Raw genomic sequence first — 42,048 nt, 5'->3', positions numbered from 1 at the left:
TCTGCCAATGCGACGGTGACGACGGCGCATTCGAAGACGAAGGACTTGGCCGCCGTTGCCCGGGGTGCCGATATTCTGGTGGCGGCCGTCGGCCGGCCGGAAATGGTGAAAGCCGATTGGGTCAAGCCAGGCGCAACGGTGATCGATGTCGGCATCAACCGCATCGCAGCACCGGAAAGAGGCGAGGGCAAAAGCCGCCTAGTCGGCGATGTCGCCTTTGCCGAGGCGGCGGAAGTTGCCGCAGCCATCACCCCGGTTCCGGGCGGCGTCGGACCAATGACGATTGCCATGCTGATGGCCAATACTGTCATCGCCGCCTACCGCGCCGCAGGGAAACAACCGCCGAAATTCTAAAAACCGTTGCCGCATGATGCCGAACCGAAGGACCGCGAACCTTGAAGCGGTTTTCGGACAGATCGAGCCAATTACACCATCTTAATCGGCCGGCGCCACGCCGGTCGAGGCGCGCACGATCAACTCGGTTTTCCAAAGCTCCTGCTCGGGAAAGATGGCGACGAGCCAGCCGCCGTGCGCATCCGAAGTCGCTAAAGGGGCCAGTCAGGCTCCCAAATTCCTCTCTCGAAAATAGCAATTTCTACAGCGCTCCGCGGTACAAATAGGCCCTGAAGCTGATCGTTGCATATTGGCCACAGCAAGCGGAGCTTGTGATAAGGGCGCCTTCATATAATTGACAAACATACCGTTCGTTTGTAAACAAAACTCGGACATGAATATGTCTGGCGGTCGAACTATCGGCCGCATCGGTAGGGGCATTTCAGGGCCGCGTCGTGGGGCTGATTGGGCGGAACAAGAGGGACTTAAGCCAGAATCAAGCAGGGCAATCGCAGATCCGTTCGATCGCGTTGATGCGAGGTCAATTCTGCATGGGGTTGGTGGATGAACCTCCATGCGTGCGGAATCATTGAAATGCATATTGCAACCAGGAGTTTAAGATGAATTTGAAAAGCCTTCTGATCAGTTCTGCGGCCTCGCTTGCTGCAGTTTCCGGCGCACACGCCGCGGACGCTATCGTCGCTGCCGAACCGGAGCCTCTTCAGTATGTTCGCATTTGCGACGCCTATGGCGCGGGATATTTCTTTATTCCGGGTACCGAAACCTGCTTGAAGATCGGCGGCCAAGTTCGTACCGAAGGCGAGTGGTATGATGCCTACAGCCCGACGAACAAGACCGGCACCTTATGGCACACTCGCGCTGAGCTCAATGTCGATACCGCAACGGATACCGAATACGGTCCGCTGAAGACCAACATGGTCCTGCGTTGGGACTGGCAGGAAGGCAATGCGACGAGCACCAAGCTGCTGTTCGCCAATATCAGCCTCGGTGGCTTCACGGTCGGCAAGCTCGATTCGCAGTATAACCTCTATGCTGGTTATGCCGGCGACGTCATCAACGACGACGTGATCTATGACGGCCCGTACGAACTGAACCAGATCACTTACAACTACGACGCCGGCAACGGCTTCACGGCTGTGATCTCGCTCGAAGATTCCAACTCCAGCGGCTCCGGCGCATCCTACGGTTCGAGCTGGTGGGGCGATGACAAGGCCGATCACTACGCTCCCGACGTCGTCGCTGGTGCTGGCTTCAAGTCCGGTATCTGGGGCGTCAAGGTCATCGGCGGTTACGACTCGATCGTTGAAGAAGGCGCCGTCAAGGCCCGCGTCGACGCCGACTTCGGCGCCTTCTCTGCCTTCTTGATGGGTGGCTGGAACACCGACGGCGACAAGCTGAACAAGTATGCGGGCACGAACCTGGACCGTTCTGCTTGCCCGGCAGGCCGTCCTGATCTTTGCGGCTGGGGCGATTGGGCAGTTTGGGGCGGCGTTGGCGTTCCGATCAACGACAAGCTGAAGTGGAACCTGCAGCTCGCCTACACCGACTCCAAGATCTTCGCCGCGACGACGAACGTCAAGTGGAACCCGGTCAAGAACCTGCTGATCGAACCCGAAATCTCCTACACCGATTGGGATTCGGTCGATCAGGACCAGTGGGCCGGTATCCTGCGCTTCCAGCGTAGTTTCTAATCTAAGTTATCCGGCCCTGTGCCGGGTAGGAGAAGCCTGCGGTTTCCAATCCTGCAGGCTTCTTACACTGATCGGTTGACCTCCGATCAAATACGGAAAGGGTTCGGTTTTCCCTACCGAACCCTTTCTCATTAAGCATTCTTGCTGTCGCGACTGAGCCCATCTTGTCCTTGATGCGTCGGAAACCAAGTGGTCAGGATCATTTTGATGAGAGCTTGGCCGCAGGGAACCAATTGAAAGTCGCCTCTATCGAGCGCCCATTCTCCGACTAACCCTCCAATGATCGCGGTCAAAGCGGAAGCGGCGGTATCTGCTGTCCAAGGGGGAGGCAACGGTTTGATGGCATCGATGGAGTGAAAAATTCGTGCAAAGTGCTTCCGCATATCATGTCGGAAAGAATCCGCATTGTCTGCGGCGTCCTCACAAAACGCCATGTCGAGATACATGATGACTTTCAGCATCCCGCGTTTACGCGGCTCCTGCTGAAGATCTGCAAATGTCCCGGAAATCGTGTCTATCAGCAGCTCAAGCGGATTGGGTGGGTGTCTTTCCGCAATTCGCTCCGCAAGTTCCTGGAACGGCTGCTGCGCCTTGTCGCGGATCGCAAACAAGAGACCTTGCTTGTTCTTGAAGTGCCAGTGGACTGCTCCGCGCGTAACACCGGCGGCCGCGGCTATTTCGTCCAGCGTGACATTTTCATAGCCGTTATCGAGAAACAACACCTCCGCGGCGCCCAGTATCTCGCGTCTGGTTTCAGCCGCTTCCTCCTTTGTGCGTCTCATTTATTCCCCTCCGATTCCGAGCCGCGCCCCTTCAGCCCTCCCACATAGTCATACCGTCGAATATTCTGCTTACAACACCCTTACCTGCATGAAATTTTTCCACGTTATTCTACGGCTGTTATTGCCTGCGGTCACTGACGAGCGCCAGGACGGCCCTTTTCCGACCAAAAACTGCCTGCTTGTCGGGAGCAGCAGCCCGCAACCGGCACACCGCGAGCCTTTATACGACAGGCGACTACCCGGCGGATTTCTGCGTGGCGCCGGTGTATGTCCGGCCAATGTCAGTAAAACCGCTCGACGATTCGAAATCGAACATTTTTTGGGTGACCAGCGCAGCGGCGCCGCGGGCCCAGGAGTTATCTTCCCAGTCCGGAAGCAGGGGAGGGGCTGTTCTGAAGGTCCTAGCTGCCAGGGCGTCGCGAAGTGGGCCGAGAAAATGTTCGCCAAGCGAGACGGCTTCGCCGCCGGCGACGATGACTTCCGGATCCGTGATGTTGACGAGATTGGCGAGCGCCGTTCCTATGCTTTTGCCGGAATGTTCGACAAGCGCGACCGCCGCCGGATCGCCGGCGGCCAATGCACTGCGGAGTTCGGGAAGGTCTTTGTGGTCGCCATGTCCGGTTTCCTCGCGCCAGCGTCTCAAGATCGACGCTTCGGAATGATAGGCCATGAGGCAGCCGCGCTTGCCGCATTCGCACAGCCGCCCATTTTCTTCATAAAGCGTATGGCCGAACTTGCCGGCCGCACCATTTGCGCCGCGATAGAGCTTTCCCTCGATGACGAGCGCGCAGCTTATGCCGATGCCCACCGCAAGGACGGCCATGTTGCGATGCTGTCTCCCCAACCCGAAAAGCTGCTGAGCAATGGCATAGGCGTTGGTGTCGTCTTCCAGCCAGGCCGGAACGTTTGCGCGCGTTGCCACTAGCGAGGCGAGGGGAACATTGTCCCACTTGAAGCGATGACTGCGCACACACGCGGTCTGCTCATCATTGATAACGCCGGGCATGGAGATGCCGATACCCGCAAGCTTGGCATGCGGGCGCCCGGCGAGCTTGACCATTTCGGGAACGGTGTTGGCCAAGAGGTCGGCGACATAGTCGGGCTCGTGACCGGCAAGGGGTATCCGCATGGCCGCCACGGGATTTGTCGCAAGGTCCGTTGCAACGCATTCGACCGAATCCGTCATCAGCTTGAACCCGACCGCGAGCCCATGCTCATAGTTGATCTGCACCGGGATCGGACGCCTGCCCGTTAGGCCGGTCACGGCCTGGCCTTCCACAACGATGCCTTCCTCACAGAGGTCGCTGATAACGAAGGTCACGGCTGCGGGGCTTAGCCCTGTAATTGTTGCAATATCGGCGCGACTTCTCGGCCCCTCTCTGCGCAAAAGATTGAGGATCAGGCGTCGATTTAGCGCCCTTGCCGTGCTCTGGTCGCCCTTCAGCTTCACTTTGAGTTCCTTAATTTTGTAAATTAATTATTGCAGGCTCTATCGATCTATGCATAACTCCACCCGCCGATCAACTCCGGATGCGGTTTCCGTCCTGAGAATAAGCGACAAATCGGCGCGTTGAATGCCTGACATGCATCTCGAGGGGAGGGCTTGCCGGGCCGTGTTGATCGATCAACTGGGAGGAGGAACTCCATGGTGCATTTTAAGCAAATCTTTCCGTCCACTCGCCGCAATTTCCTGAAAGGCGCAGGTGCCGTATCGGCAGCAGCTTTGGCAGGCGGACTATCCGCGCCCGCAATTGCTCAGGCACAAAAAGTCACCGTGATCTCGGCGGAAAACAATGCCGAGGCGCTTGCGGCGCTGAAGACGATCGCCGAGAACTTCGGGAAGGAAGCCGGGGTCAGCGTCGTCATCAACAACATGGATCACGAGGCCCACAAGACGGCCATTCGCAACTACCTTGTCGCCGGCGCGCCCGACATTTGCACGTGGTTTTCGGGCAATCGCATGCGTGCTTTCGTAAAGCGCGGCCTCTTCGACGATATTTCCGATCTGTTCGAAAAGGAAAAATACAAGGATGTGCTCGGTGCGACGGCGGGAACGGTCACTGTCGACGGCAAGCAATATGGCCTGCCGACAGGCGGCACCCTTTGGGGGATGTTCTACCGTAAGGATGTCTTCGATCAGCATGGCCTGACTGTGCCGACGACCGCTGAGGAATTTGCGGCTTATGGCGACAAGTGCAAGGCCGCCGGTCTCACTCCGATCGCCATGGGAACCAAGGAGCTTTGGCCGGCTGCCGGTTGGTTCGATCAGATGAACCTGCGTATCAATGGACTCGACAAACACATGGCGCTGATGAACGGCGAGATGAGCTATCTTGATCCATCCCTGAAGCCGGTTTTCGATCAATGGGAAGGGATGATCAATAAGCAGTTCTTCACCGCCAACCATACGTCGTTCGGCTGGCAGGAGGCCGCAGCACTGCTTGCCCAGAAAAAGGCCGGCATGATGAATCTGGGCGCCTTCCTGAAGTCCGCTTTCACCGCCGAGGACCTGCCGCAACTGTCTTATGCCACCTTCCCGGTTCTGGACCCAAAGGTCGGTCACTTCGAAGAGTTCTCGGTCAATTCGATCCACATTCCTGCCAACGCGAAGAACAAGCAGGGCGCTCGCGAATTCCTCGCCTACTTCTACAAGCCGGAAAATCTCGCGTCCTATTTGGAGCCAGGCGGAAACGTGCCGCCGCGCAACGATCTTCCGCCGAGCAAGGATCCGCTCGTCAACGTGGCGGTCGAGACGTTGAAGAAGCTGCAGGGAGCTTCACAATATTACGATCGCGACAGCGACCCCGATATGGCCCAGGCCGGTCTCGTCGGCTTCCAGGAATTCATGGCGAAGCCAGATCGGCGCGACGCCATTCTTCAGCGCCTTGAGGGCACCCGCAAGCGCATCTACAAACTCTAGTTCTCCTCCCGGTGGCTAGGGAGCGGAAGCGCGCTTCCGCTCCCTCATAACTCCAATGAGGCTCTGGATATGTTGATGATTTGGCGCCGCCAACGTTGGTGGCTCACCCCTACTTTGCTTATTGCACCGGCGATCACACTCTTTTTCACGGTCATCCTGCTGTCAGCCGTGCGGAGCGTCTGGATCAGTTTTCACGAGTGGGACGGCTTCGGACCGATGAACTGGATCGGTTTTGGAAATTACATCGAGCTTTTCAACGACCCGCAATTTTACATTTCGCTGAAGAACAATCTGATCTGGCTGATCATGTTCATGGCCGCGCCGCCGCTCGGGTTAGCCATAGCATTGCTGGTCAATCAGAAGATAAGGGGCATGCGCTTCCTGAAGTCCCTGTTCTTCATCCCGCTGGTCCTGGCTTCGGTCACGGTGGGGGTCGTGTTCACATGGGTCTACACGCCGGAGTTCGGACTGCTCGCCCTGATCTTCAAGGCATTCGGCGCAACCGCACCGGCCGTTCTTTCTGACGAGCATTTCGTGACATTTGCGATCGTCATCGCAGCGCTTTGGCCGCAGGTCACTTTCTGCATGGTTCTCTATCTCGCCGGGCTGAACAATCTGAGCGAGGAACTTATAGGTGCCGGCCGCGTGGACGGGGCGAGGGGATGGAACATGTTGTGGCACATCGTCCTGCCGCAACTGACGCAAGTAACCTTCATCGCCATAGCGGTGACGGTCGTCGGTGCGCTTCGATCCTTTGACATGATCTCGGTCATGACGGCCGGCGGCCCGTTCGGCTCGTCTTCGGTGCTTGCCTATCAGATGTACGAGCAGTCGATCTTCTCTTACCGCTTCGGCTACGGAGCGGCGATCGCATCCGTTCTTTTCGTGATCATGGCCGTCTTCATCACCTGGTACCTGTCACGCATCATTCGCACAGAAGAGAGAGGTGGCTGATGTATCCTCGTCCTATTCCGGAAACGGCCATCTGGCAGCGACGGTTTTATGTCCTGGCGGTGCTACTTGTTCTCCTGCTCTGGCTCTGCCCTCTGTTTGCGATCATCCTGACGTCGTTCCGTTCAACGACCGATGTCATGAGCGGCAATCTATGGGGTTGGCCAACCGAACTCGGCGTGGTCGACAACTACACGGCGGTCTTCACCCAGACCCCGATGGCCCAGTATTTCCTGAACAGCCTGACGATCACTATTCCCTCGGTAATCGGCGTCCTTGTCCTGAGCACGCTCGCGGGCTTCGTTCTCTCCCGCTACCGTTTTCCGGGCAATATGTTGATATTTGCGCTCTTCGTTGGCGGCAATTTCCTGCCGCACCAGATCATGATGATCCCTGTGCGCGATCTTATGGTGCGGCTGAATCTGATCGATACGACGACGGCGCTGATCATCTTCCACGTTGCCTTCCAAACAGGATTTGCAACGCTCTTCATGCGGAACTTTATCGCCGCATTGCCCGACGAACTCTTTCAGGCGGCCCGCGCGGAAGGGGCAACCCCTTTCCAGACGCTCATCCATGTTGCCGTGCCACTGGTCCGGCCAGCCCTCGCCGCGTTGGCCATTCTGATCTTCACCTTCATCTGGAACGATTATTTCTGGGCGGTGGTGCTGACGGTCAGCGACTCGGTGAAGCCGGTGACTGCCGGTCTTGCCAATCTGCGCGGAGAATGGGTTTCGGCATGGAACCTCATCTCGGCAGGCACCATCGTTGTCGCCGTGCCGCCCGTCATCATGTTCTTCCTCATGCAGCGGCATTTCATCGCCGGTCTCACCATGGGGGCCGTCAAAGGATGAGCAAGGCGGCATTTCCTTTCCCAAAACTCAACAGTCCAACAGCAGAGAGCCAGGAAGCATGACTAGCCTCGAACTGCGACAGATCAACAAGAATTACGGCGGATACCATGCTTTGCGGGGGATCGACCTTACCGTCGAGCAGGGTGAGTTCATCGTAATGGTCGGGCCTTCCGGCTGCGGCAAGTCGACCTTGCTCAAGACGATCGCCGGCCTGGAAAGGATTTCGTCCGGCCAGATCCTGATCAATGGCCGCGACGTCAGCAAGGAAGAGCCGGGGGATCGCGGCATCGCCATGGTCTTCCAGTCCTATGCGCTTTACCCGCATATGACGGTGGCGGAGAACATGGGGTTTGGCCTGCGTATGGCCAAACGACCAAAGGCCGAAATCGATGCAGCCGTTGCGCGCGCCGCCAAGATCCTGCGCATCACCGATCAGCTTGAAAAGCGGCCGAAGCAACTCTCCGGCGGTCAACGGCAGCGCGTTGCCATCGGCCGTGCCATTACCCGCTCTCCGGATGTGTTCCTCTTCGATGAACCGCTTTCGAATCTCGATGCGGCGCTCCGAACGCAGATGCGCGTCGAGCTCAGCAGCCTGCACGCGGAACTCGGTGCAACCATGGTCTACGTGACCCACGATCAGGTGGAAGCCATGACCATGGCGAGCCGCATCGTGGTGTTGAACCAAGGCGTGATCGAACAGGTGGGCTCGCCCCTGGAGCTCTATAGAAATCCCGAAAATCTCTTCGTTGCGGGCTTCCTTGGAGCCCCGAGAATGAACTTCCTTGCCGTAACCGTGGACGAGGTCTCGGGCCGGGACGTTCGGGTCTCCGCTCCCGGCATTATCCCATTGACGGTCGAATTGTCCGATGGAGCGGCCCTGCAAAAGGGCGCCGACCTGACGCTGGGCGTCCGCCCGGAAAATATATCGATCGTCACCGATGTAGCCCATGGCGGTGCGATCGAGGGGCAGGTGCAACTGGTTGAGCACCTCGGTCGCGAGACCATCCTCTATGTCGACGCGGGCAGTCTGCGCACCATCGCCTCGGAAAGCGGCACCGGGAATATCACGGTGCAGCTCAGCTATGTCGCTCCGTTCACATCGGGCCAAGCCGTGGCTCTGAAGGTCGACGCCAAGGAGCTCTACCTCTTCTCACCCAATGGCGGACGCACGATCAGCGCACGCAAAACGATCATCGACAAATGAATTCGGGAAATAAGACCGTGTCTGACAAGAACATTGCTGCAAGCCCATCCGTTTGGAATACCGTCAAAACCGACCGCTTTATCGTCGGCGCCCCTCATTATCCCGAGCATGTCGACCAGAGCTACTGGGAGCGCGATGCCGAACGCATGGCGAAGGCAGGCTTCAATGTCGTGAGAATGGCGGAGTTCGCCTGGCATATTATCGAGCCCAGGTTTGGCACCTTCGATTTTGATCTGTTCGACCGCGCCATTGCCATGCTCGGGCGCTATGGCATCGACACGATCATGTGCACGCCGACGGCCACTCCACCGCGCTGGCTGACAGTCGCTCATCCCGAAATCCTGCGCGTTGACGGCAAAGGCCGTCCGATGAGCCATGGATCGCGCCAACACTGCGATACGGCAAGTTCCGTGTTCCGCGAACACAGCCGCCGCATCACCAAGGCGATGGCCGAACATTATCGGGACAACCCGCATGTCGTCGGCTGGCAGACCGACAATGAGCTGAACACAAGCATGCCGGAGAGCTATTCGAAGGCGACATTGAGCGAATTTCAAATGTTTCTGGCCGAGAAATACGGCGATGTCGGCAAGCTGAATGCTGCATGGGGCGGTGACTTCTGGGCAACTGCCTATGACAGTTTCGACCAGGTCGTGCTTCCGATCGAATTCGGCCCGACCTTCCCCAGTCCCGGCCATGTACAGGACTACCACCGCTTCCTTGCATTTGCGACAGCGCGGTTTCAGCACGATCAAGTGGAGATCCTGAGGGCCGCGAACCCGTCATGGTTCGTCTTCCACAATCTCGGCGGCCTGCGGGACATCGACTTCCGCGGTCAGTTCACCACCGATCTCGATTTCGTCGGCTACGATATCTATCCGATGCTCTACGACGAATTTCAGCGCATCGGGAATCATGCAAAGGTTCAGGCGCTGCATCTCGATATATGCCGCGGCTTTTCGGGCAATTACATCGTGCCGGAGCAGCAGTCCGGCTTCGGCAGCCAGCCGGGTTTCTGCACGCTGACGCCGGAGCCTGGCGAACTTCGGCGCATGGCCATGTCCTCGGTCGCGCACGGCGCCGACGGACTGATGTTCTTCCGCTGGCGCCCGGCCCATTTCGGCGCCGAGATCTACTGGATGGGCATCATCGATCACGATGACATCGGCCGTCATCGCTATGACGAAGCCAAGCAGTTCGCGACCGAAATGACATCGCTGAAGGACAAGATCCTCGGCACCTATGTGCGCATGGATGTGGGCATTGCCGGTTCGGATTTCGACAACCAGGAAGCCCACAAGACCTATGCGATCGGACTGCCAAGCCCTCAGGACGACGCGGTTCTCCTGCACCAGTATTGTTACGATCGCGGGATCGCCTGCGGCTTCATCCATCCCGAGGATGATCTTTCCAAGCTGAAGCTTTTCTACGTTCCGCATTGGGTGATGTGGAAGGATGAATGGACTGAAAAACTGCAAGCCTTCGCGGAGCGGGGCGGCACGGTCGTTATCGGCGCGAGAACCGGGACGCGGGATGAGAACAACCACGTCATCAGACAGACGGCTCCCGGTACATCCCTTTCCAAGCTCGCGGGCGTTCGTGTCGAGGACTTCGGTCGTCTCGCCGCACCCGGGGCAAGCGGATTATTCGAAGTGATGGAGCGTTCGGGAGGTCTGGTGGTGCCGCCAAACCGGCCCGCCGAATCTCATCGCAGGACGCGCAGTTTCAAGATCGGCAACCAGGAACTGTCTGCCGGGTATTTCTACGAAAATCTCTCCGTCGATGCGGATGTCGAGATCATCTCCGCCTGGTCCAACCGCTATGCGGACGGTCTGCCCATGGCGACGTCGCGCAAGGTCGGCAAGGGTCGGGTCGTCTATCTCGGCACCTATCTCACGCCCGAACTGACGGCTGCGTTGGCCGAACGGCTGTTTCCAGCGGCAGATGTGCAGCCGCTTATCGATGAGCTTCCGGCTGGCGTCGAGGTCACCATGCGCATGAATGACGAACGCAGGCTGCTGTTCATCCAGAACTACACCGATCAGCCCGCAAGTCTCGCCGCCGTGCGGCCCGGCAAGAACCTTCTCGACGATGGAAAGGCCGTTGCCGGCAGGCTCGATCTTAATGGCTATGGCTGTGCCATCATCGAGTTGGAGGGCTGAGCCGCCTCGCGCAATTTAATGTGATCGCGATAGGCGGGAACGGGATAGCGCAAACGACATTAGGGACATGACGATCGGCTGCTACCCGATCGCCGCTGCTGAATCTATGAAAGGATGGATTTATGAAGTGGCATGCTCCGAAATTCGTTGAGGTAAGCTGCGGTATGGAAATCAACCGGTATGCGCCGGCCGATGGTTCCGAGCCGATCCTGTTCTGATCCCTGATCATCTGAAAGCAACAGATTGACAGTCCGATTTCTTGTCCTGGGCGCTGCCGCAGGGGGAGGTTTGCCGCAGTGGAACTGCGGTTGCCCGAACTGTGCGGCTGCGCGCCAGGGCATTTTTGCTTCTCAGACGCAGTCGTCCTTGGCCGTCAGCGTCGATGGCCGCGCTTGGCTGGTCGTGGATGCGTCGCCGGATATTCGGCAGCAATTGCGCGATCAGGTCGTTCTGTGGCCTTCGAATTTACGGGAAAGTCCCGTTAAAAGTGTCATGCTGACGAGTGGCGACGTCGATCACGTCGCCGGTCTTCTGACCTTGAGGGAAAAGCAGCCTTTTCAGCTCCTCGCAACACGCGCTTTGCTGGAAACATTGGGGCAAAATCCGATTTTCCAGGTTCTCGATCCTCTTCATGTGCAGCAAAATCCGGTCGAGCTTGAGACACCGTTCTTTCCACTGGAAGGCCTAGAGGCAAGGCTCTTTGCCGTCCCCGGCAAGGTTCCCCTCTATCTCGAACAGGGCGAACCTGAACTCGGAGCCGAAACCGAGCAGACCGTGGGCGTCGAATTCCGCATCGGCCGACAGCGTGTGTATTATATTCCTGGTTGCGGGGCCGTAAGTGCGGCTCTTGCCGACCGGATTGCCGGCGCCGATCTGCTGTTCTTCGACGGCACGGTCTTTACCGACGACGAAATGATCCGCATGGGCACCGGGCAGAAGACTGGAAGGCGCATGGGACATGTCCCGATCAGCGGTCCCGGCGGCAGCCTTGAAGCGTTCTCGCGCCTGCCGATCGGGCGGTGCATCTATATTCACATCAACAACACCAACCCGGTTTGGCGGGCCGGAGCGGAACGGGCGCAGCTAGAGCGGCACGGCTTTGTCGTGGGCCATGACGGCATGGAGGTCACGCTTGCAACAGGCAGCCGATAGGAAAACGTTCGAGGAGCGTTTGCGCGCAGTCGGCGCGGAGCGCTATCACGACAAGCACCCGTTTCACCAGCAGTTGCATGCCGGCCGGTGCGACATGACCCAGGTGCGAGCCTGGGTCATCAACCGATATTATTATCAAAGCCGTATTCCGATGAAGGATGCCGCCTTCCTGTCGCGTTGCGAGGATCCCCAGTTGCGGCGGGCGTGGCGCAATCGCATCGAGGATCACGACGGCGGCCTCAAAGAGGGCGGCGGGATTCGCCGCTGGTTGAAGCTCGCCGACGCGGTGGGCCTCGATCCGGATTATGTAGCCTCGACACGCGGCGTGCTAGCCGGCACGCGATTTGCGGTGGATGCCTATATTCATTTCGTTCGCGAGAAGCCGATGCTGGAAGCGGTCGCATCCTCGCTGACGGAGATGTTTGCCCCGGCGATCCACGCTAACCGCATCGCCCGTCTGATCGAGCACTATGCCTTTGCTAACGACATTGCGCTCGCCTACTTTCGGCAGCGCCTCAACGAAGCGCCGAAAGAGGTCGCATTCGGTCTCAATTATGTTCTCGATCACGCCGACACGCTGGAAAAGCAGGATGCGGCAGTCGCGGCGCTGACGTTCAAGACCGATGTTCTCTGGTCGCAACTTGATGCGCTTTCCCATGCCTATGTCAGTCCCGGGCACATCCCGCCCGGCGGCTGGGATGGCCGCGAAGGTGTGATCGCCACGCGGGAACGAGAAAACGAGGGGAGTTCATCATGAGCGAGGAAGGCGCCCTCAAGATCGATGGACTGACGGTCGCCAAACTCGCGCGCGGCGTTAGGCTGCGCGAGGATACTGCTCGCGGGCAGACGGTCCTGCTTGCTCCCGAACGCGCGCTTGCGCTCGATGAAATTGCTGTCGCGATCGTCAAGGCACTCGACGGCGTGAGAACGCTGGACGAAATCGCCACCGTATTTGCGCAGCAGTTCGGTGCCCCGAAAGAGGAAATCCTCGCCGACATGATCGTCTTCATCCGCGATTTCGCAAGTCGGCGAATACTGGAGCTCAGCCGATGAGCGCCTATCTTTCCGGAAGCGCCAAGGAGCGCATCATCGCTGCGCCGCCGCCGATCGCTATGCTCGCGGAACTGACGCATCGCTGTCCGCTTGCCTGCCCCTATTGCTCCAATCCGCTCGAATTGACGCAGAGCCGCGACGAACTGACAACCGAAGAATGGATCGCTGCCTTCAGGCAGGCTGCCGAACTCGGTGTCCTGCATCTGCATCTGTCCGGCGGCGAACCCGCCGTCCGCCGCGATCTTGTCGCCCTGACGGCGGGAGCTGCTTCCTGCGGTCTCTATACAAATCTCATTACTTCCGGCATCGGGTTGACTGAGCACCGCCTTTCTGAGCTGGCCGATGCCGGATTGGATCACGTCCAGCTTTCGATCCAGGGAGCGACCGCGGAAGTGGCCGACCATGTCGGCAACTATGCAGGCGGCTATGCTCGCAAGCTGGCGGTCGCCGGCTGGATACGCGAGACCGGCATTCCTCTGACCGTCAACGCGGTCTGCCACAAACAGAACATGCATGAGGTCGGCGAGATGATTTCAATGGCGGTAGAGCTCGGAGCACGCCGGATAGAAGTCGCGACGGTGCAATTTCACGGATGGGCCGACAAAAACCGCGCTGCTTTGATGCCGACGCGCGCGCAGGTCGAACAGGCCATGGCTCTGGTCGAAGAAGCGCGCAGACGGCTAGAGGGCATTCTCGTCATCGATTACGTCCCCGCCGATCATCATTCGCGCTATCCAAAGGACTGCATGGGAGGCTGGGGCCGCACCGGGCTCAATATTACCCCATCAGGACGGGTGCTGCCGTGCCATGCCGCCGAGACCATTCCGTCCCTTGCATTCGATAACGTGCGCGACAAGCCGCTCGCCGAAATCTGGTATCGCGGGAGCGCCTTCAATGCATACCGCGGCGAGGATTGGATGCAGGAGCCATGTCGCAGTTGTGCCCGGAAACACATCGATCATGGCGGCTGTCGCTGCCAGGCTATGGCACTTGCGGGTCATGCGGAGGCAACCGATCCCGTCTGCATCTATTCGTTGCTTCACAAACATATCGCGGACCAGGCCGAGGAGGATGGCCTGCGCGAACCGCCGCCCTTCATCTATCGAGCGCGCGCCTGAGATCGCGGCATCGGTCGGCGCGCCGGTGTTCGCAGTCGAATGCGCGCCGCCTTATCGGCGGCGGTGTCAGCGGGTCAGGTTCTCAAGCGGAACCCGCAAATGAATTCGAAGCCCTTCCGGTCTCCATTCCCGTGTAATCGATCCACTGAGCGAACCTTCCACCGTAACCCGCTCCAGCAGAGATCCGAAGCCGGCGCTTTCTCGGGGCGTCGTAACGGCTGGCCCGCCCGTTTCCGTCCAGATCAGACTGAGCTCGTCGTCGGTCGCCAAGTCGATCCTGATTTGTCCCTCTGGAAGGGAGAGCGCGCCGTATTTGATCGCGTTGGTGGCGAATTCATGCAGCAGCAATGCCAAGGATGTCAGTGCGGAGCCTCCAACGGGGGAATCCGAGCCGTGAATCTCTATCCGCTGGTGGCCGTCCTCCCGATGAACGGCGAGAATCGCGTCGAAGAGGGAAAGGAGCGTCGTCGATGATCGATCGGTTACATCTCCCGAAAGATCCGGCAATGTCAGATCATGAGCGCGAGCCAGGGAAACGATCCTTTTGCGCAAATTGTCGGCAAGATCCTGCACACTCGTCGCGGATCGCTGACTCATCGTGATCAATGCGTTGGTGATCGCGAACAGGTTCTTGATGCGGTGGTTCATCTCCCGCAGGAGCAGCGTCTGACGTTCGCGCTCACGTTTGCGCTCGGAAATGTCCCGCGCAATTTTCGACGCTCCGATGATCATCCCGTCCGCGTCGCGGATCGGCGACACGGTGAGAGAGACGTCGACGAGGCGGCCATCCTTGCGCCGGCGCACCGTCTCATAGTGATCGACCCGTTCACCAGCGCGGATTCGTCCTATGATCGTTGTTTCCTCATGAAGCCGATCATCGGGGATCAAAATGGTAATCGGCAGGCCAATCGCTTCTTTCGCCTCGAATCCGAACAGGCGTTCGGCACCCCGGTTCCAGCTCGTGATGATGCCGCCGAGGGTCTTGCTGATGATCGCGTCATCGGAATTTTCGACAATCGCCGCCAGCCAGGCGTCTGCCGAAGGTGCATGCGGTCCAAATTGCCGGGTGAGATTATCGCTCAAGTTTCTACTCGGAGTGGGTTCTTCTTCATTTGCTTCCCCCTCAGAATCTGATGCTGACGCGGAGACTAAAAATTCCGTTTCGCCAGCGGCCATTGCCTTCCCTTTCCCCATCGACATCTCCCGGAAGGTGCAGGTCGCAACGGACCTTCCTACCACCTGCTAAGCTAGCCATAGCAAATATCAGTTCTGCCCGGTAGTCCAACGCGACCACCGTCCGGCGTCGGACACAAGGCCGCGTGTCTTCGATGCATCCTGCAATCGGCTGCTGATCCCCGCCCTTCGGCAATCGCAATCGCGTGATTTGCAGATCGACGAGACAAGCGCAGGGAACAACGGGTTTTCGCGGATGTTCGATACACGTTCCAATTAGCATTATGGCAAAACGACATGACCAATCAAGTCCTTCGCCCGACCGCGCGGATCGCCACGCACCCAATTCATCCCATGCTGGTGCCTTTTCCGATCGCATGCTTTGTCGGCACGCTCATAACGGACCTGGCCTATTGGCAAACGGCTGAGATGATGTGGGCGAATTTCTCCGCTTGGTTGTTGACCGCAGGCTTGTTGATGGGCCTGCTCGCAGCCATTGCCGGGCTGATCGATTTTCTTGGCAACCGGCTCATCCGGGATTTGTGGCCTGCGTGGGCGCACCTGCTGGGTAACGCCCTCGTTCTGATCCTGTCCTTCTTCAACGCCCTGGTACACAGCCGCGACGCCTGGACCTCCGTCATTCCTACCGGTCTCATCCTCTCCGCCGTGGTCGTGGTGATCGTCCTGTTCACCGGCTGGATGGGATGGTCGATGGTCTATCGTCATCGTGTGGGAGTCAACTGATGTTCAACAATCCGACGAATGCGACGCCATGCTTCAAGGGGACAGCCGTCGTATGTGGCACGATATTGCTCCTTTCCGGCTGCAGCCGCGACGAGCCCGATTCCAGCGGTCAGATCGGGCCAAATCCAAAGCTGCCCGCGCAGACGCAATATCTGATCCCTCCCATGCATGTCGCCTCCGTGGTCGGCTGGAAGAACGGCGAGAAGCCGACGGTCGCGCAAGGCCTGCAAATCCGGGCTTTCGCAGCGGATCTGAAGCATCCGCGTTCGGTTTATCTGCTGCCGAACGGCGATGTACTTGCGGTCGAGTCGATCGCCCCTCCCGAAGCATCCGCAAAGCGTCCGAAGGACCTTATCATGGGATGGATCGAATCGCTGGCGACCTCCGGAGGCGGCGGTAATGAAGAAAGCAACCGCATCACCCTGCTGCGCGATGCTGACGGCGATGGTGTCGCCGAGGTGAAGAGTGTCTTCCTCGACCATCTCAATTCGCCGTTCGGCGTCGCACTCGTCGGCAATGATCTCTACGTCGCCGACACGGACGCCATCATGCGTTATTCCTATAAGCTGGGAGAGACGAGCATCACCGAACCCGGCACGAAACTCACCGATCTGCCCGGCGGTCCTATTGACCATCACTGGACCAAGAGCCTTCTTGCCAGCCCGGATGGATCGCTGCTTTTCGTCGGGGTCGGATCCAACAGCAACATTACGGAAAACGGCATCCAGGCGGAAAAGGACCGCGCGGCCATCTGGGAAGTTGATCGGGCGACGGGGCATTCGCGTATTTTTGCGGACGGCCTCAGGAACCCGAACGGCCTGAGCTGGGAGCCGCAGACGCATGCACTTTGGACGGTGGTCAACGAACGCGATGAATTGGGGCCCAATCTGGTGCCGGATTATATGACCTCCGTGAAGGAGGGTGGATTTTATGGTTGGCCCTACAGCTACTATGGTCAGAACGTCGATCCGCGCGTCATGCCGCAGCGACCTGATCTGGTTGCCAAGGCGATCGTGCCCGACTATGCACTGAGCTCGCATGTGGCGCCCCTCGGCATGGCATTCTATACCGGCACCAATCTGCCGGAGACCTATCGCGGCGGTGCATTCGTCGGAGAGCACGGGAGCTGGAACCGCTATAATTTCAACGGATACAAGGTGATCTTCGTGCCGTTTCGCGACGGTCATCCGAACGGCATGCCACAGGACATCGTCACCGGCTTTTTAAACGCCGATAACGAAGCACGTGGCCGGCCGGTGGGGCTCGCGGTCGACAAAGCCGGCGCGCTGCTGGTCGCCGACGATGTGGGCAATACGGTTTGGCGCGTTACCGCCGCGGCTCAGTGAGCCATTCTTTTTTGATCATGGGACCGGGCGCAAGTCGCTGAAATCGACGATCACGCGAACGGGGGCACGTTCCTGCGAATTCGCGCCTCGGGCCAGCATAGACCGCTCGATTTTCTCCTTCTGTTCGGGAACCTTCAGGGCTGCCGTCGGTTCGAAAGCTGGATCGCGTGGAACTTGTCCCTTCTGCTAATGCCCATCGCCATCTGCGCGGTCCGCCTCTCCCTTCAGCACTCGCCGACAACAGGCGGCGCTACGCAGATCGGAAGCGTTGCCGCCCGATGCTGCCGCTTGCCGTTTCGAACTATGACATTGACCGAGGGACCTTATCGAGGACGTCCAGAATGACGCTTGTCGGCAGGGGAGCATAGGATCGGAGTTTGGTCGAGCCATCCAGTCCAACCAATACCATTTCGAATTCGTCGTCCGAAGGACCTTGCAGATCACGGCGGATATCGTCGGCATCGAGCTCGTATGGCTCTTCGAAGAGCTGAAAGACTCCGCCGCCGGCGACCCTCAGCACGGTCACGTCCCGATCGCTCAGCTTCTTTTCATGATGTAGAAGCTCCTCCTCCTGCCTGATAGGGCGGTCGTCATTGGAGCCTTCGAAAATCACGAGGACGTTGCACCTGTTTCGAAACGATGCAAGGCTGGGACACGGATCATTCAATTTGCCGTTGACGCCACTGAATTCTCTAAACAGGGACCTGAGCATCGAAATTCTCCTTGTGGAAGTGCAACGCAGCATTGCTGAGTGAAAAATCAAGCCGTTCGGCGCCAGAAATATAAATCCACCAGCAGATCGTCTTGTTCCCGCTGGCTCACGCTTCGCAGAAAATCTGTCCCTGAAGAGTGAGGCTGCCTCGCATGCGCGCAACGCGCCGCTCAGCATCGGCTATGTCATAAGCCCAAAAGCTGATGCTGAAGATCCGGCCGTCGAACTCGTACTCGGCGAGAAAGCGAAACATGTACCGGCCGAAATCATCGACGGTGCGAAACTCGGCCTCCGGATTGCTCTCATCCCGCCAAGCTTTCGAAAACTTGATAACGGTCATTTACCGAACTCCTGTTCTATCCAGCTTATTCGACCAAACCCACCAGGGCGCCGTTTGTTGCCTGTCGAAGCAACGCAGCGCATGACGCAGCAACTTTGGCCGCATGAATCGCAATCACAATGCTGAAGCTTCGGGAACAATAGCGAGCCTGTCGGCTTAGGCGGAAGTCACGACAAAGAGGAGGCGGAGATGAGCGCATCTCAAACGACAACGGATCACGACAAAATCCGCGATTGGGTCAAGGCCAGGAATGGTCGCCCGGCCCGGGTCAAGGGTGCGAAGAAGGGCGGCATTTTGCGGATCGATTTTGGCAAGCCCGAAGAAACGCTCGAAGAAATTAGCTGGGAAGAGTTTTTCCGGATATTCGACGAGAACGATCTTGCCTTTCTCTATCAGGAGAAGACGGAAAGCGGCGACACCAGCCGGTTTACAAAATTCGTCAATCGCCAATGACATGCGAGGCATGGAAGGAAATCGCCCATGGCATCGACAAAGCACGGAAAGAGATCCAAGCCAGCCGATGTGGATTTGGTTGATGATCCCGGCATTGGCAGATCGCCCGGGATCGTAAACCCGCCAGATGACGAGGAATTGCAGGGCGAAAATACCGTCGAAGGCGACGTCACAAACGACACGACGCCGCAAGGCGGTGTCGATCCCCATCGGCGCGGTCGTACGAATAAATGAAGCGTGCCCTTACCCGCCGCGGCCTCAGCCGCGGCGGGTAATATTTGAGGGTTGGGAGGATTTGTTCGTCTATTGGGTTTTGGACAGCAGAATTGCGCCGTTCAATAGCCATTCAGCAAGAACAAGCAGCGCAACGATAACTATTCCAAACACGATGAGTGTCCTGCGCGGCGCTTCTTACTTCTTTCGGCCGGACTAAGGGACTGAGATACTATCGGATCTCTCCTGTCGTTTTTGTCATCATCGTCAAATTTCTGCATGTTGCTCTATCTCACTGATGCAAACGCAACTCAGGCCAAAGCGGAATGTTCCGCGGCATGACGGAAATATCTCTTTCATGCCGCAGAAATTGGCCGAGGCTTCTAATGCCTCACGAACAACCGCGACACGAGTCGTCCGTTGCAATGGCCGATGCTAGCCCGCGATGAATGCCCTTCCTGCGGAATTCCAGGGGAACAATGAGAAGGCGCAGGGGTTCGACTATGAATTCAAGCGCAGGACGCGTCGAGGCGATCAGTCGCACGCTGGCTCGTTTGCAGCTCGAGAATGCGTCTACGTCGAGAAGGGAGAACAACATGACGGGCAAGAAAACTCATGAACAGCAACTCCGCATCATCGAAAAACGCGAGAAAACGGCAAACGCCGAGAAGGAATTCGATGCGGCCGCAGATCTGCACCGGAATGAGCAGGCGAGGGAAGCCTATCGAAAAGGCGGTGATCTGAAGGCCACTCCCGCCGCTGGGAGCGAGGATAGGAATATGGTTCGGGGCCTCAATCAGCAAAGCGGCCACGACCAGGGAAGCGGTCATTCCTGACAATAAAAGGAGAATATCATGGCTTTGACATTGATCAGCAAAGCCTTCGCGCAGGATCAGGCGATCCCGAAGAAATACGCGCGAGCAGGCGAGAACCTCTTTCCGCCGCTTGCCTGGAGCGGCGCTCCCGACGGCACCAAGAGCTTTGCTCTGGTCGTGGAGGATCCGGACGCACCGAGCGGCACGTTTCGCCACTGCGGTATCGCCAACATCCCGGCGCAGTGGACCGACCTTCTCGAAAGCGCCGATACGGCACCGGATCATGCGCCGCGGTTTTATAAGAACGATTTCGGCAATGCGCGCTACGACGGTCCGCAACCGCCGCGCGGCGATCGCCCTCATCACTACATTTTCCGGCTTGCCGCCCTCGACGTTCCAAGACTTTCGATTCCGGATGCCGCCGGCATAAGCGCGATGTGGGCAGAAGCGAAGAAGCATGTGCTCGCGGAAGCGAGCGTCACAGGCACGTACCAGACGCAATAGTCAAAGGAGACGACAATGCATTTGGATAGCAAGATGCAGCAATGTGTCGAAAACTGCCTGCGCTGCTACAGCGTTTGTCTGTCCACGGCGATGAACCATTGCCTGGAAGTCGGCGGCGAACATACCAAGCCGCAGCATTTCCGGCTGATGATGGCGTGCGCGGAGATATGCCGCACGTCGGCACATTTCATGCTGATCGGTTCCAGGCACCATCCGCATGTCTGCCGCGAATGCGCGGAAATCTGCAGCGAATGCGCTGCCGATTGCGAGCGGATCGGCGATATGGCCAAGTGTGTGGACGCTTGCCGCAAGTGCGCCGAGAGCTGCCGGCAAATGGCGGCCGCGTGAGATCGCGGTCACGCCGAAGCATGCGTGAGGCGGACATGAATGACGAGGAGAAGACTGACCGGAAGCGAGCGGAACCGCCGACATTTGCGGCTCAGGATGTCCGCCAGGGCGAGATCATCCTGAAGCGCCCTGGCAACGGCTGGTTTTCATGGGCGGCCTGGCGGCGGTGGTTCTCGTGATACTGCTGCTGCGATTTGCCGGTTAAGCAGAAATTTCGAACGGCTTTGAAGGAGAAAGATGATGGCACATGCAGGGAAGAAACACATCGGACGCGGAGCGCAGGGCAAAGGCGATGCCTCAGGCGCGCGCTCGACGCTTGATGATTCTCGTGTGGGGTAAAATGCGGTGCTTTCCAACAGAGACAAAGCGCAGCATTCGAAGGAGAGGGGCCTCGACAGCAAGAATGTGCAGACCGAACAATATCACGATCATGCCGGTAACCGGCGCATCGAGCCATAGAGGATTTTAGCCGGTTTCGGTGATGCCACGTGATGGCAGGATCTCTCTAGCGCAATTCCAGGAAAAGTGCGGAGCGGTTTTCCGTCCGGAATTGCGTGAGAACAACGGGATAGAGCGGTTCAGCGAATCCGTGAAGCGCTGAACCGCTCTAGTGCCGGAAGACTGTTAACTGAAGGAGGTCCATGATGCCTGCGAAATCGAAGTCTCAACAGAAGGCCGCCGGCGCGGCGCTTGCCGCCAAGCGGGGCGAAAAGAAAAAGAGCGAATTGAAAGGCGCTTCTAAGAGCATGGTCGATTCCATGAGCGAGAAGGAACTTCACGACATGGCATCCACCAAACGGAAGGGAAAGCCGGAACATGCCTCGAAGTCCTGAGCCGGACGGTGCCTCAAGGGCGCCGCAGCTAGGTCTTCATTGGTTCGCACGAGCATAGACGGGTGATGAAGTGATGTTGGCCCGCCAATGGTTGGTCGCGCTTGCATGCAATCTCTGCCATAGGACAGGTCGAAGTCACTCCAGTTCTTCCAGCCACCGCAGAACCGCCACCTCTTCTTCATTCAGCCATTTCAGAATGCTGGAGCCCTTCCTCACTTTCGTCTTCGCGATCTTCGCCAGGCTGCCGTTTTCGAAATCTTCGAATACGCGGGGATGGATGTAGGATCCTCGGCAGACGGCCCGCGTATTCACTAGTTTTGCGGCCACCGTGTCGACGATTTCGTTTATCTGCCTTGCCCGCGCTGTGGCGCTGTCGGCGGGCTCTATAACGGCGAGTGCCGAAGCTGCCATTCGCGTCGCACCCCAGATCCGGAATTGCCGTGAGCTGAAGTCACCTCCTGCGGCCTCGCGAATATAGGCATTGACGTCTTGCGAGCGGATCGGATGGAGGGCACCGTTCTCGTCGAGATATTGGAACAGATGCTGGCCGGGCAGTTCCTGCAGCATTCGTACGGCGCGGATGATGCGACGGTCGGTATAGCTCAACCGCCATTCCCTACCGGATTTTCCCTTGAAGCGAAATTGGAGGCGCGAGCCCACCAGTTTGACATGCCGGCTGCGCAAGGTTGTCAGGCCATAGGAGCCGTTTTCCATTGCATAGGCCTCATTGCCGATGCGGATGAACAGCTTGTCCATTAGCCAGACGACCGTCGCAAGCGCCTTTGCCAATCCGGGCTTCCTGCGGCGAAGATCCATATCGATCCGCTTGCGAATTTCAGGCAGTGCCCTTGCGAACTCCACAAGCTGCGCAAATTTTTCCCGGCCCCGTTCGGCCGTCCAATTGGGATGGTAGCGATACTGCTTCCGCCCCCTGGCATCACGACCGACGGCTTGCAGGTGCGATCTCGGATCGGGGGAAATAATGACGTCGGTATAGGCGGGAGGAATGGCGAGCGCGGAAAAGCGCTCAAGTTCCGCCTCATCGCTGATCCGGTTTCCGCGCTCGTCGTAATAGAGAAAGCTTTTTCGGCCTTTCTTGCGGGTTATGCCGCTCTCCAACAGGGCGAGATAAACGACTTCCGACTCGTCTCCAATTTCATGCATGGGGTATGGTGGAGCTTTCGGAATGGTTGCCTTTGACGGCACCGGGTCAGCGACAACCGGCGGCTGTCCCTCTGCGAGCTTGGCTCCGGAGCATACGGCGCCGGTATCGCTGCCGACGTTGCTGGGGTCCGGTTCTGATTGCAGGCCGCTTTCAGTCATCGCCTTTTTGCTTCAGTGCGTCGGAAACCTTGCGCTTGCGCGGATGATTGATGTTCTCGTTATTGGCGTCCCGTGCTGCTTCCCCGCCATCCTTGGCAGGAAGATAACCGGCGGGTTTGGAGCCGGCCGGGCCTTCCCATCTGGGGGATTGATCGGTGGTTCCGGGCGCTCCGTCACGTGGTTGCTGATGTTTCATCGCTGGTCTCCTTTGGAACATGGCCTTTGGCACTCGCCCACCGCCGGAAGGGTGAGCAGCGCTTCCCATAGTCCCGACGTGGTGAATGTAACCCTCGGCCGGAACAGATTGTTCCATCGTATGATGAAGGCAGGTGCGTGCGGTGGCAGATCAGAACCGCAAGCGGCGAGACTGGAACTTTCACGTTTGACCCCCCACAGGCAACTCAGGGGAATTCGGTGGCGCAGATTTTCACGGTTCTGCAGATACCAGACTGCGCGCCTTCCTCACGGTTCCTTTGCATGAGCGCGCTTTACAGCGCTCCGTTGACCTCGATAACGTTCAGGTCAGGATCGCGAAGATAGAGCTGCGGGAAATCGGCGGGGCCGGAACGGAAGATCAGCAGGCACTTTGGATCGCCTTGGGGCAGGTTCTCCCGGAAGCCGAGCTCCGAAAGTCGTTTGACGACACCATCGAAATCATCGGTACGAAAGGCGAAGTGCCAATCGTTGCGGTCGATCACGGGGCTTTTGCGGAACGTCCCCGCCGGATTGACGATGAGATGAATCTGCAGGGCGCCACAGGCAAGCCAGGCACCGTCCAACTGAAAATTCGGGCGCGGGATCTGGGCGAGACCGAACACATGGCAATAGAACGGCAGTGACTTTCCCAAATCAGCGGTGATGATCGCCACATGATGTAAGGCAAGCAGAGACATTACTCTTCCCCCTTAACCAAATCGCGATAAACATAGCAGCAGGGACACTTAAAGTGTAGGCATCTTGCAAATCGAGGGAGGCGCAATGTTGGCCGCTCAGAGCTCGATGAGGCTTATTCCGAAATCCTTGTGATGCCGGCGGTGCATGTAGGCGGGCGTCTCGATGATCGTCACTTCCAATGTCGGATGGACGATGCCCTCAATGAAGTGACCGCCGCGCGTGGAGCCGTCTTTCAGGCCCAGGACGGCATGAAGATGCAGGCTCGCCTTGCCATCGTCGCCGGTCGCGATATCGCCAAGAAGGCTCAAAACCTCGCATTGCTCCTCGACCGGAATCTTGCGGTAGCTGCGGCTGGCGAAATCGAACCAGCCGACCGTTGCTTTTCCGAATGCACCGATCGCGGTGACCGATGCGGCGGTCATCTCGTAGGTCGTGGCAAAATTGCTGAGGGTGGAGAACGCTTCCTCGTTCGCATCGAGCACGACGACATAGGTGCGCTGACCGTTCGTCTCGTTGATCTGCTTGAAATTCATGGCAATGACCTCGCTATCCCTGGGCGGGTTGTCCGTTAGAAGCGGAGACGCCTCCGTCCACGGCAATAATGGCGCCGGTTATGAAACTGGCGTCGTCGCTTGCCAGAAAGGCAATGACGGCAGCCACCTCTTCCGGCTCGCAGACGCGGCCAAGTGGAATGCGTTCCTTGAACTTGGCGACCAATGCTTCGTCCTTGAGCATTTCTTCCGTCATGCCGGTGCGTGTCAGGCTCGGACAGACGGAGTTGACGCGAATGCCTTTTTTGCCAAGATCGAGCGCCAAAGCCCGAGTCAGATTCACGACCGCGCCCTTAGCGGCGTTATAGGGGCTCATGCCCCAGTCGCCGCCGGTGCCGGAAACGGAAGCGGTATTGATGATCACGCCCCTGGTCTTCTTCAGATGCGGAATGGCTGCGCGGCACCCGAAGAAGACGCCGCCGGCATCCGTGTTCATGACCTTTTGCCAGCGCTCGTCCGTGATTTCGGTCGGCTCGCCAGCCTCATGCACTCCCGCATTGTTGATGATGACGTCGAGCTTGCCGAACTTGGCGACCGTCGTCGAAACCATTTGGTCGACGGCGGAGGACTGGGAGACGTCGACCACCTGCACCATGGTTCGCTCAGCCGGAAGCTCCGCCGCGACCTTGTTGACGTTCTCGGCATGATAGTCGACGAGAACGACATTCGCGCCTTCCTCGGAAAATCTGCGTGCGGTGGCTTCTCCCATGCCTGATCCCGCACCCGTGACGATGACGACCTTCTCGTGGAAACGATGCATTGGAATGTCCTTTCGAATGGCTGCACGAATGGCCGGGCGGACCTGGAACCCGGTTTTAGAACTGCGGCGGCACGCGAAGGTTCCTGGAAAACGGCAGCGTCATTTTTGTTCGCTCCCGGCTGATTTTGCTCTTTTCGGGAACCAAGCGGGAGGCAGGCGGTTGAGAATGGGAGTTTACCGATAGCAAGGAGGAAGTCATGGTCACGCATCCCTCGCCCCCGTTCCCGTCTCAACAGCAGCCGATGCCCGGCCATACCGCGGCGATGCAGCCGGTGCCGGATCATGGCGAAAAGTCCTACCGAGGATCAGGCCGGCTTACCGGCAAGAAAGCGATCATTACCGGCGGCGACAGCGGGATTGGCCGTGCCGTTGCGATCGCCTTTGCACGCGAAGGCGCCGATGTTCTCATTGCCTATCTAGACGAAGACGATGATGCGGAGGAGACGAAGCGCTGGGTGGAGGACGCAGGACGCAAGGCCGTTCTCGTTCCCGGCGACATCCAGGATCCGCAGCATTGCCGCGCAATCATCGACAAGGCGGTCTCGCAACTCGGTGGGGTCGACATCCTCGTCAACAATGCCGCTCACCAGGCGAGCTTTCACGACATCGGCGATATCACCGATCAGGAATGGGAATTGACCTTCAAGGTGAACATTCACGCCATGTTTTATCTGACCAAGGCGGCCGTTCCGCACATGAAATCGGGAAGCTCCATCATCAACACCGCCTCGATCAATTCCGACAGTCCCAATCCCACATTGCTTGCCTATGCGACGACCAAGGGCGCCATCCAGAATTTCACCGCCGGTCTTGCGCAACTGCTCGCGCAAAAAGGGATTCGCGCCAATGCGGTGGCGCCCGGTCCGATCTGGACGCCGCTCATTCCTTCGACCATGCCCAAGGAGGCGGTCGAGAATTTCGGAAAGCAGGTGCCGATGAAGCGGCCGGGTCAGCCTGCCGAACTTGCGACCACCTACGTCATGCTTGCCGATCCGCTGTCGAGTTACGTCTCAGGCAGCACAGTCGCCGTGACCGGAGGCAAACCGATCCTATAGAGACCGTCTCCGAGATGATCTCAGGAGGTGCACATGGAAACCTATCGACAATATCGCAAGGATGCCGCTCCACCGGGCTCCATCGTCATCAAGTTCTATCATTCCGGCGATCAGATTAGAGGATTTATCCGCAAGGTCGCGGGGCCCGGTGAAGACGACGCGATATTTCCGGGTGAGGAAATGGAACCGGACGACGCCTTTCGGGCTGCCCGAAACAAGATGACCGGCAGCGAAAGCCCGCCCATCTATGTGGAGTTGTCGGAGGGTGTTCGCTGGGATCCGGCATGGGGCATGCTTCAATGACGCGCCAGTGGGAATTTAGCCTCAGGGAATCGAAGTTGCGGGAGGAATTCCTCCCGGCAGGGTCGCTCCTTCGAGCTGCGCGTTCGGCACAAAGAAACCGCATTAGGAGACCAATATGAGCAGAGCTATTGATTTATCCGACTTTTCCGACGAGGAACTGACCTCGCTGATTGAAGAAGCAACCAGGCTGCGTGACACCAGGCGCAAGAGCCGGGATCGTGAGCTTGCATTAGGCGCGGACGGTTCGAGGGGACAGGATGTAAGGGACCCCGACCACGGCGCCATTACCACGCCGACGCCGCGTGAGGTGAAGGAAGAGGGTCCGGCCCATGGGGCGTCGGGCAAGGCCTCTGGCACCTGACGACCGGCGGGCAATTACGCTCAAGCGTATCGCAGCCTTGATTTCCACGAAATCAAGGCTGCGATACAGGCTAGTCCACGATAGAACCCCGGAGTGTCGGCTTCACAACGCCGATGTCCGGTTTCGGCTACTTCACGATCTCGATAATCTTATGGGTATGCGGGTTCACGATGACGCGCTTTTTATTGATGACCGTATAGGCGTAGTCGCTGTTGCTGGGAATGGTGTGTACCTCCACCGAATTCGGCAATTCGCTGCCGACGACGATATCGCCGTCATAAGTTACCGATGGAACTTCTTGTTCCGTCACGTATGTCCTGACCTCTCCAGGAATAACCACCGTGTCCCCAGCAAAAGCTGTCCCCGATGCGAAGAGTGCTGCCGCGCTCACAGCAATGAGAATCCTTTTCATCATAACCTCCGTTGATCGAATGCAGTCCCTAACTGTGATCGGCTGCGAAGGTTCCTCAGCGAGCGGTCTCTGTGCCGCCACGGTGCCGTGAATAAACGGAAGCCGAAAGGATTGCTCCAGGCGGGACTGCTCCCGCCACGATGATTCAGGCGATGCGAAGTATGTCGATATTGTAGGCGAGGAGCAGGCGCTTCGCGGCCGGTGGAGGGCAATTCGAGATACTTTGGTAGATCGCTCCAATCCCAAGAATCCCCTTGGAACTATTTGGCTTTTTGCAACTTCTTTCAGCACGCCTTTGTTGATTGCAGATTCAACGTCGGAGCGCAGCTATTTTTCATCGCGGAGTGAAAGCGATGGTGTCGAAAAGAGAACAATCCGTCTTTGGTGCGCCGCTTGCCTATTTGGGCTCGGCTTGTCGCCGATCGGAGCGATGCAGTTTGCGCTCGGCTGAAGAAGCGGGGCTAAATCCGTGACCGAGACTGCCGAGCGACAGGGGACGAGGGTGGCGAATGGGCCTTTTCGACGGTTCCTGAAGATTTTGGGGCCTGGTTTTATCACCGGCGCATCCGACGACGATCCCTCTGGAATTGGAACATACAGCCAGGCGGGTGCTCAACTTGGGTATGGCATCGGATGGACAATGCTGCTGACATATCCGCTGATGTCGGCAATTCAGGAGATTTGCGCGCGGATCGGGCGCACGACCGGGCATGGCATTGCGGGAAATGTATGCCGGCACTACCCCGCCTGGCTGCTCTACCTCATTGTAGGACTGCTTTTCATAGCGAACACGATCAACATCGGAGCAGACCTCAGTGCTATGGCCGACGCGTTGAAACTTTTGGTCGGCGGGCCCGAGGCGCTTTACGTCGTCGCTTTCGGCAGCGCTTGCGCGATTGCCAGTGTCTTCGTCGAGTACGATCGCTATTCCTCGGTGCTTAAATGGATGACGCTCAGCCTCTTTGCTTATGTTGCCGCTGTATTTGCCATCAACATATCGTGGGGCGAAGCAATTGCCGGCCTTTTCGTGCCCAAAATCATATGGAATGCTGAATTCTTCACGACGATCGTCGCCATTCTGGGCACGACGATCTCACCCTATCTGTTCTTCTGGCAGGCTTCCCAGGAAGTCGAGAATGAACAGATCGATCGTCACAAACATCCGTTGGTCGAAGCGCCGAGAGAAGCGCCGGCCGCGCTTACGCGCATTCGCGCCGACACTTTGATCGGCATGGCGTTTTCGAACATCATAGCTCTGGCGATCATCGCGACGACCGCGGCAACACTTCATAAGAGCGGCGTTACGGCCATCTCATCCTCGGCGCAGGCAGCCGAGGCATTGCGACCCATTGCGGGCGATGTCGCGTTTGTCGTGTTCGCCGTCGGCATATTGGGCACCGGCTTGCTTGCGGTTCCGGTCCTTGCCGGCGCAGCCGCCTACGCGATCGGCGAGGCGTTCAAATGGCCGGTCGGACTTTCAAGGAAACCAAAGCACGCAAAAGCATTTTACGCGACCTTGATTATGGCCTGCGTTCTCGGAATGGGCATACTGTTCACGCCCGTCAACCCCATTTCGGCCCTTTATTGGAGTGCCGTAATCAACGGGGTCGTTGCCGTCCCGGTCATGACAATAATGATGCTGATGACTGCGAAAAAGCAGGTCATGGGAAAGTTTACGGTGACCGGCTGGCTGCGCTGGCTTGGATGGGCGTCGACCTCCGTCGTGGCGGCATCCGTTCTTGGAATGGTCGTGACGTGGTTCCTATAGATCCAAGCCGTGCGGCGAGCGCGTGCGCATCCGCAGGCGCTCGTACTTTCACGTCGTTATCGAAATAAACATAGACGTCGCGGCCCTTGCGTGCGGGCTTCAGCGGCTTAAGCACGCGGTTGGCATTTGCAGGCTCGCGGCCATGCGCCCAGTCATCGATCCTGTCGGCCCAGATATCCAGTGCCTCATCGTCATAGCCACTGACGTAAAGCTCTTCGGAGCCGTGGAGACGGCAATAGACGAAGTCGGCCGTCACATCCATCAGCAGCGGCCACTCGACCGTGTCGGCGCAGACAAGCCCGATTTCATGCTCGCGAAGCAGATCAACGAAATCCGCGTCGACGAAGCTCTCGTGGCGGATTTCGAATGCGTGGCGGATAGGCCTTTCGCCATGGGCCTGCACCCAGTCCCGACCGTTCAGCCGCTCGTCGTGCCGTCCGGCAAGCTTTGCTGCAGCGACCGTATCTTTCGGCAGCATTCTCATGAAAGCGGAAAACAGATCGGCGTCGAAACGCTGTCGTGCCGGAAACTGCCAGAGGATGGGTCCAAGCTTCGGGCCGAGGCGCAACACGCCGGAGGCGATGAAATTGGCGAGCGGGGTTTCGACATCGCGAAGCCTGCGCAGATGGGTAATGTAGCGGGAGCCTTTGACCGCGAAGACGAAATCGTCGGGCGTTTCGTCGCGCCACTTGGCAAAGACCTCGGGGCGCTGCAGGCCATAGAAGGTGCCGTTAATTTCGATGGAAGGGAATTGCCGCGAGGCATAGGCCAACTCGCGTTTCTGTGCCACATCTTGCGGATAGAAGACGCCGCGCCAAGGGGCATAAGTCCATCCCGAGATGCCGATGCGGATCGTGCCTGTCTTCGTCATTCAATAGGAACTGCGCGGACGGCGACTTGTTCCTGGGCTTTGAAGAGGCCGCGCATCATCAAACATCCTGCGGCGGAACCTTGGAAAAATCCAAGCGTTTGCGTTTTCATGGGTGAAAGCGACAAGGACCTGTCGGAGCACGATCGGCTGTCGAAACAGAGAGGAGTAAAGGGTTCTACCATGTCGCCAAAGGCCGAAGATATGCGGTTGGAAGGTATTGCGGCAAGAACGGCCTTCCTCATTAACGGCAGTACCTATTTTTCGCGGTTAGCTCACATTCTGCGCCATGCGCGAAGGCGGATCTGGATCATCGGGTGGGATTTCAATCCCGATATCCGCCTGCAGCCGGAGAATTCCAAGGAAACGTTGGGGGATCTTCTGCATGCTTTGGCGGATGCCAATCCCGATCTTGAGATTCGAATCTTGATCTGGGCCTTGGGGCCGATTTATTCCGAAAAATCCTTGAAGGTGTTGCGCAAGAAAAACTTTCCGAAGAACAGTCGCATCGACCTGCGCTTTGCCGTCCAGTCCGCCCTTAGAGGATGTCACCATCAGAAACTTGTCTGCATTGACGATTCCATCGCTTTCATCGGGGGAATCGATCTGACGTCGCGGCGTTGGGACACGCGGGGCCACAGGGTTCGCAACAAGCTGAGGCGCGATCCCGAAGGTGTGTCCTACGAGCCGCTTCACGACCTGCAAGCCATGGTGACGGGGGATGCGGCAAGGCTCATCGCCTCTGCCGCGAGGCGAAGATGGGCGGATGCCACGGGCGAGGAATACAGGGCCTTGCCAGCGCAGACGGCCGTCGGCTGGCCGGACGATCTCGCCGCATCGTTTGAGAATGTACCGGTCAGGCTTGCGATAACCGAACCGGCGACCTTTTTCCGGGACGGCGTGAGTCAGGGAATTGCCGTAACAAGGGAGGTGATCGCCACGGCGAGACGTCAGCTCTATATCGAAACGCAATATCTCGCCTCTTTCAATGTCGCGGAAGCCATTGCCGCTCGGCTGCGGGAGGACGATGGGCCGGAGGTCGTCATCGTCTGCACGCGCAAGTCCCATGGTCTGATCGAGGACTTCGTCATGGGAAGCAATCGCGACAGGATAATTCGGCGTCTCATGAATGCGGATCGTCACGGCCGGCTGCGCGTCTTCTATCCGGTGGTTCCCGATGGCGAAAAGCAGGTCGAACTGCTGGTCCACTCGAAACTTCTGATCGCCGATGACAATCTGCTCCGCATTGGCTCCTCCAATCTCAACCATCGATCCGAGGGGCTCGATACCGAATGCGATATTCTCTTTCAGGCCCTTAAACCCGCTCACCGTTTGGCAATCGACGAGCTGCGCAACATGCTCGTGGCGGAATATCTCGGCTGCGCCGCCGGCGCCGTTCGAAATGCCTTTCAACGGAGCGGATCGCTCATCCACGCAATCGCTGAGCTGAATGTCGGAGCCCGGTGCCTAAAGCCGCTGGCAACGACCTCTGAAAAGACCAGGCCGATTGCAGGGACCGCGCTATTCGATCCCGCCCGTCCGCTGGGGCGCCTGGGTTCCCGTCGTCTTGTCGGCCGCCTTCGCCGGATCCTTCGTTCGAGCTGAACGATGCCGAGACGCCAATTCGCTGACGATCAGAAGGGTCGTTCCCAGGATGAGGGGAATGAGGAAGTAGATGCAGCGAAAGGCGATCAAGGCCCCGATGGAGGCTGCATTCGGCACGATATAGGAGACGGTTGTCTCGATCACGCCGAGGCCGCCAGGAACATGGGTCGCCATGACAGCGGTATTAGCCAGCACGTACGCGGTGATCGATCGGAACAACGCAACATCCGCGAAGGCCGAAAGCAACTGATGCAAGCACGCTGAGACGCAGACGAAATTCAAGGCCCCGATGACGATTTGCAGCAAGGCTATGTGAGGCCCGGGCAATTCGAAGGACCAGCGCCACAAGGTCATTCTTTGCCGCAGGACCATGGTAAGGAATGCATAGAGAACCGGCACTGCAAGAATGATGACCCCGGCCGTTCGAACGTCGCGGGTGTTGGAGCTCAGCAGGCCCGCGGCATCCGCAGGATCGACCAGCAAGGCAGTTCCGCCAAGCGCGGTCATCCCCAGGCCGACCGTGATACCGCAGAAAAGCACTATCTTCGCAACTTCCTCGATGCTCAGACCCCAGCGTGAATAGAAGCGGTACCGGAAGGCACCGCTGCTCAGGCCGGCAAAGCCGATATTGTGGCCCATCGAGAGGCTGACGAAGGAGGCGAGCGCAATTTTGCGGTAAGGCAAAGACTTGCCCAGCGATAAGAGGGCAAGAAAATCGAAGCCGGTGAGACAAAGGTAAGAGGCGGCAGCACAGAGCAACGCGAAACAGAGACGCCGGAGCGGAATGCTCAGCAGCGAGTTCCGGATGTCATCCAAGCTGTAGTTCTGCAGAATGCGATACAAGAGCCAGAATGCAAGGCATGTCGCCGCAATGATCAGGCCATTCCCTATCAGGCTTTTCAACGTCATTGGCTATCCTTTTCCGCGGGCAGGAACACGGTCCCGATGATGCGGAACGATCGGGCGAGTTCGGTGTTCCTCGGCCATGCCCCACGGAAGATCGATCAGAATTCTGACCTACAACGTGCACAGTTGCATTGGTACGGATCGCAAGATCGATCCTGGCCGTATCGCCGCCGTCATCGCGGAGGCGCAGGCTGATATTGTGGCGCTGCAGGAGATCGACGTCCGCCGCCACAGAACCGGCGGCGTCGATCAGGCAAACATGATCGCCTCCTTGCTGAAGATGGAGGCGCATTTCAATCCAGCCCTGACGGTGGCCGACGAGCAGTATGGAGACGCCTTCATAACGGCCTTGCCGACAAAGGCGATCAAGGCCGGGCCGCTGCCGTCGCTCGGCGAACAGCGTGGCGCTCTTTCCGTCGAAGTCATGGTGGGAGACAGGCAATTGCACCTCGTCAACACCCATCTCGGCCTTCGGGGGCGCGATCGCGTCCAGCAAATGACGGCGCTTCTCGGCCCAGCATGGCTGCCGGGGAGCGGCAAGGATATTGTTTCCACCGTCGTCTGCGGGGATTTCAATGCCGTTCCTGCCTCCGCGGCTTATCGGCTCGCCACTCGCGCATTGAAGGATGTCCAGCTTTCCGGCAATCAGCCGCCGAGGCCGACCTTTCCTTCGCGCTATCCGTTGATGCGGCTGGATCATATTTTCGTCAGTCCCGATCTCGCGGTCCTCGGCACGACCGTGCCGCGAAATCGGCTGACAAGCCTGGCTTCGGACCATCTTCCATTGATTGCGGACATCGACCTCGGCGATGGCTTCGCCAGGGCCTCCGAATGAGACGATGCTCTCCTCACGGGAACAATTAAACTGTCGCCCGGTTTGGAGCCAGCTTACGGAGACATCGGCGGAATGTGGCGCGTCGATATCCAACCGTTCAACTCAGTTGCTGAGAATTCGTGCCCTGGGACGTGAGCGTCTATGTCAGATTTGATCCGTTTTTCCCATCGTCCCCCGCAATATCTAAGCAAAGCCCCAATTCCCCAGAGCGCCGGCCGTGACAGAGTAGGCGTCCTGACCTTCCATCGTTGCATCAATTACGGATCCTATTGGCAGGCCCGTTGCCTGATCGAGGGATTGGAGACGATAGGCCTGAATGCCATTCTGCTGGAGCACAGGTCGGCGCGCGCGGATCGCGCAGAGTGGGGTTGTGCACTCCAGCCACTGCTTCCGATCCCGACAAGACGGGATGATTTACCTCTGTATAAGATGAAGATACGCAGGTTCTTCGACGCTTTCGCTGCGCTGCCGCTTTCTGCTCCGTTCCCATTGGAAAGGCCGGCCGACGCGGAAGAGTTTCCCCTGGTGATCGTTGGAAGCGATGAAGTCTGGAACCTCAGACATCCCTGGTATGGCGGCTGCGGAGCGTTTTATGGCGAAGGGCTGCGATCCGGCCGCCTCGTCTCCTACGCCGCGACATTTGGAAACTTTGACTCTCTGGACCGATTGAGAGGGCGATGGGCCGACAGCCTGCGCAGGTTTTCGCAGATTTCGGTTCGCGATCTCAATTCGAAGCGCCTGATAAAGGATGCGCTGGGGCTGGATGCCGAATTGGTGCTGGACCCATGCCTGCAATTTCCCGAGGCCATCTGGAATGCGGGAAAGGAGGAAATGGGATCGGCTTACCTTGCCGTTTATGGCCACAGTTTTCCCGGCTGGTTTCAGCGCACTGTTCGTCGATGGGCCGATGGGCGATCCATCACCCTGATCAGCATCGGTTATCGAAACGATTGGGCGGATGAACAATGGATCGATGCCGGGCCTGAGGACTTCGCGCGCTTCATGGCCGGCGCAACGGCTGTAGTGACCAATTTCTTCCACGGCTGCGTCTTTTCGCTCGTGAACGACAAGCCGTTTGCCTGCGTTCTTTCGGATTATCGATCCAACAAGTTGCTCGATCTGACCGCAATGGTCGGCGCCGAGCGGAACGTCATACCCGAGGGATCGTCATCCCTGCACCTCGACGCAGTCCTCGGCGAACCGCCGGGAACGGCCATCTCCCAGCGCATCACCGCCTTGCGCCGCAACTCCAGCGCCTATCTGCAACATGTCGTCCAGCACGCTCCTTGATCCGCGCGAGGCTCCAGCGCGACCGAACCGGAACGAGATCATCCGCTACGGTCTCTGCATCGGTTGCGGCGCCTGTGCGGCCCTGCCGAAAGGAACCCGTGTCCGGATGAATTTCGACCGTTATGGCCAGTTGAAGCCGAGCGGGTCACGCCAATGGCTGCATGACAGGGACGGCAATTTCTCAAGACTTTGTCCCTTCTCTCCCGTTTCCAGCAATGAAGACGAACTGGCTGAGCGTCATTTCGCGGCGGCGCAAAACCGCGATCCTCTACTCGGCCGGTTTGATGCAGCCTTTGTCGGCCATGTGGAAGAAGACGATTTTCGGGCCAATGGAAGTTCGGGGGGGCTAGTCACTTGGGTCGCGGCCGAGCTGTTGCGGCGAGGGTTTGTCGACGGCGTGGCACATGTCACGGCTGTCGACCCCTCGACAGACGGCGATCGCCGCCTGTTCCGATACACGTTGTCCCGCAGCCTGGAAGCGCTCAGCGCCGGCGCAAAATCACGGTACTATCCGATTGAGATGTCCGAGGTTCTTGAGACGATCAGAACGGTTCCCGGCCGTTACGCGATCGTTGGCATTCCATGCTTCATCAAGGCTGTGAGATTGTCCTGCGCCCTAGATCCGATATTGAATGAACGCATCGCTTTCACACTCGGCCTCTTTTGCGGGCACATGAAAAGCGCGCGCATGGCCGAAAGTTTCGCCTGGCAAATGGGGCAGGATGTCGGCGATGTGGAGCGGCTCGATTATCGGATGAAACGCCCTGACCGGCCGGCCAACTGGTATCGCGCCCAATTGACGTTGCGGAACGGCGAAACCCGCGGCCGGGACTGGTGGGATTTAGCGGATGGCGATTGGGGCGCCGGCTTCTTCCAGAACTCCGCCTGCAACTTCTGTGACGACGTCGTTGCGGAAACTGCCGATATCGCTTTCGGTGATGCCTGGAAAGAACCTTATTCAGCCGATGGGCGAGGGACCAACGTCGTGATCGTTCGATCGCCCGTGCTTCTCGATCTTATTCGTGACGGCATGAGGTCAGGACGGATCGAATTGTCCGAGGTCGACTCGGATTTCGTGATCGCCACCCAGGCGGCAGGCTTTCGTCAGCGCCGGGAAGGTCTCGCGTTCCGCCTGTCGTGGCCACGATGGGGGCTCCGCCCCCGCAAGCGGGTCACTGCCGCAAAAAGCGGCTTGAGCGCCAGACGCAGGATGATCTACGCCATGCGTTATGAGATCAGCCTCTGGAGCCATCGCGTCTTTTGGCTCGCACGCCGGCTGCATTGGCCCGGGCTCTATATCACCTGGGCACGGGCCGTGCTGACGTGTTACCACGGATTTGCCTACTCTCGCGGACGCTTGGGGCGGATGTTGGACTGGTTCGGCTCAACGGGCGCCGAAGGCCGCGATTGAAGGAGCTGACGAGTCCTGCCGCGGCGCGTAGCGATCCACCATTTCGCTGCAAAACGCCGCGAACTCCTCCGGAATCAGGGGGGCACTGGTATGATGCGGGGCGATGCCTCGATGCTCCGGCGTGAAGCAGAAGGTCACCGTCACCTCGAAATCCTCGAGGCTGCGCATCTGCCGGTCGAACCAATCAAGTGCATTGGGACGGAACCGGTCCGCCCAGGACAGGCCCGTTCGCACCGACCGCACGCCGAGCCGCCTCATCCACGAGACAGCCTCGTCAAGCCTCGGATCCTCGAAGTGAAACCATTGTACGAGCCCGAAATCGGGCGTGTGCCTGGCAAACTCCTCCAGCGCCGGCTTCGGAGTGCCATCCTCGCGTAAAATCCCCATGTAAAAATGCCGGTAATACGAGGAGCCCTCAGCTTCCCGATGACGGGTCGTCGCCTCCCACGATCGCGGAAGATCGTAAAGGCTGTACCATTGCAGCCGCGCCGCCTTTCCTTTCAGCAGTTCGGCGGTGCGCTTCAATCCCCAGAGCTGCACTTCTTCCGCGCCGAAACTGGATACCCCGACCTCGCTGACCCAAATCGGAAGGTGGGTCACAGCTCTTATCTCATCGATTTTTTCCGGCCATTCCTGGATCTGCCAGAGGTTCCAGTCGAGCGGAAAACCATGCACCGCGACAGCATCGACGTGACCGAGCACCCCGTAATCCTTCATGCGGCCCATGAAACCAGAATCGATCGGCGAAATCCCGCCCAGCACTTTGATGATGTCCGGATTCGATGCGGCGATGGCATCTGCGGCGAGTGTTGCCATATGGCCAAAGCGACGCCAATCGGGATCGATTTCCGGATCCCAATGAGACTTGTTGTTCGGTTCGTTCCAGATCATTGCTGCTTCGATCATAAGCTTCTCCAGCGTGCGAGGATCACGGACAAATTTCGTTGAGCGTGATGATTTTTGCGCCCCAGTCGCCGACCGTCATGGTGGTGATGGAAGCAGGCGCAATGTCGAATCTCGGCCAGGCGTCGATCGGCAGGCCGAGGATATGGCAGACCGCGGCCTTGAGGACGTCGCCATGCGACACCAGCGCCAGCCTCTTGCCACCGCCATTGTTCAAAAGGGTTTCTATCAAGCCCAATATGCGGTGCTGCACGTCCAGCATGCTTTCACCGCCGGGCGTGCGGCTGAGGCTGCGGACGCTGTTCCAGCGCCGCCATTGCGGATCTTGGTTGAGCATGTCGAACGTCTTTCCTGTCCAATCGCCGAAATTCACCTCGTCCAGCGCCTCTGCAATTTGTGGCGGACCGAGGTTGGACGCCTTGGCAATAGCCGCCGCCGTCTCGCGCGTGCGCTCGCGGGGGCTCGTATAAATTGCCTCGATATCCTCGCGCTTCATGCGCTGCCCCAGGCGCTCGGCTTGAGCCCGCCCCGCCTCACCGAGCACGACGTCTTCCATTCGACCGGCAAGAAAGCTCCCGACATTGTCGTGAGCGGCGTGACGCACCAGGAAGATGGTTACCGTCATTCCGCCGCTCCACGCAGAACATCCTCTCGATCTTCGATAAAGGCCTCGGTGCGCCGGCGCGCTTCGTGGTCGGTGAATTGCTGCGGCGGCGACTTCATGAAATAGCTCGAGGGGCCGATCAGTGGGCCGCCGATCCCGCGATCGAGCGCCAGTTTCGCGCAGCGTATCGCATCGATGACGACACCGGCGGAATTGGGCGAGTCCCACACTTCGAGCTTGAGTTCCGCATTCAGCGGCACGCCGCCGAATGTCGTGCCCTCGACCCGGATGTAGGCCCATTTCCTGTCCGTCAGCCACGGCACGTGATCGCTGGGACCGACATGAATATCGTTAGCGGCAAGGGGAACATCGAGCTGACTGGTAACCGACTGCGTTTTTGAAATCTTTTTCGATTCCAATCGTTCCCGTTCCAGCATGTTCAGGAAATCGGTGTTGCCGCCGAAGTTCAACTGATAGGTTCGGTCGATCTTGACGCCGCGCTCGCGAAACAGGTTGACGAGCATTCGATGGACGATCGTCGCGCCGACCTGGCTCTTGATGTCGTCGCCGATGATCGGCAGACCGCGTTCGGCGAACCTGCGTTGCCATTCGCTTTTTGAAGCGATGAACACCGGAATGCAATTGATGAAGGCACAGCCGGCGGCGAGCGCCTGTTCGGCGTACCAATGGGTAGCCTCTTCCGAGCCGACCGGCAGATAGGACACCAGTATATCCGTGTGCGAGCGGCGCAGGATATCGGCGACGTTGGCGACTGGTTCCGTCGACTGCGGGATTTCATCCTTGAGATATCGCCCTATTCCGTCGAGCGTCTTGCCGCGTTGGACCTTGACGCCGGTTGCCGCGACATCGGCAAAGCGCTTGGTATTGTTAGGTTCGGCATAGATCGCTTCCGCGACGTCGCGTCCCACCTTCGAGGCTGCGACATCGAACGCCGCGGATATCTCGACATCGCGGACGTGATAGCCACCAAGTTCAATATGCATGAGACCGGGAACCGGCTCATTGCTTTCTACGTTTTGATAATAAGTCAAACCCTGAACAAGGGACGACGCGCAATTGCCGACACCTACAAGGCCGACGCGGATCGGTTGCGTATGCATATCCATCTCCAGCATCTACAAAGCATTGCCCAAACAAACCGGAGCGGGATGTGTTCCCGAAAAAATTCCCGCCGAAAGCGCGGCCAGGGATCGTTGGGGTCTTTCACGCGTTCGGTATGCTTGTCGGCGGCAAGGACATCGATGATGCTGGTTTATGGCGATATCGCGCGCGTTGAAGATGCCGCTTCCGTTCGCAGGCGGATTGCCGAACACATGTCTGCCTGCATATCACTGCCGCCGGGGCGACGGCGGCACGAACTCCTGTTTCAGACTTTCGTGACTACGGGTGAGCTCGCCCAGGGGTTGGCTGACCAGGAATTTAAGCAAAGAGCTGCCGATGACGTCTCCGACATTCATGATGCGGGTGCGAGGCTTCTGCTCGTGCAAGCCCAGTCGATATTGCGGTCATGGCAGGCAAGTTTCCTTGGGGACTTGGTGTTTCCCGCGGAATGGCCCCTCCTGCTTGAGCGGCTCGACAGCCGCGAGCCGGTGCGTATGAAACGCGCGGAGGGCTATGCTTTTTACGCGCTTTATCCCGAAAGCTATATCGAGGCCGCCTTGCGATCGGGCCTGCCGTCCACAACGGTCGTGATCGGCATTCGCAGCATCGGCATGAGCTTGGCGGCGCTGGTCGCGGCCGCGCTCGATTCCGGTCCTGCCTATTCTCTGCGACCGACCGGGCATCCGTTCAGCCGCCATCTTCAGATCGGCCAAATGCTCAGGGAACGCATCCTGACAGAGCGTGACGTCGATTTCGCCATCGTGGACGAAGGGCCGGGATTGTCGGGCAGTTCATTCGGCTGTGTCGCCGATTGGTTGCTCGCCAACGGCGTCTCTTCTCGCCGCCTTCATTTCTTTCCGAGCCACAAAGGCGATCTCGGGCCACATGCCAGCAACGCTCATCGCCAGCGCTGGAATGAGCGGCCGAAGCATGTGGTCGAGGCTCGTGAGCTCATCATTGACGTGCCGGAAGGGGCGCACAGCCTTCAGGCATGGGTAAGCGAGCTTGTGGGAGCTCACAAACCGTCCTGGCGGGAACTCTCCGGCGGGAATTGGCGCGCCTTTCGATATGACGATCCGGAAAACTGGCCACCCAGCTATAGGCAACAGGAAAAGCTGAAATTTCTCGTATCCGAAGGCGATAAACGCTGGCTGGTCAAGTTTGCCGGCCTTTGCGAAGCCGGAGCGGACAAACGACGTCGCGGAGCGCTGTTGGGCAAGGCCGGGTTTACGCCGATGGTCATCGGCACGTGTTACGGCTTCATCGTCGAGCCATGGATCGATGGACAGCCCGTCGAGACCTCAGCGCTCACCAAGGAACGGGTGGTCGATCAAATCGGCCGCTATCTCGCCTTTCGCGCCCGTTATCTTCCGGCGCAGCATGGCGGTGCATCGCTTGGCGATCTCTGCCAAATGGCCGTCAGCAATGTCGGGGAAGCGATCGGTGAGGACTCGGCAAGGCAGCTCGAGCTGTTGATCGATCGTCGGAAGTATTTGGTTCAGCACCTGCAGCGCGTCGATACGGACAACCGGCTCCATGCTTGGGAATGGCTGCTGAAGGATGACGGTTCTCTCCTGAAAACCGATGCGCTCGATCACAATGGCGCCCACGATCTCATTGGCTGTCAGGATATCGCCTGGGATATCGCGGGTGCGTGCGTCGAATTCGATCTGTCGTCTGCCGAACGAACCCGGCTTGCGGAGATCATTGCACGGAAGGTGGATAGCGAGTTACGGGAGGATGTGCTCACTGTGTTTGAAGCATCCTATTTAGGCTTTCAAATCGGCCTGTGGTCCGTGGCGAGCGCGGGTGACAGCGAGCTCGAAACTCTGCGTGTCAGGAGGACCCTTGAGCGCTATGCCGACCGCTTGCAGCGGCTATTGCGAACCTGATGCGGGATCTTTCGGGCCCGCGTTGGATGCCGCCTCGTCGTTTAAGGACGCCTCGTCCGGCGTCTCGCTTGCGGGCGGATGGTAATATCCGACTGCAGTCCTGATCAGCCTCACGGATTGGATGCCGACGCCTCTGAGCTTCAGCAACTGCGCGTCTGTTAGCGCCGACACTTCGCTTGCACGCCGGATGCCGTTATCGGCAAGAGAGCGTACGACCCACTGCGGAAGACCGTTCGCGACCAGGAGGTCCGGATCGTTTTCCGAACTGTCTACAGTAGTTGTCCCACCCGATTGCATCAGCAACGACCTGTGGTTCATCGTCTCAACGTCGCACCAAACATCCCAGCTTCCTGGGAGTTCCCGCGGCCACGCGAAATCGTCTTCCATTCTGCGGCAAGCTGAGCCGGTTTAGAGGCCGAATGGAAAAGTGTCTGGCATCCCTTCGGTATCCGAAGCACGATCCAATGGCTTTACCGGGTGTGTGTGATCGAACCATACGAAGGCGTCATATTGTTGCGGAAGCGACCCCAGCATGTAATGGCTCATGCGCTCCGTTTCCGGCCGATAGATCACGCCGATGAAACGTTCGAGACGCTGTTCGACCAGCCGGTCGTAAAGGACCTGGTCACGGTCGAAGTCGAGCAGGAATCTCGGTTTGCGCGAGTCGTGGCATAGACGCTCGTAACTGTCGCTCAGTGAGGGAGCAATGTCCTTGATCTTCATCTCGCCGTCCCAATCGCTGGCCGCTGCCACCTGGCCTTCATGCGTGCCGAAGCCGATGGCGGCCGACTCTCCCTCAAACCGCTGGCGGCAGAGTTGGCCGAGGTTCACTTCCTCATGCACTACGCCCATGTCGGTATGGCGGGCATCGCCTACGTGGGAATTATGCGCCCAGACGACGGCTTTGGCTTTCGCACCACGTGCGTCCAGGAGATGCTCCAGAGTTTCGGCCATGTAACTGTCTCTGAGGTTCCAGGCGTGCCGGCCGCCATAGTACATGATGCGGTAGTATCGCTCGGCGGATGCCAGCAGCTTCGCGCTTTGCGCGGCGTCAAGGAACTCGTCGCCGTCAGGGCCCTCAGTTAACCGCTGCTGGAGCAGATCGCGGCACTGTTGGAGCACCGCCTCTTCGCATGTCCGGTAACCGGAGCTCAGCGCAGCACGGCCGTAGGTCGCCGGATCATTCTGCCACGGCGTCAGGCAACCATATCGCTCCCGTGCGATCGCAGCCGCATCGGGATCTGTTTTGTCCAGGTATGTCAGGACGGTGGCGATGGAGCCGCTCATATTATAGACCGTATGTTCGCGGGGTGAAGGTGGCCCGCCCCCGCAGTAAGCTGAAGTCGGGGGTTGCTCTGGATAGGCCGGAGCCGAGCCCCACGCTTAAGCGAGGACGAACCATGAAAGAAGATAGCGTAATTTTCATCGGCTTGGATACGTCGAAGTTGAAGATTTCAGTGGCC

Annotated in this window: 46 protein-coding genes and 3 pseudogenes; 31 read left to right on the top strand and 18 right to left on the bottom strand. The window is 58.5% G+C overall.

Annotated elements, in window-relative coordinates; genetic code table 11:
* A pseudogene (locus tag QDY28_RS26915) lies at positions 1-354 on the top strand (bifunctional methylenetetrahydrofolate dehydrogenase/methenyltetrahydrofolate cyclohydrolase); the annotation flags it as partial.
* A 599-nt stretch (positions 355-953) separates the two neighbouring features.
* Positions 954-2,045: a porin gene (locus QDY28_RS26910; protein WP_331384385.1), complete on the top strand. Its 1,092-nt coding sequence runs from the start codon at positions 954-956 to the stop codon at positions 2,043-2,045.
* A gap of 131 nt (positions 2,046-2,176) precedes the next feature.
* Here the strand turns inward: QDY28_RS26910 and QDY28_RS26905 are convergent, their stop codons facing one another.
* Together QDY28_RS26905 and QDY28_RS26900 are read right to left on the bottom strand one after the other, a co-directional pair.
* Complete coding sequence (locus tag QDY28_RS26905) at positions 2,177-2,827, bottom strand: TetR family transcriptional regulator (protein ID WP_331384383.1); 651 nt, start codon at positions 2,825-2,827, stop codon at positions 2,177-2,179.
* Positions 2,828-3,062: 235 nt separating this feature from the next.
* Entirely contained in the window at positions 3,063-4,277 is a 1,215-nt protein-coding gene (locus QDY28_RS26900) for an ROK family protein (RefSeq protein ID WP_331384382.1), read from the bottom strand.
* A 195-nt stretch (positions 4,278-4,472) separates the two neighbouring features.
* Between QDY28_RS26900 and QDY28_RS26895 the strand changes: the two genes are divergently transcribed.
* From QDY28_RS26895 to pqqE, 10 genes are all read left to right on the top strand, one after another.
* The gene (locus tag QDY28_RS26895; RefSeq protein ID WP_331384381.1) at positions 4,473-5,747 is read left to right on the top strand and encodes an ABC transporter substrate-binding protein; all 1,275 of its coding nucleotides are present in this window, start codon (positions 4,473-4,475) and stop codon (positions 5,745-5,747) included.
* 69 nt (positions 5,748-5,816) lie between these two features.
* Entirely contained in the window at positions 5,817-6,701 is an 885-nt protein-coding gene (locus QDY28_RS26890) for a carbohydrate ABC transporter permease (RefSeq protein ID WP_331384380.1), read from the top strand.
* Positions 6,701-7,552: a carbohydrate ABC transporter permease gene (locus QDY28_RS26885; protein WP_331384379.1), complete on the top strand. Its 852-nt coding sequence runs from the start codon at positions 6,701-6,703 to the stop codon at positions 7,550-7,552. The genes QDY28_RS26890 and QDY28_RS26885 overlap by 1 nt, the downstream gene beginning before the upstream one ends.
* Before the next feature lie 58 nt (positions 7,553-7,610).
* Positions 7,611-8,756: an ABC transporter ATP-binding protein gene (locus QDY28_RS26880; RefSeq protein WP_331384378.1), complete on the top strand. Its 1,146-nt coding sequence runs from the start codon at positions 7,611-7,613 to the stop codon at positions 8,754-8,756.
* Between the two features lie 17 nt (positions 8,757-8,773).
* Positions 8,774-10,918: a beta-galactosidase gene (locus QDY28_RS26875; protein WP_331384377.1), complete on the top strand. Its 2,145-nt coding sequence runs from the start codon at positions 8,774-8,776 to the stop codon at positions 10,916-10,918.
* A 122-nt stretch (positions 10,919-11,040) separates the two neighbouring features.
* Positions 11,041-11,136: a pyrroloquinoline quinone precursor peptide PqqA gene (pqqA, locus tag QDY28_RS26870; protein ID WP_007692844.1), complete on the top strand. Its 96-nt coding sequence runs from the start codon at positions 11,041-11,043 to the stop codon at positions 11,134-11,136.
* A 25-nt stretch (positions 11,137-11,161) separates the two neighbouring features.
* Positions 11,162-12,070, top strand: a complete 909-nt coding sequence (gene pqqB / locus QDY28_RS26865; RefSeq protein WP_331384375.1) for a pyrroloquinoline quinone biosynthesis protein PqqB — start codon at positions 11,162-11,164, stop codon at positions 12,068-12,070.
* Entirely contained in the window at positions 12,051-12,827 is a 777-nt protein-coding gene (gene pqqC / locus QDY28_RS26860) for a pyrroloquinoline-quinone synthase PqqC (protein ID WP_331384374.1), read from the top strand. The genes pqqB and pqqC overlap by 20 nt, the downstream gene beginning before the upstream one ends.
* Positions 12,824-13,123 carry a pyrroloquinoline quinone biosynthesis peptide chaperone PqqD gene (gene pqqD, locus QDY28_RS26855; RefSeq protein ID WP_331384373.1) on the top strand — a complete coding sequence of 100 codons (300 nt, stop codon included), beginning with the start codon at positions 12,824-12,826 and terminating at the stop codon, positions 13,121-13,123. Before pqqC ends, pqqD begins: the two co-directional genes overlap by 4 nt.
* A complete protein-coding gene (gene pqqE / locus QDY28_RS26850; protein WP_331384372.1) occupies positions 13,120-14,241 on the top strand; it encodes a pyrroloquinoline quinone biosynthesis protein PqqE in 1,122 nt (373 codons plus the stop codon). The genes pqqD and pqqE overlap by 4 nt, the downstream gene beginning before the upstream one ends.
* Positions 14,242-14,307: 66 nt before the next feature.
* Here pqqE and QDY28_RS26845 read toward each other — a convergent pair whose 3' ends face one another.
* Positions 14,308-15,324, bottom strand: coding sequence for a PAS domain S-box protein (locus QDY28_RS26845; protein WP_331384371.1), 1,017 nt, complete (start codon positions 15,322-15,324; stop codon positions 14,308-14,310).
* A gap of 387 nt (positions 15,325-15,711) precedes the next feature.
* Between QDY28_RS26845 and QDY28_RS26840 the strand changes: the two genes are divergently transcribed.
* Both QDY28_RS26840 and QDY28_RS26835 read left to right on the top strand, forming a co-directional pair.
* Entirely contained in the window at positions 15,712-16,158 is a 447-nt protein-coding gene (locus QDY28_RS26840) for a DUF2231 domain-containing protein (protein WP_331384370.1), read from the top strand.
* A complete protein-coding gene (locus QDY28_RS26835) occupies positions 16,158-17,504 on the top strand; it encodes a PQQ-dependent sugar dehydrogenase (protein ID WP_331384369.1) in 1,347 nt (448 codons plus the stop codon). Before QDY28_RS26840 ends, QDY28_RS26835 begins: the two co-directional genes overlap by 1 nt.
* A gap of 301 nt (positions 17,505-17,805) precedes the next feature.
* Here the strand turns inward: QDY28_RS26835 and QDY28_RS26830 are convergent, their stop codons facing one another.
* The gene (locus QDY28_RS26830) at positions 17,806-18,216 is read right to left on the bottom strand and encodes a DUF4174 domain-containing protein (RefSeq protein ID WP_331384368.1); all 411 of its coding nucleotides are present in this window, start codon (positions 18,214-18,216) and stop codon (positions 17,806-17,808) included.
* 106 nt (positions 18,217-18,322) lie between these two features.
* Entirely contained in the window at positions 18,323-18,556 is a 234-nt protein-coding gene (locus QDY28_RS26825) for a hypothetical protein (protein WP_331384367.1), read from the bottom strand.
* A 189-nt stretch (positions 18,557-18,745) separates the two neighbouring features.
* Here QDY28_RS26825 and QDY28_RS26820 point away from each other — a divergent pair, with 189 nt between their 5' ends.
* The 8 genes and pseudogenes from QDY28_RS26820 to QDY28_RS26785 all read left to right on the top strand — a co-directional run bounded on the left by QDY28_RS26820 (position 18,746) and on the right by QDY28_RS26785 (position 21,722).
* Positions 18,746-19,009 (top strand): hypothetical protein, encoded by a 264-nt coding sequence (locus QDY28_RS26820; protein ID WP_331384366.1) that lies wholly within the window; start codon positions 18,746-18,748, stop codon positions 19,007-19,009.
* Positions 19,010-19,036: 27 nt separating this feature from the next.
* Positions 19,037-19,243: a hypothetical protein gene (locus tag QDY28_RS26815; protein ID WP_331384365.1), complete on the top strand. Its 207-nt coding sequence runs from the start codon at positions 19,037-19,039 to the stop codon at positions 19,241-19,243.
* A 575-nt stretch (positions 19,244-19,818) separates the two neighbouring features.
* Positions 19,819-20,058 carry a hypothetical protein gene (locus QDY28_RS26810; protein WP_331384364.1) on the top strand — a complete coding sequence of 80 codons (240 nt, stop codon included), beginning with the start codon at positions 19,819-19,821 and terminating at the stop codon, positions 20,056-20,058.
* An 18-nt stretch (positions 20,059-20,076) separates the two neighbouring features.
* Positions 20,077-20,541 (top strand): YbhB/YbcL family Raf kinase inhibitor-like protein, encoded by a 465-nt coding sequence (locus tag QDY28_RS26805; protein WP_331384363.1) that lies wholly within the window; start codon positions 20,077-20,079, stop codon positions 20,539-20,541.
* A 15-nt stretch (positions 20,542-20,556) separates the two neighbouring features.
* Positions 20,557-20,889, top strand: coding sequence for a four-helix bundle copper-binding protein (locus QDY28_RS26800; protein ID WP_331384362.1), 333 nt, complete (start codon positions 20,557-20,559; stop codon positions 20,887-20,889).
* Positions 20,890-20,924: 35 nt separating this feature from the next.
* A complete protein-coding gene (locus tag QDY28_RS26795) occupies positions 20,925-21,068 on the top strand; it encodes a hypothetical protein (RefSeq protein ID WP_331384361.1) in 144 nt (47 codons plus the stop codon).
* 61 nt (positions 21,069-21,129) lie between these two features.
* A pseudogene (locus QDY28_RS26790) lies at positions 21,130-21,348 on the top strand (hypothetical protein).
* Positions 21,349-21,533: 185 nt separating this feature from the next.
* On the top strand, positions 21,534-21,722 hold the full coding sequence (locus QDY28_RS26785) for a DUF3008 family protein (protein WP_260304992.1): 189 nt from the start codon (positions 21,534-21,536) through the stop codon (positions 21,720-21,722).
* Positions 21,723-21,857: 135 nt separating this feature from the next.
* On the opposite strand, the gene QDY28_RS26780 is transcribed toward QDY28_RS26785, so the two are convergent.
* The 5 genes from QDY28_RS26780 to QDY28_RS26760 all read right to left on the bottom strand — a co-directional run bounded on the left by QDY28_RS26780 (position 21,858) and on the right by QDY28_RS26760 (position 25,250).
* On the bottom strand, positions 21,858-22,886 hold the full coding sequence (locus tag QDY28_RS26780; RefSeq protein WP_442967597.1) for a DNA topoisomerase IB: 1,029 nt from the start codon (positions 22,884-22,886) through the stop codon (positions 21,858-21,860).
* A gap of 151 nt (positions 22,887-23,037) precedes the next feature.
* Positions 23,038-23,241: a hypothetical protein gene (locus QDY28_RS26775; protein WP_028750411.1), complete on the bottom strand. Its 204-nt coding sequence runs from the start codon at positions 23,239-23,241 to the stop codon at positions 23,038-23,040.
* Positions 23,242-23,533: 292 nt separating this feature from the next.
* Positions 23,534-23,938: a VOC family protein gene (locus QDY28_RS26770; RefSeq protein ID WP_331384359.1), complete on the bottom strand. Its 405-nt coding sequence runs from the start codon at positions 23,936-23,938 to the stop codon at positions 23,534-23,536.
* 96 nt (positions 23,939-24,034) lie between these two features.
* Positions 24,035-24,472 carry a PPC domain-containing DNA-binding protein gene (locus QDY28_RS26765; protein WP_331384358.1) on the bottom strand — a complete coding sequence of 146 codons (438 nt, stop codon included), beginning with the start codon at positions 24,470-24,472 and terminating at the stop codon, positions 24,035-24,037.
* A gap of 13 nt (positions 24,473-24,485) precedes the next feature.
* Positions 24,486-25,250 carry an SDR family NAD(P)-dependent oxidoreductase gene (locus tag QDY28_RS26760; protein ID WP_331384357.1) on the bottom strand — a complete coding sequence of 255 codons (765 nt, stop codon included), beginning with the start codon at positions 25,248-25,250 and terminating at the stop codon, positions 24,486-24,488.
* A 197-nt stretch (positions 25,251-25,447) separates the two neighbouring features.
* Here QDY28_RS26760 and QDY28_RS26755 point away from each other — a divergent pair, with 197 nt between their 5' ends.
* From QDY28_RS26755 to QDY28_RS26745, 3 genes are all read left to right on the top strand, one after another.
* Positions 25,448-26,305, top strand: coding sequence for an SDR family oxidoreductase (locus QDY28_RS26755; RefSeq protein ID WP_331384356.1), 858 nt, complete (start codon positions 25,448-25,450; stop codon positions 26,303-26,305).
* Between the two features lie 33 nt (positions 26,306-26,338).
* The gene (locus QDY28_RS26750; protein ID WP_331384355.1) at positions 26,339-26,608 is read left to right on the top strand and encodes a hypothetical protein; all 270 of its coding nucleotides are present in this window, start codon (positions 26,339-26,341) and stop codon (positions 26,606-26,608) included.
* Between the two features lie 115 nt (positions 26,609-26,723).
* Positions 26,724-26,969 (top strand): hypothetical protein, encoded by a 246-nt coding sequence (locus QDY28_RS26745; RefSeq protein WP_331384354.1) that lies wholly within the window; start codon positions 26,724-26,726, stop codon positions 26,967-26,969.
* A 127-nt stretch (positions 26,970-27,096) separates the two neighbouring features.
* On the opposite strand, the gene QDY28_RS26740 is transcribed toward QDY28_RS26745, so the two are convergent.
* Positions 27,097-27,381 (bottom strand): DUF1236 domain-containing protein, encoded by a 285-nt coding sequence (locus tag QDY28_RS26740; protein WP_331384353.1) that lies wholly within the window; start codon positions 27,379-27,381, stop codon positions 27,097-27,099.
* Between the two features lie 469 nt (positions 27,382-27,850).
* Here QDY28_RS26740 and QDY28_RS26735 point away from each other — a divergent pair, with 469 nt between their 5' ends.
* Positions 27,851-29,149, top strand: a complete 1,299-nt coding sequence (locus tag QDY28_RS26735) for an Nramp family divalent metal transporter (RefSeq protein WP_442967596.1) — start codon at positions 27,851-27,853, stop codon at positions 29,147-29,149.
* Here QDY28_RS26735 and QDY28_RS26730 read toward each other — a convergent pair.
* Complete coding sequence (locus QDY28_RS26730) at positions 29,055-30,020, bottom strand: DUF72 domain-containing protein (RefSeq protein ID WP_331384352.1); 966 nt, start codon at positions 30,018-30,020, stop codon at positions 29,055-29,057. The two genes, QDY28_RS26735 and QDY28_RS26730, sit on opposite strands and share 95 nt — an antisense overlap.
* A 180-nt stretch (positions 30,021-30,200) precedes the next feature.
* On the opposite strand from QDY28_RS26730, the gene QDY28_RS26725 reads away from it, so the two are divergent.
* On the top strand, positions 30,201-31,622 hold the full coding sequence (locus QDY28_RS26725) for a phospholipase D-like domain-containing protein (RefSeq protein ID WP_331384387.1): 1,422 nt from the start codon (positions 30,201-30,203) through the stop codon (positions 31,620-31,622).
* Here the strand turns inward: QDY28_RS26725 and QDY28_RS26720 are convergent.
* Complete coding sequence (locus QDY28_RS26720; RefSeq protein WP_331384351.1) at positions 31,539-32,531, bottom strand: lysylphosphatidylglycerol synthase domain-containing protein; 993 nt, start codon at positions 32,529-32,531, stop codon at positions 31,539-31,541. The two genes, QDY28_RS26725 and QDY28_RS26720, sit on opposite strands and share 84 nt — an antisense overlap.
* 76 nt (positions 32,532-32,607) lie before the next feature.
* On the opposite strand from QDY28_RS26720, the gene QDY28_RS26715 reads away from it, so the two are divergent.
* From QDY28_RS26715 to QDY28_RS26705, 3 genes are all read left to right on the top strand, one after another.
* Positions 32,608-33,363 (top strand): endonuclease/exonuclease/phosphatase family protein, encoded by a 756-nt coding sequence (locus QDY28_RS26715; RefSeq protein ID WP_331384350.1) that lies wholly within the window; start codon positions 32,608-32,610, stop codon positions 33,361-33,363.
* A gap of 198 nt (positions 33,364-33,561) precedes the next feature.
* A complete protein-coding gene (locus tag QDY28_RS26710) occupies positions 33,562-34,653 on the top strand; it encodes a polysaccharide pyruvyl transferase family protein (RefSeq protein WP_331384386.1) in 1,092 nt (363 codons plus the stop codon).
* Between the two features lie 106 nt (positions 34,654-34,759).
* Positions 34,760-36,064: a Coenzyme F420 hydrogenase/dehydrogenase, beta subunit C-terminal domain gene (locus QDY28_RS26705; protein WP_331384349.1), complete on the top strand. Its 1,305-nt coding sequence runs from the start codon at positions 34,760-34,762 to the stop codon at positions 36,062-36,064.
* Here the strand turns inward: QDY28_RS26705 and QDY28_RS26700 are convergent.
* Genes QDY28_RS26700 through QDY28_RS26690 form a run of 3 tightly spaced genes read right to left on the bottom strand, consistent with a single transcriptional unit; the run spans position 36,038 to position 38,692 of the window.
* The gene (locus QDY28_RS26700) at positions 36,038-36,970 is read right to left on the bottom strand and encodes a beta-xylosidase (RefSeq protein ID WP_331384348.1); all 933 of its coding nucleotides are present in this window, start codon (positions 36,968-36,970) and stop codon (positions 36,038-36,040) included. The two genes, QDY28_RS26705 and QDY28_RS26700, sit on opposite strands and share 27 nt — an antisense overlap.
* Before the next feature lie 22 nt (positions 36,971-36,992).
* Complete coding sequence (locus QDY28_RS26695; RefSeq protein ID WP_331384347.1) at positions 36,993-37,592, bottom strand: histidine phosphatase family protein; 600 nt, start codon at positions 37,590-37,592, stop codon at positions 36,993-36,995.
* The gene (locus tag QDY28_RS26690; RefSeq protein ID WP_331384346.1) at positions 37,589-38,692 is read right to left on the bottom strand and encodes an inositol-3-phosphate synthase; all 1,104 of its coding nucleotides are present in this window, start codon (positions 38,690-38,692) and stop codon (positions 37,589-37,591) included. The genes QDY28_RS26695 and QDY28_RS26690 overlap by 4 nt, the downstream gene beginning before the upstream one ends.
* A gap of 144 nt (positions 38,693-38,836) precedes the next feature.
* On the opposite strand from QDY28_RS26690, the gene QDY28_RS26685 reads away from it, so the two are divergent.
* Entirely contained in the window at positions 38,837-40,585 is a 1,749-nt protein-coding gene (locus QDY28_RS26685) for a hypothetical protein (protein WP_331384345.1), read from the top strand.
* Here the strand turns inward: QDY28_RS26685 and QDY28_RS26680 are convergent.
* Both QDY28_RS26680 and QDY28_RS26675 read right to left on the bottom strand, forming a co-directional pair.
* Positions 40,571-40,903 carry a hypothetical protein gene (locus tag QDY28_RS26680; protein ID WP_331384344.1) on the bottom strand — a complete coding sequence of 111 codons (333 nt, stop codon included), beginning with the start codon at positions 40,901-40,903 and terminating at the stop codon, positions 40,571-40,573. The two genes, QDY28_RS26685 and QDY28_RS26680, sit on opposite strands and share 15 nt — an antisense overlap.
* A gap of 90 nt (positions 40,904-40,993) precedes the next feature.
* Positions 40,994-41,881 (bottom strand): annotated as a pseudogene (locus QDY28_RS26675) (erythromycin esterase family protein); the annotation flags it as partial.
* Positions 41,882-42,048: the final 167 nt, after the last annotated feature.

The sequence above is a fragment of the Rhizobium sp. BR 362 genome (genome assembly GCF_036528765.1).
In the GTDB taxonomy this organism is placed as follows: Bacteria; Pseudomonadota; Alphaproteobacteria; order Rhizobiales; family Rhizobiaceae; genus Rhizobium.
This window is presented reverse-complemented; position numbering and strand designations above follow the sequence as displayed.

Coding starts and splice junctions, on each gene's coding strand:
- QDY28_RS26910 (WP_331384385.1), top strand. CDS start 954: ATGAATTTGAAAAGCCTTCTGATCAGTTCTGCGGCCTCGCTTGCTGCA.
- QDY28_RS26905 (WP_331384383.1), bottom strand. CDS start 2,827: ATGAGACGCACAAAGGAGGAAGCGGCTGAAACCAGACGCGAGATACTG.
- QDY28_RS26895 (WP_331384381.1), top strand. CDS start 4,473: ATGGTGCATTTTAAGCAAATCTTTCCGTCCACTCGCCGCAATTTCCTG.
- QDY28_RS26890 (WP_331384380.1), top strand. CDS start 5,817: ATGTTGATGATTTGGCGCCGCCAACGTTGGTGGCTCACCCCTACTTTG.
- QDY28_RS26885 (WP_331384379.1), top strand. CDS start 6,701: ATGTATCCTCGTCCTATTCCGGAAACGGCCATCTGGCAGCGACGGTTT.
- QDY28_RS26880 (WP_331384378.1), top strand. CDS start 7,611: ATGACTAGCCTCGAACTGCGACAGATCAACAAGAATTACGGCGGATAC.
- pqqA (WP_007692844.1), top strand. CDS start 11,041: ATGAAGTGGCATGCTCCGAAATTCGTTGAGGTAAGCTGCGGTATGGAA.
- pqqD (WP_331384373.1), top strand. CDS start 12,824: ATGAGCGAGGAAGGCGCCCTCAAGATCGATGGACTGACGGTCGCCAAA.
- pqqE (WP_331384372.1), top strand. CDS start 13,120: ATGAGCGCCTATCTTTCCGGAAGCGCCAAGGAGCGCATCATCGCTGCG.
- QDY28_RS26840 (WP_331384370.1), top strand. CDS start 15,712: ATGACCAATCAAGTCCTTCGCCCGACCGCGCGGATCGCCACGCACCCA.
- QDY28_RS26835 (WP_331384369.1), top strand. CDS start 16,158: ATGTTCAACAATCCGACGAATGCGACGCCATGCTTCAAGGGGACAGCC.
- QDY28_RS26830 (WP_331384368.1), bottom strand. CDS start 18,216: ATGCTCAGGTCCCTGTTTAGAGAATTCAGTGGCGTCAACGGCAAATTG.
- QDY28_RS26825 (WP_331384367.1), bottom strand. CDS start 18,556: ATGACCGTTATCAAGTTTTCGAAAGCTTGGCGGGATGAGAGCAATCCG.
- QDY28_RS26820 (WP_331384366.1), top strand. CDS start 18,746: ATGAGCGCATCTCAAACGACAACGGATCACGACAAAATCCGCGATTGG.
- QDY28_RS26815 (WP_331384365.1), top strand. CDS start 19,037: ATGGCATCGACAAAGCACGGAAAGAGATCCAAGCCAGCCGATGTGGAT.
- QDY28_RS26810 (WP_331384364.1), top strand. CDS start 19,819: ATGACGGGCAAGAAAACTCATGAACAGCAACTCCGCATCATCGAAAAA.
- QDY28_RS26805 (WP_331384363.1), top strand. CDS start 20,077: ATGGCTTTGACATTGATCAGCAAAGCCTTCGCGCAGGATCAGGCGATC.
- QDY28_RS26800 (WP_331384362.1), top strand. CDS start 20,557: ATGCATTTGGATAGCAAGATGCAGCAATGTGTCGAAAACTGCCTGCGC.
- QDY28_RS26795 (WP_331384361.1), top strand. CDS start 20,925: ATGAATGACGAGGAGAAGACTGACCGGAAGCGAGCGGAACCGCCGACA.
- QDY28_RS26785 (WP_260304992.1), top strand. CDS start 21,534: ATGCCTGCGAAATCGAAGTCTCAACAGAAGGCCGCCGGCGCGGCGCTT.
- QDY28_RS26780 (WP_442967597.1), bottom strand. CDS start 22,886: ATGCATGAAATTGGAGACGAGTCGGAAGTCGTTTATCTCGCCCTGTTG.
- QDY28_RS26775 (WP_028750411.1), bottom strand. CDS start 23,241: ATGAAACATCAGCAACCACGTGACGGAGCGCCCGGAACCACCGATCAA.
- QDY28_RS26770 (WP_331384359.1), bottom strand. CDS start 23,938: ATGTCTCTGCTTGCCTTACATCATGTGGCGATCATCACCGCTGATTTG.
- QDY28_RS26765 (WP_331384358.1), bottom strand. CDS start 24,472: ATGAATTTCAAGCAGATCAACGAGACGAACGGTCAGCGCACCTATGTC.
- QDY28_RS26760 (WP_331384357.1), bottom strand. CDS start 25,250: ATGCATCGTTTCCACGAGAAGGTCGTCATCGTCACGGGTGCGGGATCA.
- QDY28_RS26755 (WP_331384356.1), top strand. CDS start 25,448: ATGGTCACGCATCCCTCGCCCCCGTTCCCGTCTCAACAGCAGCCGATG.
- QDY28_RS26750 (WP_331384355.1), top strand. CDS start 26,339: ATGGAAACCTATCGACAATATCGCAAGGATGCCGCTCCACCGGGCTCC.
- QDY28_RS26745 (WP_331384354.1), top strand. CDS start 26,724: ATGAGCAGAGCTATTGATTTATCCGACTTTTCCGACGAGGAACTGACC.
- QDY28_RS26740 (WP_331384353.1), bottom strand. CDS start 27,381: ATGAAAAGGATTCTCATTGCTGTGAGCGCGGCAGCACTCTTCGCATCG.
- QDY28_RS26730 (WP_331384352.1), bottom strand. CDS start 30,020: ATGACGAAGACAGGCACGATCCGCATCGGCATCTCGGGATGGACTTAT.
- QDY28_RS26725 (WP_331384387.1), top strand. CDS start 30,201: ATGTCGCCAAAGGCCGAAGATATGCGGTTGGAAGGTATTGCGGCAAGA.
- QDY28_RS26720 (WP_331384351.1), bottom strand. CDS start 32,531: ATGACGTTGAAAAGCCTGATAGGGAATGGCCTGATCATTGCGGCGACA.
- QDY28_RS26715 (WP_331384350.1), top strand. CDS start 32,608: ATGCCCCACGGAAGATCGATCAGAATTCTGACCTACAACGTGCACAGT.
- QDY28_RS26705 (WP_331384349.1), top strand. CDS start 34,760: ATGAATTTCGACCGTTATGGCCAGTTGAAGCCGAGCGGGTCACGCCAA.
- QDY28_RS26700 (WP_331384348.1), bottom strand. CDS start 36,970: ATGATCGAAGCAGCAATGATCTGGAACGAACCGAACAACAAGTCTCAT.
- QDY28_RS26695 (WP_331384347.1), bottom strand. CDS start 37,592: ATGACGGTAACCATCTTCCTGGTGCGTCACGCCGCTCACGACAATGTC.
- QDY28_RS26690 (WP_331384346.1), bottom strand. CDS start 38,692: ATGCATACGCAACCGATCCGCGTCGGCCTTGTAGGTGTCGGCAATTGC.
- QDY28_RS26685 (WP_331384345.1), top strand. CDS start 38,837: ATGCTGGTTTATGGCGATATCGCGCGCGTTGAAGATGCCGCTTCCGTT.
- QDY28_RS26680 (WP_331384344.1), bottom strand. CDS start 40,903: ATGAACCACAGGTCGTTGCTGATGCAATCGGGTGGGACAACTACTGTA.